Raw genomic sequence first — 57,244 nt, forward strand, 5'->3', positions numbered from 1 at the left:
TACCGATTGGTTATTATCCAGATGATGCGATTGCACAGCGCTATCAGGTAGCGAGCTCCGAAGGCCATACCTATGCTCATCACCTTATGATGGAACAGGCTCTGAAATACCTGAAACCTCAAGGAGTAGCCATCTTTTTAGCTCCAAACAACCTCTTGACGAGCCCTCAGAGTGATCTGTTGAAAGCTTGGCTAACAGACAAGGCTCAAATCCTTGCCATGCTGACCTTGCCAGAATCTCTCTTTTCAAATCCAGCCTATGCTAAGACGATTTTCGTCCTACGAAAACAAGAAGAAGAGTCTGTTCAGCCCTTTGTCTATCCGTTTACCGATCTCCAGGATCATGACCAGGTGGTTCACTTTATGGAAAGTTTCCAAAACTGGTTAAAGGATAGTGAAATTTGATCAAAGATCTGATATAATAGAGGAAGTGAAAACGCTTAATGAGGTGAATATATGTCGAAAACAATTTCTATTAATGCAGGAAGCTCTAGTTTGAAATGGCAATTGTACCAAATGCCAGAGGAAACTGTTCTTGCAAAAGGGTTGATTGAACGGATCGGTTTGAAGGATTCTATTTCAACCGTTAAATTTGATGGACGCTCTGAAAAACAAGTATTAGATATCCAGGACCATACACAAGCTGTAAAAATTTTGTTGGATGATTTGATTCGCTTTGATATTATCAAATCCTACGATGAGATTACAGGTGTGGGTCACCGCGTCGTTGCTGGTGGAGAATACTTCAATGATTCTGCCTTGGTAGATGACGAAGTCCTTCGAAAAGTAGAGGAATTGTCTTTGTTAGCACCTCTTCATAATCCTGCAAATGCAGCTGGGATTCGGGCTTTTAGAGAGATTTGTCCAGATATTACCAGTGTTGTAGTATTTGATACTTCTTTCCATACAACCATGCCAGAAAAAGCTTATCGTTACCCTCTTCCAACCAAATATTACACAGAAAATAAGGTCCGGAAGTATGGCGCTCATGGAACCAGTCACCAGTATGTAGCTGGTGAAGCTGCTAAACATCTTGGAAAACCGTTAGAAGAATTGAAATTGATCACCTGCCATGTCGGAAATGGGGTATCTGTTACAGCGGTTGACAAGGGAATTTCTGTCGACACATCGATGGGCTTCACGCCTCTAGGTGGCGTCATGATGGGAACGCGGACAGGGGATCTCGATCCAGCGATTATTCCTTACTTGATGGAACATACAGAGGATTTCAATAAGCCTGAAGACATCAGCCGCATCTTCAATCGTGAATCAGGTCTTCTGGGTGTTTCTGAATCTTCTAGCGACATGCGGGATATTCATACAGCGATGCACAATGGAGACGAAAAAGCCAAATTGGCTTACGATATCTTTATCGATCGTTTGCAAAAATACATTGGTCAATACTTAGCTGTCTTGAATGGCGCAGATGCCATCATTTTTACAGCAGGGATCGGTGAAAATGCAGTAAACGTTCGTTCTTCTATTATCAATGGGATCAGCTGGTTTGGATGCAAGGTTGACCCTGAAAAGAACGTTTTTGGAGTTGTCGGAGATATTTCCACAGACGATTCCCGTGTGAAGGTATTGGTTATTCCAACTGATGAAGAGTTGGTGATTGCGCGTGACGTTGAACGTTTCAAAAATCAGTAAACTGAAATAAAGTGAGAAGGCTAGAGGCGAAAGCCCCAGTCTTCTTATTTTATACGAGAAAGAGGTTGTCCATTGAAAAAAATACAGTCTTTTGTTCGAGAGCACCCATTATGTAAGAATGCTCTCTGGCTCCTGCTTTTTGTGCCCTTATTCTTCCTCTCGCAATTCCCCCTCATCACCATGGTTTATTCTCTTCAAGACGGAATGGCCGCTGAGTGGGTCACTGTTCTCACGACCTTAGCTACAGTGGTGGCGCTCTTTATTTTTTATATAGTCATCAAAAAGAGCCCTCTGGAGAACATAGATGTTCGGGTGATTACCTGGCCGGCTCTGGGGAGAAATTTTCTTTTTCTTCTCTTATTGATGGCTAATAACCTGCTCGCCTATCCCTTGTTGAAACAAGAGGCAGGTGGTACGACGGCAAATCAAGCAGCTCTAAATGAACTGCAATCTCATGCTCCTTTTCTTGCTATGGGAATGGTCGTGATCCTTGTCGCTCCGATTCTAGAAGAGCTGCTCTGTCGGGCCATCATCCCTCGTTTGATCTTTCGAGGAGCAGAACCGATCGGTTACCTAGCTGGTGCTCTCTTTTTTACTTACTTACATGGACCGAGTACCTTGGGGGAATGGGTAGCTTACGGAGGCATGTCCTTGATCTTAACTTGGGTGGCTTATCGCTACAAGCGGATCGAGTATAGCATCTGTCTCCATATGACCTTGAATGCGCTGGCTTATTATTATCCGGCTGTATTCCTCCTTTGTTTATTGCCGGTATCGAGAGTTTTCTTCCATGATAAATTATGATAAAATGGTAGGTACCAATGAGTTTTGATGCAGAATCTTCGTACAGAAGGTCAGAAATCCGTATGGAGAGCAGACTCAGAGGTTTAGAACACTTGTTCTAGCCTCTTTTGTTCGCAATCATGCTGTAGGAAGGAAATCAAAGGAGAACGAAAATGATTGATAATAAATGGCTGAGTGGCCAAGGGACCCTTCTTTGTGGGATCTTAAATGTCACTCCGGATTCATTTTCTGATGGCGGTAAGTATACGAGTGTGGATGCAGCCTTGCAACAGGCGAGAAAACTGATCCAAGAAGGAGCTCAGATCCTCGATATCGGAGGAGAATCAACAAGACCAGGTAGTCATTATGTAGAGATCCAAGAAGAGATTGACCGCGTGGTTCCAGTAATTAAAGCCATTCGGAAAGAAAGTGATGTCTTGATCTCAGTGGATACCTGGAAGTCCCAGGTGGCGGCGGCGGCGCTCGAAGCTGGGGCTGATATTGTCAACGATATTACGGGTTTTCTTGGAGATCCTAAGATGGCTGCTGTCGTCGCGGAGCATGAAGCGAGCGCAGTTCTCATGTTTAATCCAGTGATGGCAAGACCGCATCATCCAAGTTCCACTATCTTTCCAAGTTTTGGTTTCGAACCAGTCTTTTCAGAGCAAGAGCTTCAACAGATGGCTCAAGAACCGATTCAAGACTTGATGTGGACCTTCTTTGACCGCTCGCTTGCGGTAGCGAAAGCAGCCGGTGTCCAGACGGATCGTATTATGTTGGATCCTGGGATTGGTTTTGGTTTGACCAAGCGTGAGAACTTACTCTTATTACAAGAACTCGGGACGATTCACCAAAAGGGGTATCCGATCTTTCTAGGGGTCTCCCGCAAACGATTTGTGGTCAATATTATTGAGGAAGCTGGATTTGAGACAGATCCTGCAACGGAGACTGGTTTTTGGAATCGGGACCTGGCTTCGAGCCATTTGACCAGTATTGCAGCCAGTCAAGGAGTCGAAGTGGTGCGGGTGCATGATATTCCCCTTCACAAGATGGCAGCCAGTCTGGGCCAAGCCATTTTCCAAGCCCAAGAGGCAGCAGATACCAATTTAAAACAATACAAGTAAATGAAGACAAAAGAACATCAGTTGGATCTTCGTTGGCTAGAAGCCTATCGTTCCCAAGATCCACATTTCGGTTTGGATCGCATGGAAGCTCTCTTGGCTTTGAGAGGAAATCCTCACCTAGACTGTCGGGTTATTCATGTTGCGGGGACCAATGGCAAAGGATCTACCATTGCTACCTTGTCTCAACTCTTGAGGCAGGCAGGTTTACGGGTTGGAGTCTTTACCTCTCCTTATCTGATCCATTACAATGACCAAATCACCATTAATGGCGAAGCCATTTCAGATCAAGACCTGCAAGCCTACCTGGATAGCTACCAGCAGCTCCTGCAAGCTGAACAATCAAGGGCCATCTTTCAAGGTTTGACGGAATTTGAAGTGATGACGGCCATCGCCTATGATTATTTTGCTCACGAGGAGCTGGATTATGTGATCATGGAAGTCGGTATGGGGGGACGACTTGACAGTACTAATGTCTGTCAGCCTGTTCTGACCGCGATCACTTCGATTGGCTTGGATCATGTTGCCCTTCTTGGGCCAGATCTGGCTTCCATCGCCCGTGAAAAGGCTGGTATCATTAAGCCAGGAATTCCTCTGGTCCTAGGGAAATTAGAAGCAGAAGCCAGCCAAGTCATTGAAGGCATTGCGATTCAGAAGCAGGTACCGATAACAGCCTATGACAGAGATTACCAAGTTGAGCTAGCGGCCTCTTGTCTATCGGGCCAATCCTTTTCTTATCACAGTTCCAAAAGAGAAACAGCCTCCTATCAAGTAGCGCTCTTGGGTCATCACCAGGCCAGAAATGCAGCTCTTGCGATCAGTATTTGTGATGTACTTTTTGAAAGAGAAGGGCGTGAACTCTTGTCAAGAGAGTTAGTGGATGATGCCTTGCATCAGGTCATCTGGCCTGGCCGAATGGAAGTGGTCTCACAAAATCCCATGATCTTGCTAGATGGGGCCCATAACCCCCACGCCGTTGCGCCTTTGATCGCAAGTCTTCGGGAACTTTTTCCAAGTCAAAAAAAGACCATTCTTTTTACCTGCATCCGGACCAAAGCCTTAGAAGAGATGCTCATTCAGTGGCAGGAACTAGAAAATAGTCGCTTGATCCTCACGACCTTTGAAGATCCAAGAGCCTATTCTCAAGAAGAGATAAGAGCTGCTGCGAAAAACCATCAGCTTGAGGAAGTCAACTGGCAAGAGTTTCTACAAAACTGGCAAGCTGAAGGCGATGAGCTCCTCATTGTAACAGGGTCGCTCTACTTCCTTAGCCAGGTACGACCTTATTTATTAAAAAACAGAAAAATCCAACTAGGAGATGATATGGATACAAAGAAAATTGAAGAAGCAGTGAAAATGATCATCGAGGCAGTCGGTGAAGATGAGAACCGTGAGGGACTTCAGGAAACGCCGACCCGCATTGCCAAGATGTACCAAGAAATATTTGCAGGACTAGGGCAGACAGCAGAAGAGCACCTGTCTAAATCATTTGAAATCATTGATAACAATATGGTGGTCGAGAAGGATATCTTCTTCCATTCCATGTGTGAGCATCACTTTTTACCATTTTATGGAAAAGTGCACATTGCCTACATTCCAAATGGCCGTGTGGCTGGGCTTTCCAAACTGGCTCGTACGGTCGAAGTTTACGCTAAAAAACCACAGATTCAGGAACGTTTGACGGTAGAAATCGCAGATGCCTTGATGGAATATCTTGGAGCACAAGGAGCACTTGTCTGGGTAGAAGCAGAGCATATGTGTATGAACATGCGTGGTGTCCGTAAACCTGGGACCGCTACAGTGACAACTGCTGCGCGTGGACTGCTTGCGACAGATAAAGACTTAAAAAATGAAGCCTATAAACTCATGGGCCACTAATGGCTGGCTATAAGAGGTGAACAGAGTGGATCAATTACGGATCAAGGACTTAGAGGTATACGCCTATCACGGTGTTTTTCCAGCAGAAAAAGAATTAGGACAACGCTTTGTCCTAGACCTATGGGTAGATTATGAGATGACTCGTGCTGCCCGCACAGGTGATTTGGAAGCTTCAATCCATTATGGGATCTTGGCGGAACAGTTGACCGAGTGGATGCAGGCAGAAAAGATCGATCTGATTGAAACGGTGGCCTTTCAATTGGTTCAAAAGATTTTCGAAAGCTATGCCTTCGTAGAAAAAGTTCGTCTGGAGTTGAAAAAACCTTGGGCTCCTGTTCCCTTGCCACTCGAGACTTGTTCGGTGACAATCGAACGGGAGAAAAAACGGGCCTTTATTGGGCTTGGCACCAATATGGGAGATAAACAACTGCAACTAGAGACGGCGCTAGAAAAACTCAAGGATCGAGGCATTCGCCTTCTTCAGACATCCACAAGGATTGAAACAGAACCCTGGGGAGGAGTGGAGCAGGACACCTTTTTGAATCAGGTGGCAGAGGTTGAAACCTGGATGACCCCAGAGGATTTACTAGAGACCTTACTTGCTATTGAGCAGGAAATGGGGCGTGTCCGTGAGATCAAGTGGGGGCCACGTGTGATCGATCTAGATCTGCTCTATATGGATGACACCATTTGTTACAGTCCGAGCTTGATCTTGCCGCATCCTTATGTGGCAGAACGTGCCTTTGTCCTAGAATCTTTGAATGAAATTGCTCCTCATTTTGTGGACCCTGTTCAAAGAAAGCCCATTCGCCAATTATGGGAGGCTGTCAAATAGTTTCTCTTCTTTGCATTATAAAAAAACAATCCCTCGAGCAGGGATTGTTGAGAGCGTAGATAAACGAATCTTTAATAGAATCTAATCAATTCTTTAAAAATTATACTCGTTATAGTTATTCAGTCATCTAATGAAACTTTCCGCCGTGAGAAAAGTGCCTGAAACAATACCGTTTCAGGCACTCGGAATTATTGAGACCTTAGGCTCAATAATTAGTCATGGAACTTCGTAGAAGTTCGCTGACGTCCGTACTCACCTAAGGAAAGTTTTTTAAGAAGACTTTGTCTTCAATCTGAACAATTCCTAAAACAGGGATTGTTTTTGTTTGTCTTAGTTTATTTACGATACAAACGATCGTACTGGTAGACAGGGTCCATGGTGACGTTGATACCGAGCTTGCGAAGGACATTCTTGTCTTCGTCTGTTAGCATCACGGTTGAGTGGGCTTCACTGCCTTTCAACTTGCCTAATTCTTGCATAGCAAGCTTAGCGTCTTCATTGGTCATGGCTGTAATAGCAAGGGCAATGAGGATCTCGTTTGAGTGAAGACGAGGGTTGCGGCTACCCAAATGATTGATCTTCAAGCCTTGGATAGGTTGGACGTATTCTGGCTCGATTAATTTGGTTTCTTTATCAATATGCGCCAATTTCTTGATCGCATTGATCAAGAGGGCTGCGGTTGGGCCAAAGAGATCGGAGGTTTTTCCGGTTACCATCTCGCCGTTTGGCAATTCAAGTGCCAAGGCTGGCTCTCCTGTTTCTTCTTCTTTCTGACGAGCAAGAACGGTCACTTTCCGATTATTTGGAGTAATGCTCAAATCATTCATCAAGAGCTCAATCTTCTTGACAGCTCCTTCACCGACGCGTTCAGCTTTGACATCCAAGATAGTTTGGTAATAGCGACGGATGATTTCTTGTTGGGAAGCTTCAATCGCAGCGTCATTGTCCACAATGGCAAAGCCAACCATGTTGACGCCCATATCTGTTGGGGAAGCGTATGGAGAGGTTCCTAAGATGCGTTCCAACATGCGCTTCAAAACAGGGAAGATTTCGATATCGCGGTTGTAATTGACCGTTGTTTCTCCGTAGGTTTGGAGGTGGAAGGGATCGATCATATTGACATCGTCCAGATCTGCAGTTGCTGCTTCATAAGCCAAGTTGACTGGGTGGTGCAAAGGAAGATTCCATACTGGGAAGGTTTCAAACTTAGCATAACCTGATTTGATCCCACTTAATTGGTCATGGTACATATTGGACATACAAGTTGCCAGCTTACCAGAACCAGGTCCAGGAGCTGTCACAACGACCAAATTGCGGCTAGTCTTGATGTAGTCATTTTTCCCCATCCCTTCAGGAGAGATGATGTGGTCCATATCGGTCGGATAGCCCTTGATCGGATAGTGGAGATAAGAGGCGATCCCGCTCTTGTCCAGTTGTTTGCGAAAGGCATCTGCTGCAGCTTGTCCAGCATATTGGGTGATGACGACAGAGCCTACAAAAATCCCCAATTCATTGAATTTGTCGATCAAACGCAGTACTTCTTGGTCATAAGAAATTCCTAGGTCCCCACGGGCTTTTGAGTGCTCAATGTTGTTGGCGTTGATGGCAATGACAATTTCCACCTGGTCGCGCAATTCTTGGAGCAACTTGATCTTATTGTCTGGTTCGTATCCAGGGAGGACACGAGCAGCGTGGAAGTCCTCTAACATCTTACCACCAAATTCAAGGTAGAGCTTGCCATCGAATTGATTGATCCGCTCAATAATGTGGTCACGTTGCAAGTTCAAATACTTTTCAGAACTAAAAGCTTGTTTTTTCATGTAAAACTCCTGTATATAAGGGAAAGGTCTGCCACACAAATCCAAGGATGAGTGCTCCGTTCCCTACCATTTCATTCTTTCATATTATATCAGAAAACAGATGGAAGATAAAATATTCTAAGATACTTTCCTAAGGGAGTGTGGATGCCGAGGGGCTCAATGGTGACTCACGCTGGAAAGTTTCAAAGAGAACCTTGTTTTCCCCCTAAAAAAGCCCCTTACGGGGCTTCGTGATCGATGTTGCTTAATAGTGTTTGATCAAATCAACTGTAGAGCGATCCAATTTCTTAACCAATGCTTGTAAGAAGGCTTGTGCTTGCAAGAAATCATCCATGGCATAGAGGGTTTGGTGGGAGTGGATGTAACGTGCACAGACACCAATAGTGGTTGATGGGACTCCACCGTTCTTCAAGTGTGCTGCACCTGCATCGGTACCACCTTTGGCACAATAGTATTGGAATTTGATACCTGCTTCTTCAGCAGTAGTGAGCAAGAAATCTTTCATATTTGGTAGCATGATGTGACCTGGATCATAGAAGCGAAGCAGTGTTCCTTCCCCAATCGCTCCTTGGTCTCTAAAGACATCGGCCGCTGGTGAACAGTCTACAGCAAGGAAGATTTCAGGATCAAATTTAGTGGTTGAAGTGTGGGCTCCACGCAGTCCCACTTCTTCTTGAACGTTGGCCCCTACATAGAGTTCGTTGTTTAAGGCTTGTCCAGAAAGGCTCTTGGCCAATTCGCTGACCATCAAGACGCCGTAGCGGTTATCCCATGCTTTTGAGATGACGTTTTTACCATTAGCAGTGAGAATCGCAGAGCTATCTGGGACCAAAGTATCTCCAGGACGAACCCCATAACTTTCAGCTTCGGCTTTAGAGCTAAAGCCTGCATCAAAGATGATGTCGCTAATGGCTGGTACGGTTGGTCCACCCGTTCCACGTGTCAAATGAGGAGGAACAGATCCTGAAATAGCAGGGTATTCACGTCCGTCACGTGTAAAGAGTTTGAAGCGTTGGCTGCTGACGACCATCGGATTCCAACCTCCGATTGGGACAACACGGAAAGTTCCGTCAGCTTTGATTTCGCTGATCATAAAACCAACTTCGTCCATGTGGGCAGCTACTAAGATACGAGGAGCATCGGCAGCTGTTGAATGTTTGACCCCAAAGATCCCACCGAGACCATCTGTCACGATTTCGTCCACATGAGGGGTCAATTGTTGGCGCAAATAATCCCGTACAGGAGCTTCATGACCTGAGATAGCAGGGATTTCAGTTACTTCTTTGATTTTAGAAAATAAATCAGTCATAGGTTACCTTCTTTCTGATGCTATTTTAACACTTTTTCTACAAGGATGGTAGCGTTATTATGGAAATCAATCTCAAAAAGCAGAGGGAGAGATCCAGCCTAGACCGTTGTCCCTCTGCTTATTTTGTGTTACAATAGGCACTATGAAAGCTAAAAAAATTATTTTGTCTAGTCTGGCTGTAGCAAGTGCAGGAGCTCTTGCGGCCGGTGTTTATAAAATCGCCAAAGATCAAAAGCGTCTCCGTACCCAAGAAGAGTTGGTAGCAGAAGTACGGGAGCAAATGGAAGCCATGGGGACGATTGCGACCCTGTATGTGGAACTCTACGAGTCTAGTGAAGAACGCTTAGTAGGAGGCGTCATTTTTGAAGATGAGCGCCATTACCGCTTTGTCTATGAGGACGGTCTCTTGCATTATGAAGAGGAAAAACTATGATTACACCAAATTCTCTAGAAGAAATTGCTTCTTATGTAGAGCAAGATGGCAAGAAAGTGTTTGTCTTTTCAGCAGATTGGTGTGGGGATTGTCGTTACCTCAAGCCTTTTTTGCCGGAGATTGAAGCTGAAAATCCCGAATTTACCTTTATCTTGATTGACCGAGATGCCTATATGGATCTGGCGAAAGTCTGGGATGTTTATGGGATCCCAAGTTTGGTGGTTCTGGAAAAGGATAAGGAAATCGGTCGGTTTGTCAATCGGGATCGAAAAACCAAGGCGCAGCTTACAGCATTCTTAGCAGGATTAAAATAGGAGAAAAACATGATTGTAACATACAACAAAGAACAAGTCGGCGATGTCTTGATGCTGACCTTGAAAAATAGTGGAGAAGCAAAGCTCGCGGTGGAGAGAAAAGGAAAAGTGGCTCGCGTTTACCGTGAGGACAAGCAAGAAACCGTTGCCTGGAATATTTTTGATGCCTCATCTTTCTTCGCCATCGAAGGCAAGGGCCAAGTCTTTTTGACAGATGAGCAAGTAGCTCGTTTGAATCAAGAATTGGAAAGAGAAGGCTTCGCAGAACGTTTGGTCAATGATCGGGAACCAAAATTTGTGGTGGGAGAAATCCTTGAAATGGTAGCCCATCCAGATAGTGACCACTTGAATATCTGCCAAGTAGCAGTTGGACCAGATAAGACGGTTCAGATCGTAGCTGGAGCTCCAAATGCGCGAGTGGGTCTCAAGACCATTGTCGCTCTTCCAGGTGCCATGATGCCGGATGGTAGCTTGATTTTCCCAGGGGCCCTTCGTGGAGAAAAAAGCTATGGGATGATGTGCAGTCCGCGCGAATTGCACTTGCCAAATGCTCCTCAAAAACGAGGCATTATTGAATTGGATGACGCAGAAGTAGCAGGGACACCTTTTGATCCTGCTCGTCACTGGCACGAATAAAGAGAAGAATCTAGGATGTTTTGGATCCTAGATTTTTTTGATTTTGGTTTGTCACCTCCATTTTTTGAAATTTTTTCGAATAAATAGATAGGAGGTAAATGATGTATAATAAAGTTATTTTAATCGGTCGCCTAGTAGCGGCCCCAGAATTGCATAAAACCAGCACAGACAAATCCGTTGCCCGAGTGACCGTTGCGGTCAATCGTCGCTACAAGGACCAAAACGGGGAGCGAGAGACTGATTTTGTCAATGTCGTTGTCTGGGGGAAATTGGCTGAAACCATGGCTAGTTATGCTAGCAAAGGGAGCCTGATCTCTTTGGATGGAGAGATTCGGACGCGCCGCTACGAGAAAAATGGAGTTATGCAGTATGTGACAGAGGTCCTCTGCCAAAGTTTTCAGTTGCTAGAGAGCCGCGCTCAGCGAGCGATGCGTGAAAATGGTGGAACGGGAGATTTAGCCGATATCATCTTAGAAGAGGAAGATCTTCCCTTTTAGGATCAAAAAAGAAAGCTGGTTCGTTTATAGACCAGCTTTTTTGATACTTGCTAGGGATTTTATTCGGGAACGACTCTTTTAAAAATAAATCAAAAATATGCATCTGTACAATAAAAGCCAGCACTTTTCTTGAAAAAGTAGTAAAATAAAGTAATATATATTCAAAATTTTCAGAAAAGGAACGGAGTTTGAAGAGGAAAGAAGAAAGAAAAGAACTGTTAAAATGGCTGATAAAACGGGTTCTACTGGTGATTCCAGTGGCCTGCCTCCTCTTGTGGATCTATGCTGTTTGTCAAACCAGTAGCATCAAGGATCAGACCAAGATTGGTGTCACCTATATGACCATGAACAATGAGTTCTATAAAAGTATTCATTCGGAAATTAGTCGGATTGCCGATGAGAGAGGGGCTCTTGTATCTGTTCGAGATCCGGAATTGGATGAAAAAAGGCAGAGCCAGCAGATCGATGATTTTTGCGCTCAAAAAGTAAATGTGATTGTGATTAATCCGGTCAAAGGGGATAGTCAGCCGATTTTAAGGGCTCTTAAAAAAGCTAGAAAACAAGGAATTAAGATCATTGCAGTTGATACCCAGCTCAAGCATTTTAAGCCGGATGCCAGCATTGTCTCCGACAACTACCAAGCAGGAGTCTTGATTGCGAAAGAGTTGATGAAACGCTCTTCAAATGCTCGGATCCTTCTCTTGGAGCACAAAGGGACTGTTTCGGCAGATACGCGGATTCAGGGATTTAAGGATACCATCAAAGGACATGGGTCTTATCAGATCATCTCGGAACTAGAAACCAAGGGGCAGACGGAGATCGCCATGCCAGCTGTCCGTAAGTTCTTGCAGTCAGGGGGGAATGTCGATACTCTAGTCTCCTTGAATGACCGCTCGGCTATAGGAGCTTTAGCGGCGATCAAGGAGCAAGGAATCACCCATCCCATTGCGATCTATGGGATTGATGGCTCACCAGATATGAAAGCCTTGCTACACTCGACAGATGATGTCGTAGGAACCGTTGCCCAGTCTCCGTTGAAGATGGGAGACCGCGTGATGGAGGTCATCCAAGATATGGCTGATGGGAAGAGCTACCAAAAAGAAATAACCATTCCGGTTCAGATGATGACAAAGGAAAACATCGATCAATTTGATGTGAATGGGTGGCAGTAATGAGAAAATTTAGAGGTGTGAGATACAGTTTGGCCATTCTGATGGTCGTGAATTTTATCGCTGTGATGCTCAACAGTATCATCTATCTTCAAGCAACCAATTATATCATTGCTCAACGACAAGCTTCCCTATTAGTAGAACGCTTAGAGCGCATTCCTTTTGCGCCCTCTACAACTTTTTGGTTGTCTGCACTCTTATTTGCTGGGATTGCCTTGATCTCCATGAGTCGTTACCGGTCTCAAACGAGTCGATGGTCCATTTTTGATAAGTGGAACATTCTGGAGATCCTCCTGATGTTGCTCTTGATGTGGGTCCAAAATGTAGCTTATAACGGGCTTATTCTATTAGTTTTTGCGGATATCTTCTATGGTTCCAAAGAGTTGAATACCAAGCGAGACCGCAAGTATTGGTTTGCGTTTATCCTAGTGAGTTTCTTGATGCTTCTTGTGACCAACTCAGACGTCTTTTCGCTTTTCTTTCCGATACCTTCTCTGGATGTCTATATTCATTTTTATCCTGCCTCCATTCGGATTCTGGCCTTTTTCTTAAAGAATTCCCTCTATGCCTTGAATCTGGTGCTCTTCATTATTTCGCTTTTGTTCTATATTATGAATGTTCTTGCGGAAAACCACGAAGTGGAAGAAGAGTTGGCCATGGTTTCGAAGGTCAATACGGAATTGAACAACTATATGGCCTTGTCTGAGAAGATTGCAGAGGATCGAGAGCGCAAGCGGATTGCTCGGGAGATTCACGATACCTTGGGACACGCGCTAACAGGGATCTCGGCAGGTTTAGATGCTGTCGGAGTCTTGATTGATATCGATCCCAATCGGGCAAAAGAGCAGGTAAAAAGCGTATCAGAAGTGGTTCGTGAAGGGATCCAGGATGTGAGGGGCTCTCTCAACCGCCTCCGTCCAGGTGCCCTTGAGGGACGAACCCTCAAAGATGCTTTGGAAAAGATGATCCGCGAGTACCAGACACTTTCCAACTTGCAGGTTGATTTACATTATGAATGGGTCGATGTTGATATGGACGTCATGATTGAAGATACGATCTTTCGTGTGATCCAAGAGTCTATGACCAATGCGGTTCGCCACGGTCATGCCAGTCAGATGAGCCTTCATTTTTTTGAGGATGAAGAAGATTACCTGATCGAGTTGCAGGACAACGGGGTTGGGTTTGAAACCTTGACCTATGGCTATGGACTCAAGCAGATGATGGAACGAATTTCCATCCTAGGAGGACAGCTTCAATTTGAAAGCCGCGATGGATTTTTCACGCGCGTCAGTTTACCGAAATATAATGAAGGGAGATAGAGATGGTGATAAAAGTAATGGTGGCAGATGACCAGGCCTTGATTCGAGAATCTCTGAAAATTATTTTGTCAGCCCACCCCGATATCGAAGTGGTGGCCACAGTGGAAGATGGGAATCACGTCTTGTCTAGCATTCCACAGACACATCCTGACCTGATCTTAATGGATATTCGGATGCCAGGTATGGATGGGGTCTTGGCGACAAAAGAAGTCAAAGAGCACTATCCGGATATCAAAATTATTATTTTAACGACCTTTGATGATGATGAATTTATCTATAGTGCACTCAAGTATGGTGCTTCAGGTTATCTTTTAAAGGGAGCCTCGACAGAGGAACTCTATGAAGCGATTAAGGTGGTGTATCAAGGCGGAGCCATGATCAACCCGAATATCGCTAGTAAAGTCTTTCAAATTTTCTCACAAATGGCCAAGACCAACTTCTCTATTGCTGTGGATGAGGACAATGTCAAGGATTTGAGCACGACGGAATGGCGCATTATCCAAGAAGTCGGCTATGGGGAGTCTAATAAAGAAATTGCGGCTAAACTTTTCTTATCAGAAGGAACCGTGCGCAATTACTTATCAACAATTTTGGCGAAATTAAACCTACGAGATCGAACGCAATTAGCGATCTGGTCAGTCCAAACAGGAGTGACGAGACGTGATTTTTCTAAAGGAAATACAGAATGAAATTGAAGCGAAAGCATCTTTGTTGGGGGATCGGCCTCCTTGTTGTGCTCTGTGCGAGCGCGGGTTTCTATTGGTGGAAACAGCAACCGACCGTCCTCCATATCGGCGTTTATGCAGGTTCTAGCTGGGATGTGCCGACCAGTCAACGTTCCCATGCCTTGGATCGTGCGATTCAAAAATTTGAAAAATCCCATCCCCACGTTCGTGTAGAGTATGAAAATGGGATTCCTCAGTCGGATTATTCTGACTGGCTTTCCGAAAAGATTGTCTCAGGAAAGACGCCAGATGTGTTTATGGTCTCTGAGCAAGATCTTTCCTTATTAGCAGCGCGAGGCGTATTAGAAAAGTTAAACGGCTATATGGATCGAAAAGATCAAGCTGCCTTTTATCCCGTTGCCTTTGAATCCGGTGTCTATCAGGGGCAAACCTATGCCTTACCTTATGAAAGCAATCCGATTTTGATGTGTGTCAATAAAGATCTCTTGGATAAAGAAGGTATCGCGGTTCCCAAAGAAGGCTGGACCCTTGAAGAGTTCTATACGATTTGCAAGAAACTAACCAAAGATACCAATGGGGATGGGCAATTGGACCAATTTGGGAGTACAGAATACACCTGGAAAGAAGCCTTGGCGGCAAATGGAGGTCATCTCTTCCAAGGAGGCATGCTCAAGCTGACAGCTCCAGAGGTGAAAGAGTCTTTGACTTTTCTGCAAAAATTGGAAGATCTAAATAAAAATTACAAGGTGAGCTCTAAAGATTTTGACCAGGGGAAAGTCGCCTTCTATCCCATGACCTTGGCCCAATATCGGACCTATAAACCTTATCCCTACCACGTTTCAAAATATTCAAACTTCACCTGGACCTGTATCCCGATGCCTGCTAAGTCAAAAACGACCAAGGCAACCTTAGTCACGACGACTTCTTTTGCTATGTCAGCTCGGAGTTCTCATTCCAAGTTGGCTTGGGAATTGATGCAACTCTTAACAGAGGATCCCGAAATTCAACAAACCCTCTTTGCCCAATCCCAGGGGATCTCTGTCATGCCACAGGTCGTCAAGAGTCGCTCTAGTAAAGACCTTTTGCAGGTAGATGATTTTGGGACGGATTCCTTGACCAATCAGACCTTGAACCGCATCATGGAACAAGCTGTTGAAAGTAGTCCTAAAAATGTCTCAAAAGAGGTGTTAGAAAAGTTAGATTACTTGATTGGCAATGCCTTGCGCGATCAAGATGTTGAGAACCGCTTGCCTCAAATTCAGAGGGAGATTGAAAGTAGTCTACAGGTAGGAGTTTAGAGTAAAATAAGATGGCATTTTGTCAAGTGACAGATGTCATTTTTTTATTGCTAAATGTCATATTGGGAATGTGACATTTGACAATATAAAAACGCTTTCAAATAGTCTACAATAGAGTCAAATAAAGGAGGCGTAGAAAAATGAAATACCTCGTTTTGGTCAGTCATGGTGGACTGGCAGAAGGTCTAAAAACATCACTAGCCATGTTTGCTGGTGATAAGATGGATCAGGTCATCGCAGTTGGACTCAAAGAAGGAAAATCGGTCGATGACTTCGCAGTTGATTTCAGAGAGAGCATTTCAGGATTGACAGCTGATGATTCTGTTTTGGTCTTGGCAGATATCGTAGGTGGTAGTCCATTAACCACTGCAGCCACGGTTCTAGAAGAAGCTGGAAAGCTCGATGGAGCCTTGATCCTTGGTGGGATGAACCTCACCATGGCCTTGACGGCAGTTGTGATGAAGGATGTGTTGGATGGAGACGATTTGTCAGCCACCATCTTATCAGAAGCACGATCTGCACTACAGCCTTTTGAAGTTTCAGCCACTGGTGCTGAAGAAGATGATGACGATATTTAATAGGGAGGTACCTTATGGTAGTAACATTTGTACGGATTGATGACCGCATGATTCACGGTCAAACAGTCACACGCTGGGCAAAGGAAAAACCATGTGATGGTTTGATTGCCGTAAACGATGCAGCAGCATCAAACAAGGTTTTGATCCAAGCTTACAAAGGCGCATCAGACAAGAAAACCTTTGTATGGACAAAGGAAGCCTTTAAAGAAAAATCAGCAAAAGTAACAGAATCAGATAGTCGTTACTTCTTGATCACCAAAAATCCAATCGATATGAAGGAAATTTTGGTCGACCAAGGGTTTGTCCCAGGTGATGTTAAAGAAATCATTGTTGGCCCTGCAAATGATCGTCCTGGAGCTGTGAAATTGGGAAATAACCAATCCATCACTCAGGAAGAAGCAGAAGCCTTCCAAGCCATTCAAGCAGCAGGCTACAAGGTGAAATTCCAATTGTTGCCAGATGTTTCCATCGGTTATTGGGATGATTTCAAATCAAAATTTGGTTTTTAAAACTAACAGTCTTATCTGTTAGGTAAATAAATTTACAAACAAAAGGAGCGTTTGTTATGACAATTTCATGGATTCAAGCAATCTTGCTTGGTATTTTCGCCAGCTTGTCTTCAATGCCTGGTATGGGAGGTTCCAGTATCGGGAACTATACACTCGGTCGTCCTTTGATCGGTGGGTTGATTTCAGGTTTAATTCTTGGAGATGTGACAACTGGTATTATGGTCGGGGTTGCCCTTCAAGTCGTTTATATCGCCTTGGTAACACCTGGTGGTACCGTATCTGCCGATGTGCGTGCCATCTCTTACATCGGTGTTCCTCTTGCTATCTTGTTTGTGCATGCCAATAACATCACAGATGAAGCAGGAATCGCCGCAGCTGCAGCTCCAATCGGTGCAGCCGTTGGGACAATCGGTACAGTTCTTTTCTACGGTACCGCTACTATGAACTTGGTATGGCAACACATTGGTTGGAAAGCCGTTGAAGAAGGAAACTTCAAAAAACTCTACGCAGTTGACTGGGTTTACCCTTGGATCTCTCACTTCCTCTTCTCTTTCCTTCCAACAATGATTATCACCAAATACGGTGAAAACATGGTTGATTTGATGAAACAATACCTTCCTATGGATGGTTACTGGATGAAAGCCCTCTTTACAGTCGGTGCTCTTCTCCCATGTGTCGGTATTGCCATCTTGTTGAAACAAATTGTTACAGAAGCAACTGACTTCATTCCATTCTTTGTTGGATTTACCTTGGCAAAATCTCTCGGATTGAACTTGGTATCCAGTGCCGTTGTTTCATTAATCTTTGCAGTAATCTACTATGAACTTGAAGTGATCAAATCGATGAAAGCTGCTCCAGCCGGAGTGGTGGATCTAGACGATGATGAGGAGGATATTTAAAATGGCTGATAGAAAGAAAATTTCAAAGAAAACATTAGCAAAAGCATTCCATCATTGGTATTATGGTCATTTGACTTGTTTCTCTCAAGAACATATGCAAACCTTCGGGTACTTGACTTCTATGCTTCCAATCGTAGAAGAAATGTATGACACAAAAGAAGAACAAAAGGATGCTATGCAAACCTATACGGCCTTCTTCAACACTGAACCACAACTTGGATCTCTTGTTGTAGGGATCACAGCTGGTTTGGAAGAAGCGCGTGCAAACGGAGATGCAGTAGATGGCGAAACCATCAACGGTATGCGTGCCGGTTTGATGGGACCAATCGCTGGTATTGGTGACTCATTGGTCGTTGGTACCTTGATTCCAGTTCTATTAGGGATTGCCCTTGGACTTTCTAAAGGTGGTAACGTCGCTGGTGCTCTCTTCTACATCGTCGTATGGAACCTCTTAGTCTACTTTGGTATGCGCTTTGCCTTCTTCAAAGGTTACCAATTAGGGGATAAAGCCGTTGAATTCCTTGTAGGACCAAAAGGACAAGCTCTTCGTAAAGCGATCAGCGTTGTCGGTGGTATGGTTATCGGTGCCGTAGCAGCTACTTGGGTATCTGTTACAACAGCCCTTCAATTCAAGAATTCTGAAGGAAAAGTCTTCTTGAACATCCAAGAAAAGATCGATGGTGTTTATCCAGGTCTCTTGACAGCAGCCTTCATCACTCTTTGCTGGTGGTTGATGTCTAAGAAAAAAATTTCACCAAACAAAGTTATGTTACTTCTCGTTGTAGTTGCTTTGATCGGTGTTGCCCTTGGTATCTTTGACCCACATCTTAAATACTAAGGTAAAAAAAACGAATTTGCTAGTAGGAGTTTTTGAGAATGAAGTGAATGGACCTCCTTTATTTGCACTTCATTCTCAATTTTTATCAGGAGGAATCCCATGGTTACAAAACAAGAACTTGTCAATGGATATGAAACAGAAATCAAGTACCAACGCCACATGCTTGAAAACCTTGGTCGTTGGTTCAGCTTACTCTTTATCATTGCCAGTATTGGTGTGGTATTGATCTATCTCTTTCACAAAAGTTTCCTCCCACTCTTGATCCTCGGGATTTTACTAGCCTTGGTTGGAATTTTAGGCATGATTGTTTTTGGATATGGCATCTACCGCGGGCGGATCAATCTTCAAAAAGTGATCGACGATTTCAATCAAAAATTGACAATTTTAAATTGATATTTTAGAAACATCTCATCTATTTTTGAGGTGTTTTTTTCTTGACTATTTCTGACCAAGTGATACAATAGAAACATAAGTTAGCACTTACGTATAGAGAGTGCTAAAAACACGTATGGAGGAATGAACATGTTAAAACCATTAGGAGACCGTGTGGTCTTAAAAGTAGAAGAAAAAGAACAGACTGTTGGAGGTTTTGTCCTCGCAGGTGCGAGCAAGGCCGATACAAAAACAGCTGAAGTAGTGGCCGTTGGCGAAGGTGTGCGTACCCTAAGTGGCGAACTCATTGCTCCAGCTGTAAAAGCAGGAGACCACGTTTTGGTTGAAAGCCATGCAGGAATTGAAGTTAAAGATGGGGAAGAAACCTACACCATCGTTGGAACAGCGAACATTCTTGCAATTGTAGAGTAAGAGAAGAAAGAGGTAAGAGAAATGGCAAAAGATATTAAATTTTCATCTGATGCACGTTCTGCAATGGTCCGTGGTGTCGATGTCTTAGCAGATACAGTGAAAGTTACGTTGGGCCCTAAAGGTCGCAATGTGGTTCTTGAAAAATCATTTGGTTCACCCTTGATCACAAATGATGGGGTGACCATCGCAAAAGAAATCGAATTGGAAGACCATTTTGAAAATATGGGTGCTAAATTGGTGTCAGAAGTGGCTTCTAAGACCAATGATATCGCAGGTGACGGTACAACAACTGCAACGGTTTTGACTCAAGCCATCGTCCGTGAAGGAATCAAAAACGTCACTGCAGGTGCTAATCCAATTGGCATCCGTCGTGGGATTGAGACTGCTGTTGCAACAGCAGTAGAAGCTTTGAAAAACAATGCGATCCCAGTATCAAGCAAGGAAGCGATTGCTCAAGTAGCTGCTGTGTCTTCTCGTTCTGAAAAAGTCGGTGAGTACATCTCTGAAGCCATGGAAAAAGTAGGTAAAGATGGGGTTATCACGATTGAAGAGTCTCGTGGAATGGAAACAGAACTGGAAGTCGTTGAAGGTATGCAGTTTGACCGTGGGTACCTTTCACAATACATGGTCACTGATAATGAAAAAATGGTGGCAGACCTTGAAAATCCATACATTTTGATCACTGACAAGAAGATTTCAAATATCCAAGAAATCTTGCCATTGTTGGAAAGCATTCTTCAAAGCAACCGTCCACTCTTGATCATCGCAGATGATGTCGATGGCGAAGCTCTTCCAACACTTGTCTTGAACAAGATCCGTGGTACCTTTAATGTTGTAGCTGTCAAGGCACCAGGATTTGGAGATCGCCGCAAAGCCATGCTAGAAGACATTGCCATCTTGACAGGTGGTACAGTCATTACAGACGATCTTGGTTTGGAATTGAAAGATGCAACCATTGAAGCCCTTGGTCAAGCAGCTAAAGTTTCAGTCGATAAAGACAGTACCGTCATTGTCGAAGGTTCTGGTAACCCAGAAGCGATCGCTAACCGTGTGGCTGTTATCAAGTCACAAATTGAAACTACAACCTCTGAATTTGACCGTGAAAAATTACAAGAACGTTTGGCCAAATTGTCTGGTGGTGTTGCCGTGATCAAGGTTGGTGCTGCAACAGAAACAGAATTGAAAGAAATGAAACTTCGTATCGAAGATGCCCTTAATGCGACTCGCGCAGCCGTTGAAGAAGGGATCGTTGCCGGAGGTGGTACAGCCCTTGTCAATGTCATCTCTGCAGTCGCAGCCCTTGAATTAGAAGGAGATGAAGCGACCGGACGCAATATCGTTCTTCGTGCTTTGGAAGAACCGGTGCGCCAAATTGCCCACAATGCCGGTTACGAAGGATCTATTGTGATTGATCGCTTGAAAAATGCCGAAGTCGGAACAGGTTTCAATGCCGCAACAGGTGAATGGGTGAATATGATTGATGCAGGAATCATCGACCCAGTTAAAGTGAGCCGTTCAGCCCTTCAAAACGCCGCTTCCGTAGCGAGTCTGATCTTGACAACCGAAGCAGTCGTAGCCAACAAACCAGAACCAGCAGCCCCAGCAGGACCAGGAATGGATCCAAGCATGATGGGTGGGATGATGTAAGACACTTAGTCTAATGGGTGCTGAAGCACCTCATTAGGCTACGGCAAGCACCATGGTGCCTTGCCGAAGTGTCTTACTAAGAAAATAAAGAAGGCATTATCGGCCTTCTTTATTTTCTGTCGTAACTGTTACACGATTGAGGCTATACCTCTCATCGTTGGATAGTAGCCACTATGTTGCGGTCTGGCTAATCGTCTTACTAGCTCAAAGAGAGTGGGACAGAAATCGGTAATTCGTTAGAATTCGATTTCGTTGTCCCACCTCCGCACAGTTGAGTAGGGCTGTAAAAGCTGATGAAATCAGCGTAGTAGAGCCCACTCAACCACTGCGTCTTGCTCGACAATCCAAAAATAATTGAGAGGCTAGGACTTTTGTCCCAGCCTCTTTTTATCGTGCTTTGGGATTTTCATTTGTTATGGAATAATATTTTTATTTTAAATTTTGTAACAGAAATGATAAATACTAATTAAAGAGGACTTGCGTAGATGCTTGGGAATCAAGCATTTGCGGTGTTTTCAGGCAGAGGGATATTTGCCAACAAATTGCAATACAAATTAACTGATTTTGTAATAATTCTAGTGTATACTAGTAAGAGTAGATCACAGGTCTACATTGTTGCAAGGGGAGAACTTCCCACATACATGTCTATTGACAATAAAACTTGATCGTAATATCGCTGTTAGTAAAATGAGAGTTTGAACATAGCATAGATTTTATCGACCTTTTTCATATTAAAAAATATTTTTCAAATTCCCCTTGCGCAAGCTCTTCCGGATTTCTCCGGGGGAGTTTTTTTGTTAAGGAAAAAAGATAGAAGGCCTTTTGAGTCTCTTTTGAAAGAGTAGCTCAGCAGGCATCATTTATGGTAAAATAGAACATATTCGTAGAGGGGAAGGAGTGAGGACTTTGTTGAAGATTTTTGTGTTAGAAGATGAATGGATCCAACAATCGCGTATCGAAGCGGTCTTGCAGGATCTCATCCGTCAAAAATTCTTGCAATGCAAAGCGCCAGAAGTGTTTGGGAAGTCAAGCCAGTTGCTGGATGCTATCACAGAGAGAGGCGCCCATCACCTATTCTTTTTAGATATCGAGATTAAAGGTGAGGAGAAAAAAGGTCTGGAGATCGCAAAAGAGATTCGTAAGAAAGATCCCCATGCGACCATTGTCTTTGTCACCACTCACTCTGAATTCATGCCCATTACCTTTCAGTACAAAGTAGCTGCCTTAGATTTTATCGATAAAACGCTGGGTGAGGAAGAGTTCAAAGAGAGAATCAGCTCAGTTATCGATTATACCTTGGAGCAAGCTGGAACCACGATTGCGCAAGATGCCTTTACGTTTGAGAGTGCGATGGCGCGTGTACAAGTTCCTTTTAATAAGATTTTGTATGTTGAAACGTCTCCAACCATTCACAAGGTCATTTTACACACCCAGGAAGAGCGCTTGGAATTTTACGCTAGTATTGCCGATATCGAAAAAGCAGATCCCCGCTTGTATCGGTGCCACCGCTCCTTTGTGGTGAATCCGCAAAATATTACGAAGATTGATAAAGAAGCCAAGAAAGCTTTTTTTGAAAATGGAGACAATTGCTTGATCTCACGGACCAAGTATAGAGGCTTACTGGAAGCTTTGAAAAAATAGAGGGAGAAAGAATTGCTGTTAACTATTCTAATGTCTTACCTAAAGTTCTTCGTCAGCATGCTGATCTATCGTCATATCAGTAGACAAGAGTTCACCTTGCGCTGGCTCTTTTTGTGCCCCTTCTTCTTTGCAATTATCTTTACCCTTGTACCACCGGTAGGCTTTTTTGGCTATTTCTTAGTATTTATTGCCTATAGTTTCTACCGAAATCGTAACATACGACACCTTTTGAATATTTTTTATGGGCTCTATCCGGTTGTCATGGAGAGTCTCATTGGGCGTCTCTTAGCCTTTTATGTCTTTCCAATGTTAGGGATCGTACTTGTTCATGAGGCATCTGTCAGCTGGTATGATGCTCTACTTGAATTGCTGGTCTTTCCTGTTTATATAGGAATCACTAAATTGTTAAAACTAGATTTTACAGATTTAAAAGTAGGGTTTCAACGGCAGTATTTTAATCGTTTCCTACTCCCAATGGATCTTTCCATGTTTGTGTATTTGCTCAGTGTTGTAGGTCTGGTGGTTTTTGAGGATGCTATTCCTCATGCAGATGCTTTACGGGAACAGTTAAATAGTATTTATCTGATTTTGTTTTTTGTGATGCTCTTGTATTTCAATGCAGTGTCCAAAGAACGATTGAAACAAGAGATTCTAGAGCAAAAAGATAGGCAACTGCAGGAGTTAGCCACCTATAGCCAACACGTCGAAATGCTCTATGGGGAGATTCGTGCCTTTCGTCATGATTACCTGAATATTTTAACCAGTCTCAAATTAAGTATTGAGCACGAAGATCTTAACGCGATCAGGGAAGTCTATGAGAATGTTCTTCGAGAGAGTGGCCAGCAATTTTACAATAGTAAGTTTGATATTGCCAAACTCAGTCACATCGAAAATCCAGCTGTAAAAAGTGTTCTGTCCGCAAAATTATTGGAAGCTCAAAATAAAGGGATTGGGATCTCTGTCGAGATCGATGAACCAGTTCGTGATTTATTCATCGAGGTTTTAGATTTCATCACCTTCTTATCCATCCTTTGTGACAATGCTATCGAAGCGAGTCTTGAATCAGAGGACCCCCAGCTGACTCTTGCCATGCTCCAGGAGGAAAACTCCCTCATCTTAATAGTTGAAAATAGTACAAAGGCTGAAAAAATAGATCTGGCGAGAATTTTTGAAAAGGACTACTCGACTAAAGGAGAGGGCCGCGGTCTTGGCTTGTACAAGATCCAACAATTACTGGAAAAATATCCCAAAACGACAGTGTCTACCAAGAGTTCAAACTACCGATTTACCCAGAGCCTGACCTTTTGGAAGGAATAATAGAAGAGAGAGTGGGACAGAAATCGGTAATTCGTTAGAATTCGATTTCGTCGTCCCACCTCCGCACAGTTGAGTAGGGCTGTAAAAGCTGATGAAATCAGTGTAGTAGAGCCCACTCAACCACTTCGTCTTGCTCGACAATCAAAAATAATTGAGAGGCTAGGACTTTTGTCCCAGCCTCTTTTTTGACCATTCGCGACGATTTTCTGACCGATTCTGACAGAGAGCCACAAAGCCTGTCTCTTTGAAGTATACTGTACACAAGATCAATAAGAAAAGAGGGATCGTATGTTTCAGGTAGCATCTATTACAAAATCATTTAAGGAGAAAGCTGTATTAAAGGGAGTGTCTTTTTCGATAGAAGAAGGAGACAAAATTGCCTTGCTGGGAAATAATGGAGCAGGAAAAAGTACCCTGTTCAACATTATCGCTGGGCAGCTCCAGGCCGATTCCGGGACGATAAAGACTTCGCTTGATTTTCAAAAGGAAATTGGGATGATGCCTCAGGGGGATCTGCTCATCGAGGATCTTACCGTTGCTGAATTTGTCGAATTAAAAAGTCGGATGAATCAGTTGAAGCAGGCTGATATCAATGGACTCTTAGAGATGGTCGAATTAAGAGAATCAAGAGAGCAGATGGTGGGTAGTCTTTCTGGTGGTCAAAAGAGACGCTTGTCCTTGTTGGTAACTATTTTGAATCATCCAAAGTTGATTTTTTTAGATGAGCCAACGACTGGCATGGACTTGGAAGCAGTGGATAACTTTTGGAAACTACTGGAGCAGCAAGAGTTTACCTCTGTTGTGGTGACCCATGATTTCAACCAAATTGATGCCTTTTTTACAAAAGTCCTGATTTTAAAAGAGGGTCGAATTGCTGCAACAAAGGCTGTTGAGGACATTCACCAGGCTGGTCAAACCATTGAGCAGTATTTCCGAGAAGAGATGAATAAAGGAAGGGAACAAGCATGAAAAAGATTCAATTAAAACAAGTTTTACGAAATAAGCGCTTCGTATTATTCACCATTATTTTACCCATAGGCTGGTATATCTTCTTTTATCAGCTTCAAAAAGGGGTTTCACCAAGTATTTTATTAGGTATTGCCGTATTTATCGGGGTCATTGGTAATAGCCTTGCAACTTTTAGTAAGCGGATCGCCTCAGATATCGGGTTTTATTCTTTTGAATCCCACTTTACAAGCTATAGTGTCAAAAATTATTTATGGGACCAAAGCATCGTGCAACTAATTCTGAACAGCTTGATCTTTTTAGCAGTGCTAGTAGTTGCTGTCCTAGCTTTTCACTTTCCAGTGACGACTAGCCTGTTGGTACAATTTTTCCTCTTATCCTTGATGGGGATCTACTTTAGTGTGATTGGCTTTGTACTTGGGGTGAGGGTAGATGCCAAGACGATTGATACCATTGGCTTTCCAGTTATTATTTTAGCAGCCATGACCATTATTCCCTTTGATACGCTTGGCACAAGTGGAGGATTTATGGACTTAGTTGGCAAGCTACAACGGGTTTTCCCAGGCTATTATTATACAAAGCTGATCCAAGATTTGACCGAGAAACAAACGATTGATGCCACCCAATTAGCGCTCTTTGTTGCCGTATTTGGATTGAATTTGCTATTTTTCTATCTGCTCGTACCCAAAGGGAAAATGGGGAACTAAGAGCAGTTAAAAAGAGGCTGGGACAAAAGTCCTAGCCTCTCAATTGTTTTTGGATTGTCGAGCAAGACGCAGTGGTTGAGTGGGCTCTACTACGCTGATTTCATCAGCTTTTACAGCCCTACTCAACTGTGCGGAGGTGGGACGACGAAATCGAATTCTAACGAATTACCGATTTCTGTCCCACTCTCTTTTCTTTGCTATAAAACGGTTATTTGGTATTCGTTCGTCAAGTACTTGGATAGGTTTTGCCAATCTTCTTCCTTAAATTTACAGAAATTGACGAAGAGTTTTACGGTATGGTGCTCTGTGTCAATGATCGTATTAGATTTTGAGAGATTTTCTAGTGCAGTATTTTCCCTCAGCTGAAATTCGATGAAATAACTCTTACTATTTTGGTGATCGGGGTCACTAACGTCAGCCACTTTATAGGCTGCACTCACCAAATCTTCCTTTGGGATAAAGATGTCTTTTGTCAGGATCACTCCCTGATAAGCATAGATCCCATCAGAAGTCAGCTCAAAGGCGATCTGACGGTTGGTCAGTCTTTTGATCCCAGCAATGGTTGCATAGATCGCAATTAGAAATAAAAGGATTTGAATGAGGGTGACGAAACTGACTTTGGGAAACCCCTCAAAACCTAGGATCGATAAAAACGCTAAGTGGCTATAGAGCGCACAGGCAAAAGCCAAAAAGCCATATCCGACATATTTTGAATAATAGATTTTCATTTTTGACTCCTTACATTTTAAATGCTATGAAAACTCGGAATTTCAAGTACCCTTATCATAGCGGATTCAGGCAAGAACTGTCAATTGTTTGGTAGGGTTCAAAGGTGGTTTTTTATTTTAAATGGAATAACAATGGTGCAGAGTGATTTAACTTCGTAGGCTACATTACAGTATCTAAAAAAGTGATCTAAATACTCTTAAGACAAGCAAAAAAGCCTTGGATTTCAAGGCTTTTTGTGCATAAAAAATGCCCCCTACATGAATTTGTAAGAACTTTTCATATTGAAAATAAACAAAAATGTTGAAATATAGCTGATTTTAGGGAATTACTTTTAGGTGTTTTCAATGTCAGGATTTAAAAATGGTGCAAAAGTGGGGCAAAAACAAATTAACGAAAAAAATATTGAGTTCGTGCATCAAGTAAATGATAAGTTACAAGAATAAGTGCAATATTTACTCGAACTCATCCTCTAGAGCTTCACTAGCAGTTCTGTAAGTTAAACATTTTCGTGTTCGGTGATTGATATCAAATAAAGCCTTGGAAACCAAGGCTTTTTTAATGCTATAAACTCATTAAAACAACTCCCAGTAAGGTGTGGAATGTTTTTTAGTCTGTGTCATATAAAAATAAATAGAATGAATAGCTATAGCTAGAGCTAAAATGGTTGTAATACTTACTACTATTATAGGATTAGAAGCAAAGATTAAAGAGAGAATCAAGGCAGCCAGATAGAGTGTAGCTTGGACACAGTAGTAACTTTTCGAATAGCGAAGATAGTGTTTGTTATAGGGCCCATTTGCTAGGACAGCAGCTTGGAAGAGGCCAATTCCGATATAAAAGAAGCTGGTTGCAAAGAGAAGATTAGTTTCAGGATTCAGAAGAAAACTCATCGAAACGGTCATCATAAGAAGTCCAATGAAAATAGGATAGTGACTGTAAATTAGAAATAGTCCCTTTTGATTAGATTCTTCATCAATAGCATGGTCGAATTGAACAAAATAAAACAAGAACAGAGAAAGCATAATAATGAAATAAAGAACCGAATAAATCGAGAAATTCTCGATTGTAAAGAAGTTAACTAGCCCCATAATCATCTCTCCAAACGTAATAATGACAAGAAGGGAGATGCGCTCGATTAAATGGGGGAGAACTATCTGGAAATGATCATCTTTACTAATCGAGGTAATTGGCGTAATAAATGTTAGCAGAATACTAGCATAAAGGATATAGACTCCAATGTAAATAGGAAGAAGAGCTGCTAGATAGATTTCTAAACTTCGTAGACCTGTTATCCATAGAAAACCTTTGATACTTTCCCTATGAACATTATCGGTTGATTTTTTAAAAAACTCAACCAAATATTGAAAAAATAAGGTAAGGGTTAATGTACCAATAGCCCAACAGACATAATGAAAATATTGTTGCCAATCATCTTTAATCAAATTGGATATAAAGAGTAAAAGTCCCATATTGATAAACATGATTACCATGTTAAATACAGAGTTCTTTCCATAGCGATTGGTATAAACGGTTTGAATCATCCAGGCATTGATGAGAAGCAAGACAGACATGAAAAAATCAAGCAAAGAATTCCAAGTCAAAATACCGTTATGAAGATGGTGAATTAAAGCAGTTACTTTTGAAATCGCAAAAACAAAAACTAGATCATAAAAAAGTTCTGAATAATTTACACGTTTATGTTTAACAAGAGTTGTCATCTCAAGTCCTTTCCATTCTAGAAGTACGATTTATTATAACAGAAAATGGTAATGAGAGAAAAGGATATGCTTAAATAACTTCATGTGACGCGAATTGTCAAAACCTTGGAGCACATTTACCTCATGTACCAACTTACAGGCGGAGTGTTTGATGATTGGTAATAAAGAATGGGTAATGAAAAAATTATCGAAATGGATAGGGAATATCCCTTTTTATTTTGCTTTAAATCAGATTTTTGGATGGAATAGTAGATGATAAGACAAAATATCTTTGAAGATACAAAAAGACAAACGCCAAAAATGACGTTTGTCTACGTTCTGAGGTAGCCTTTAGGCTCCCTTTTTTCTTAGAAAATACCGATGAGTAATTGCATGCCAAGACTAGTCAGGATGATAGCGATCCAGCAAAGGGCTCCAAGAAGAATGGATTTTCCACTGGATTTGATCATAGCAACGAGGTTAGTTTTGAGACCAATAGCACTCATAGCCATGATGATGAGGAATTTGGAGAGCTGTTTGAGAGGTGAAAAGAAGCTATTGCTAACACCAAAAGAAGTAAGGACGGTAGTTAGCAGAGAAGCTAGGATGAAGTAGAGAATGAAAACAGGGAAGATTTTTTTAAGCTTTACTCCTTGGTTGTTGTCTTGTTGACGGCTTTGCCAATAGGAGAGGAAGAGAGTAATAGGGATAATAGCTAAGGTACGAGTCAGTTTGACAATGGTTGCAGATTCTAGAGTATTGGTATGATACAGACTATCCCAGGCGCTAGCTGTGGCTGTTACAGAGGAAGTATCGTTGACCGCAGTACCCGCAAAGAGAGCAAAACCTTCGTTGGAGAGATGGAGCCAAGAACCTAGAGTTGGAAAGATAAGAGCTGCCAAGACATTGAAGAAAAAGATAACAGAAATGGCTTGGGCTACTTCTTTTTCCTTGGCGTGAATAACAGGAGCAGTCGCTGCAATGGCAGAACCGCCACAGATAGAAGAGCCTACCCCAATCAAGGTAGCTAGCTTTGTATCCATGTTAAAAAATCGTTGGAAAAAGAAAGCAATAATTAAAGCGATAGAAATAGTCGAAAGGATGACAGGAAGGGAAGATTTTCCAACTGCGAAAACTTGAGAGATATTGAGTCCAAAACCAAGTAAGATAACAGCATACTGAAGCAATTTTTTGGAGCTATAAGTCAAACCAGCATCCAGTTGTTTATAGGGAGTGAGAAAGGGGTAGAGAATCATTCCGATAAAAATGGCGAAAACAGGTGCTCCCACAACAGGCAGAAAGCCTCCTAAAACCCAAGAGATGATAGAAATGATCAGACAGACTAACAGTCCTGCCCAATTTTTTGATAGAAATGACATAAAAACCTCCGAAAATAAATACTTCTTATTATAATCTTATCTGTCAGAAAAGTAAAATAGAAAGTAGGAATAAGGTTGTAAATTAACGGAATTTTGCGGTCAGAGAGCTTTTGTAGTTTAATAGATATATGTTCTTTGATCAATAAGGATGCAAATGTGGCATATGTTATTGAAAAAAATGAATTTGATGAGCCTGGATATGTGAAGTAATTATGTGAGATAAGAAAATAAATAAGAGAGTTGAAAATGTACTGCACCCCAAAAGTTAGACAGAAAAAATCTAACTTTTGGGATCAGTACAAACAGTGCTTTTTTTGTTGAAATCGCAAAGAATCTAAGCTTTCTTTTTGCAGATAACATTCGCTCTTTTATTTTCGGTATGATTGAGTCGATGCCCCGTTCTCGACCGGTTATTATTGCAACTTATCGAATGCTAGAGCACTATGCCATCACTTTTTGGAAGAATACTTGGAGCAATTCTACGCAGAATGGAATGCGAAAAAGTGATAATTAAAGAGACAAAAAAGCTGAGAATATGATTTCCCAGCTTTTTTGAATGCGATAGAAATAGCAACTAGACTATTTACGAAAGACCTCAATAATGTAGGTGAAGCCAGTAACTAAAAATGCAAAGGCAATGACATAAACGACAAAGACACCTGTAGCCACTGGATTGAACAGAATCACTAGACCTAGTAAAAATTCAAGCAAGGCTACCCACGTGATATTGCTACCAATAATAGGGAAAATCAATCCTAGACGATTGCCTTTAAAGAAAGCAATAATGGCTTCTACAATTAACCAAATTCCTACAATGGTCGGAATGACGACCGGCAGGGTCAAAAAGCCATAAGCAACGAGGTAAAGAGCTAAGAGAAGACTAACAAATCCTTGGAAAAGATAAACAGGTGAGCGAAGCTCTTTTGGTGCAGAGAAATAGCCTAAAATAGCTGCTATAGAAGAAACCAGTAAATCAAATGCAATCCACCAGCTGTAAGCAACAAGATTAGCTACTGGGTTTGTAAATAGGAAAAGTCCTAAAAGGACAAAAACAACTCCTGCAAGGAATAGCAGTAAACGATTAGAAAATTTCATTTCAATACCCCCTATATAGTATAGTTTGCTAATAAAACTATTGTACTTATTTTTATAGAAAATGTCAATAAAATAAATAAACAATTTGGAAGTTTCAGTCTGACTTACAAAAAGAAAAGGAGTTTTCACTCCTTTTCACAGATTGAAGACAAAGTCCTTATAAAAGTGTCTTCTAAAGATTTTAACTTCAATCTGAAGCGAGGTTATCCTCGCTTTTTCTATTTATCAAACAATTCCTTATTTTCAATTAAGAGTTCTAGTGGAGATTTATCCCTTGCTACAATAAAACCAGGTTCATATTGGTTATGAAGTGTTCTTTTCTGAGAAGTTGGATCAATATACAACTCATCTCCATCTTCTGTGTATAGTTGGTTGCCTCTTGTTAAGTAAAGTAAATCCTCTAAGTACTGTCCATCAGTTTCTAGAAAATCTTCGATGTATTTGACAGCTTTTAAAATCTCACTTACTTTATCAGAGTATTCATTAGATTCAAGAACACTCTTTTCTAACTCAATCTCTTTACTAGTTCCAAATAGTTGGGTTGGAGTTGCATTAAAATATTCTGCTATCTTATCTAAATTTGCAAAGGTAGGATAGCTTTTTTGTTTTTCGTAGTCAGAGATGTCTGGAAAGATTGCTCATAAAAAAATGTGGGGCAAATGATGGGGCAAATCAGTTATAGACAAACAAAAAAGCCTTGTAAATCAAGGCTTTTTCCTGTTGTATGTAGATGCCCCCTACAGGGCTCGAACCTGTGACCCATAGATTAAGAGTCTACTGCTCTACCAACTGAGCTAAGGAGGCAAATATAAAAAGCTGTATTGGTGCCGATACTTCACGATTTGTATTGAACCCGCGCAATTAAGCAGGTGGGCAACTCGCTCTGACTTAGCTGCTTCCGCGTGAAACGGCCTGCATACTGCCAGAAGTCTTTTGTTTCCCTAATAATACAAAAAATAGTCGGTCAACACTTAAGTGTGAAGTCGTACACCACAGCGTTTCTATATGTATATGATACCACATTTTGAAAATATTTCAAGGAAAAATCTCAATTTTTTGAAACCGATGTCACTTTTTCTTAAATTGATCAATCTTCTCCTTGGTGGCTCCGAGAGCACGCTCGTACTTGCCATTTTCATTGGGAATAAAGTAGGAAGCGTGTTTGAGCTTGTCTGGCAAGTAGTCCTGATTGACCCAGTTGCCAGGGTAGTTGTGAGGGTATTTATAGTTTTGCGCATTTCCCAGTTCCTTGCTTCCAGCATAATGACCATCGCGGAGGTGGCGAGGAATAGGAAGGTTGCCAGAACTTCTAAGATCAGCCAGCGCCTTGTCCATGGCAACGTAGGCTGAGTTGGATTTCGGCGAAAGGGCTAGATCGATGACGATGTTGGCGATGAGAATGCGGGCCTCAGGAAAGCCGATGCGCTCAGCTGCTTGTAACGCTGTCACGGTATGAATCTGCGCATCTGGATTGGCCAGACCGATATCCTCATAAGCGATGACAGTCAAGCGACGAGCTAGGCTGGGTAGATCTCCGGCTTCGATCAAACGAGCTGCATAGTGGAGACTAGCATCGACATCCGAACCACGGATAGATTTTTGCAGAGCAGAGAGCACGTCGTAGTGGCCGTCTCCATCTTTGTCCATGGTGATGTAGCTGCGCTGGAGACTGTTTTCCATGATCTCTAGCGTAATATGGCGAATTCCTTCTGCATTTTCAGAGGTCGACAGCACCGCCAGATCGAGAGAATTAAAGGCAGAGCGAAGATCTCCATTGGTTGAGGTAGCGATGAAATCCAAAGCGTCCTCATCGAGCACGACTGGAAAATCAAAGCCACGGTCGGGATCGTCCAGCGCCGTTTTTAGAGCTTGCTTGACCTCCTCCGTCGTCAACGGTTCCAGCTCAAAGATTTGTACGCGGCTACGAATAGCGGGTGTGACAGAGAAAAAGGGATTTTCAGTCGTTGCACCGATCATGATGACCAGACCACTTTCGAGCAAAGGCAGGAGAAAATCTTGTTTAGTTTTATCGAGGCGATGGATCTCGTCCAAGAGCAGGACCAAGCCACCAGAAAATTTGGCCTCCTCTGCGATTTCTTGTAGGCGTTTTTTACTGTCAACCGTTGCATTAAAGGTCCGAAAAGCATACTTGGTCGTTCCTGCGATCGCAGAAGCAATACTGGTCTTTCCGATCCCCGGAGGTCCATAGAGAATCATAGAGGACAGACGATTGGCTTCGACCATGCGGCGAATGATTTTGCCTTCTCCGACCAGGTGCTGTTGACCGATGACTTGATCGATCGTCCGTGGTCGCATACGGAGTGCGAGATTGTCGGGCATTTCCTTCTCCTTTCTAGCTTTGTCTCCTTTCAAAGAGGCGTTTTTTATGGTAAGATTGTAGTAACTATTGTATCATATTCCGCTCTAAGAGTGGGAAATTAGAAAGAGGACGCTATGTCTAAATACGGATTTTTGGATGTTTTAGAAGAGGAGATGGACAAGGTTTTTCCCTTTGATTTTGAGATCAATTGGGATAAGAAAAACCATGCGGTAGAAGTGGCTTTTCTCTTGGAAGCACAGAATACGGGAGGGGTTGCCCTGGTTGATGAAGCTGGCGAAGAATCTGATGAGGATATTTTCTTTGAAGAAGCCGTGCTCTTCTACAATCCAGCCAAGTCTCATGTGGAGGAAGATGCCTATTTAACAGCGATTCCTTATGAGCCTAAAAAAGGCTTGTCTCGTGAGTTTCTAGCCTATTTTGCGACTTTCCTTAGAGATACAGCTGAGCTGGCCTTGGATGAGCTCATGGATTTCTTAGCAGACGAAGAAGCAGAGAGCTTTGAGATCGTCTGGAACCAAGAAGTTTTTGAAGAAGGCAAAGTCGGCCTAGAAGAAAGCACCTTTTACCCTTACCCGAGGTATTAGAAAGAAGACAAGCTTGATTTGAGTAAATGTAATGTAAAGAGAGGTAAATCTTGACAGCGGAAAAAAAATATATTGGTGCTTATAGCCGAGATGTTAGAGACTATTTTTCATTGTTGCCTACAGAACGAGAAATAGTAGAGCAGTTGCAGGCTATATACAGAGAAGAGAAAGGGCTTTTTGTCTTATGTGGTAACAGAGGGTCAGGAAAATCAAGTCTTAAAAATATTTCTTTGGAATTTGATAGAAAGTATAGTGGTGATAAAGATGACAAAGAAATTCTTGTAGTGAATGTGTCTTTTTTCAGTGGTAATAAAGATTTTCATAGAGAAATTTTAATGCAAATTCCTAATGCTATTTCCAAAAGAATGGAGGATATTGAAGACTATCTTGATGGTTTTATTAACGATGATAGAGGGTTTTATCCAACTCTAGAATTTAATGTTGAGAAAAAGACAAAAGAATACAATTGGTTAGAACAAAATCAAATTAGAAAAAAATTTTCAACAATTCATAAAAAGTTGAAAAAAATTGAGGAAAAAGAAAATACTTCAAATATTCATAATTTATGTAACAAGTTATTAAATAAAACCAGCGATGTAGAGGAACAATTTAAGATTTTAAATAAACAACATGGATTTCAAAAAAATAGCTGGTTTTCTTTTGAAAACAATCGAGTAGATATTTCAACTTTTCGTAAAAACATTGACGAACTGTATCAAAAGGTTGAGTATTTTGAAATAAAAGCGGATGAGCTGAAAAAATTAGAGGAAATCTTGCGTATTTCTCAACAACAACTGCAATATTTTGATATAGAAATAACAAATACAAAAAGATATTTAGAATCAACTACTTCAGATATATCAGCCGATTCATCTATTGATTTAAGTGCTGGTATAGGAGTAATAAAAACGGGATTACAATTAAGAGGGAAAAATTCTTCAAGCAACAATGAAGAATTGTCTCGGGAGTTAAAAAGTATTGTTACTGAGGAATTAAAAGAGCGTCAGCTACTACGACTTTTAAAAAACATGTCTGCATACTTTAATATTACTTTTTCTATAGATGAGTTAGATAAATGTAACACAGCTACAATTATTGATATGATTGATAAAAATAAAAGGTTATTTTTTGATTGTAATGTTTCGACATTGCTAATTACAGATATATCCACTGCAATATCTTTATTGGAAAAATCAGATTATATTTCTGAACCTAATATCATTGTTGTCCCTGACTTAGGTATTTTGGATTATATTCACAGGATTAATAATAAAGGGCTACCCCTAAGTTATAATTTTATTACTATTCTAGATTCCTATTTTGTGAATAGAATGAATAATAGGGAGTTAAATTATGGTAGAAAATATGAGGGAAGTACTTATTTTTCCAAGGGATTTGAACTTTACAAGTTTATGAATTCTACTCTTTATAAAGGTATAAATGAACTTTATAGACCGATGATATTGAAATTTTATTGGGAGTTAATTGACTTACTGGATTTTGTCGGGGAATTATCTAAAGAAGAATATGAACAGTTTGAGAATAGTTTTTTTAATAATAATGACTTGCATTCTTTAAAAATTAAGTTTATTCTGCATAAAATAATAGAGCAATTAACGACACAATCTTTTGATTACTCTTTTATTCTAAAAGATGATCGAAGCCAGTCTAGACAGACTGAAGTATTGGGAGAGTTTAATAAAAATGAATCCCATATTCGCAATTTTTTGCGACAGCTAGCTTTAAAACCAACGATACTTTCAGATGAGACTGCTTTTTTAAAAATAAATCATATAGATTCTCAAACTGAGGAATTTTACTACTTTGACATAGAATTCTCAGATTATCTAAGTAAATTGGGTATTGATGATGAAAAGTTTAAAAATATCTTATTGCAACTATCCGAGCCAGGAAAAAAAGGTTTATCTGATGGAAGAACTTATCGTTTTGCAACGGAGTTTTATGACCCTTCTCAAGGAGTTGATGATGCACGAGAAATTGTAAGGAGAGAGAATGTAGTTGGTGTCATTTTATTCTATCCTTATGACCATTCAGAGAGTGCTGATCCAAATCATCAGCCACTACAAAATGGAATTATTGTAACGGTAAATGATTTTGATGAAACTATATTATATCCATATCTGGGTTATATTGGTTTACATTCTCACAAACCGTATTATCTAACAGAGTTTAAAAAAGAATTAGAGAACCAAGATATTCCAATTCATGAAATAAAAGACGATGAGTTATGGGAAGCTTGTTTTGAAAAAGATAATAAAGAACTTAAAGATAAGATTTTTGAAGTGTGTAAAAAAGAAATAAAAAGTTGGCTCTATGAAATGAAAAATAGTAGAATCAATAGATAAAAAAATGGGCTAGACAAACAATTAATCTGAATAGTAAGTTTAGGAAATTGCAAGAGAAGTGTTCCACCTTCTTCACAATATATAGCAACCTCAATACTAAAAAATTTTAGTCAAATGAAAATTTGCTCTAAACTAAAAGGCTATTCAGCTTGCCAAACAAAAAAAGAATAACAGTAGAATGTTATGGGGCAGTATACGCTATTATTAAAACTGGTTAATAGAACTGGAAAGAAAATTAACCGAAGGAGTCTGATATGGAAATAGAAATTTCTGATTTTACAGGCTGTAAGATTGCTTTGTTTTGTGGGGATAAGATTCTAACCATCTTGCGCGATGATAAAGAAACGATTCCCTATCCTAATATGTGGGACTTGCCAGGTGGTGGTCGGGAAGGAAATGAGACACCTTTTGAGTGTGTGGCGCGTGAGGTTTATGAGGAACTGAACATCCAACTGTCTAAAGATGACGTCATCTGGTCTGGGATCTATCCTGGCATCTTGGATGAGAAGAAACAGTTCGTTTTTCTAGTTGGCAATCTAGCCCAAGAAGATTTTGATCGCATTGACTTTGGAGACGAGGGACAGGGCTATAAGTTAGTGAGCTTTGAAGAGTTTTTAATTTCAGATCGGGTTGTGCCTCAATTGCAAGAACGAGTGAGAGAATATGTGGAGAAGAAATTAGGATGAAGCGTAGTAAAAATATCAACATGTTTCTCATGGATGGAGAAGTTACTGGGATAATTAAATGTACCTTGTCAAATTGGACAGGGGTGATTTATAAAATTCCTCGAATTCAATTGGCTGATTTGAAATCTCGTGACGAAATGAAACAAAGTGGGATTTATTTCCTATTTGGTCGTAATGAGGATAAGCAAAAGGATGTTACCTACATCGGGCAGGCGACGAATCGCAAAAATGGTGAAGGTGTCCTTTTACGTGTGCAAGAACATACGCGGGATAACCATGCTGATTATTTTAATGATGTGATTATTTTGACGACGCAGAATAACTCCTTTGGTCCCACGGAAATTAGTTATTTGGAAAATAAATTTACACAATTAGCAAAGGATGCGGGGCGCTTCATTGTCAAAAATGGGAATGAGCCCAATTCTGGGAATGTAACAGAAGAAAAGCAGTCTGAGTTGGATGAGGTTGTAGAAAATACTTTGATGATTGTAGGAACCTTAGGGTACCGAGTGTTTGTTCCTATGACCAAGAAAACGGATCAGAATGTTTCTGATGAAAATTCAACTTATCTCTATTTGAAGCGAAAAACAAAGAAATCAAATCGAATGATTGAAGCCATCTGTGAACAGACTTCGGAAGGTTTTGTTGTTTTAGAAGGCAGTCAAGTGGATGAGGTTGATTCACCCGCAATACCAGCAAGTCTAAAAGAATTGCGTAAGGAATTAATCAAATCAAATGTGATTAAAGATGGTGTTTTACAAGAAAAACAACTGTTCTCCAGCCCATCTTATGCAGCTGCTTTTGTACTAGGAATGAATACGAATGGACGAACGGATTGGAAAAATAAGGACGGCAAGACCTTAAAAGAATTAGAAGAATTGATAGAGTGTTAAGGAGAATCAGATGGAAACATGGCAAGAGTTAAAAGTTACAGTGAAGCGTGAGGGTGAGGAGCTAGTCTCCAATCTCTTGATCGAGTTAGGCGCCCAAGGGGTCGCAATCGAGGACAGCATGGACTATGTGGGCAATGTGGACCGCTTCGGTGAGATTTTTCCTGATGTCGAGCAGCAGGAGGAAATCGTGGTGACGGCCTACTACCCGGAAACGGTTGATGTAGCAGCGGTTGAAGCGGACTTGCAGGCTCGCTTAGCAGAATTGACGGATTTTATGGATCTAGGAGAGGTCAAGATGGGGACGACTGCCTTGGCTGAGGAAGACTGGGCAGATAACTGGAAGAAATACTATGAACCAGCTCGTATCACTCATGACTTGACCATCGTGCCGTCATGGACAGACTATGAGGCAACAGCGGGAGAAAAGATTATCAAGCTGGATCCTGGTATGGCCTTTGGAACAGGAACCCACCCGACAACCAAGATGAGCCTCTTTGCCTTGGAGCAGGTTCTTCGCGGTGGCGAAACAGTGCTAGATGTGGGGACTGGTTCAGGTGTCCTTTCTATCGCCAGCTCACTTCTAGGTGCCAAGGAAATCTTCGCCTATGACCTGGATGATGTGGCGGTTCGTGTCGCTCAGGAAAATATTGAGCTCAATTCTGGCATGGAAAACATCCATGTAGCTCCAGGTGATTTGCTCAAGGGCGTGGAGATTGAGGCAGATGTCATCGTGGCCAACATCTTGGCGGATATTCTTATCCATCTGACAGATGATGCTTATCGTTTGGTCAAGGACGAAGGTTACCTGATCATGAGTGGAATTATCAAGGACAAATGGGACATGGTACGTGAGTCGGCTGAGTCAGCTGGATTTTTCCTTGAAACCCACATGATCCAAGGGGAATGGAATGCCTGCGTCTTCAAGAAGACCAAGGATATCTCCGGTGTGATTGGAGGCTAGCATGCAGCAGTATTTTGTAAAAGGTTTGGCTAGCTCACCTGTCACCATAGAGGACAAGGAGACCAGCAAGCACATGTTTCAGGTCATGCGCTTAAAAGAAGATGATGAGGTGACTTTGGTCTTTGATGATGGGATCAAGCGTTTGGCGCGCGTGGTAAATGTAGAAGCCCGTAAGTTGGAGCTAATCGAGGAATTAGCTGACAATGTGGAACTGCCAGTCCAAGTGACCATCGCATCAGGCTTTCCCAAGGGAGACAAGCTCGAGTTCATCACTCAGAAAGTAACGGAACTCGGTGCCAGCCAAATCTGGGCCTTCCCTGCAGACTGGTCCGTTGCTAAGTGGGACGGCAAGAAATTGGGTAAAAAGGTCGAGAAACTAGAAAAAATCGCCCTCGGAGCAGCCGAGCAAAGCAAGCGAAATCTGGTCCCAAGCATTACCCTTTTTGAGAAAAAGGCAGACTTTCTGGCTCAGTTCGACCAGTTTGACCGGATCGTGGTGGCCTATGAAGAGTCAGCTAAAGAAGGCGAGGCGGCCGCTCTGATTCAGTCGCTGACAGGCTTAGAAGCTGGATGTAAACTACTCTTTATCTTTGGACCAGAGGGCGGTTTATCCCCTGCAGAAATTAAAAGTTTTACAGCTAAAGGAGCAGTCCTTGCAGGACTTGGGCCTCGCATACTTCGAGCAGAAACAGCTCCACTCTACGCTCTCAGCGCCGTGAGTGTTGTCACAGAATTAATGAACTAACGAAGTGAAGGAATCGCTTCGTTAGTTTTTTTACAAGAATGATGAAAGCAAGGTGGATCCCAGAATGATCTTCGAGAAGTATCCGTATATTAAAGTAGCTTCATTGGTTCCCATCTGCTTCTAAAAGTGTTAAAATAGTATCCAAGAAACTGGAGAAAATACATGCCGAAAGAAGAGAATTTAACAGGGGACCAAGTCGTTGCCCTTACAAAAAAATATTTATCACCTGAAGATGTTGCTTTTGTGCAAAAGGCTTTGGTCTATGCGGTTGATTGCCATAATGGGCAATTCCGTCAGTCTGGCGAGCCTTATATCATCCACCCAATTCAAGTAGCAGGAATCCTTGCCAAGCTGAAACTGGATGCTGTGACGGTCGCCTGTGGCTTTTTGCATGATGTCGTAGAAGATACGGATGCGACTTTAGATGATTTAGAGCGCGAATTTGGTCATGATGTGCGCGTGATTGTCGATGGGGTGACCAAGCTCGGGAAGGTCAAGTACAAGTCCCATGAAGAGCAGTTGGCGGAAAACCATCGCAAGATGCTCATGGCCATGTCTCAAGATATCCGTGTCATTTTGGTCAAATTGGCAGACCGCTTGCATAATATGCGTACCCTCAAGCATTTGCGCAAGGATAAGCAAGAGCGCATTTCGCGTGAGACCATGGAGATCTATGCACCACTCGCCCACCGTCTCGGGATTTCCAGCGTCAAATGGGAACTTGAGGATTTGTCCTTCCGTTATCTGAATGAAGTCGAATTCTACAAGATTTCCCATATGATGAAGGAAAAACGTCGCGAGCGAGAAGAGTTGGTGGAAGAGGTTGTCCACAAGATTGAGACCTATGCTGGGGAACGCCATCTGCATGGAAAAATTTATGGTCGACCAAAGCATATCTATTCGATCTATCGCAAAATGCAGGATAAGAAGAAACGCTTTGATGAAATCTATGACTTGATTGCTATCCGCTGTATCCTGGATACCCCAAGCGATGTCTATGCCATGCTGGGTTACATCCATGAGCTCTGGAAGCCGATGCCGGGGCGTTTTAAGGACTATATTGCCAACCGGAAGGCCAATGGCTACCAGTCCATCCATACGACTGTCTACGGCCCTAAAGGACCGATTGAATTCCAGATCCGAACCAAGGAAATGCATGAAGTCGCTGAGTACGGGGTTGCGGCTCACTGGGCTTACAAAAAAGGCATCAAAGGTCAAGTCAACAGTAAGGAATCTGCTATTGGGATGAACTGGATCAAGGAGATGATGGAACTCCAAGACCAGTCAGGCGATGCTAAGGAATTCGTGGAAAATGTAAAAGAAGACATCCTGGCAGAAGAGATTTACGTCTTCACTCCAGATGGAACTGTGCGCTCGCTTCCCAAAGATTCCGGACCGATCGATTTTGCCTATGAAATCCACACCAAAGTTGGGGAAAAAGCGATTGGTGCTAAGGTCAATGGCCGGATGGTGCCCCTCAATACCAAACTTCGGACGGGAGATCAGGTGGAGATTATCACCAATGCCAATTCCTTTGGTCCGAGTCGTGACTGGTTGACCCTTGTTAAAACTAGCAAGGCACGCAACAAGATCCGTCAATTCTTTAAAAATCAAGATAAGGAATTGTCTATTAACCGTGGCCGTGACCTCTTGATGGCCCAATTCCACGAGCATGACTTGGTAGCCAATAAGTTCATGGACAAAAAGCACATGGACAAAGTGCTACAAAAATCAAGCTATAAGACAGAAGAAGCCTTGTTTGCGGCGATTGGTTTTGGAGAGATTGGGGCTATTACCATCTTTAACCGCTTGACGGAGGATGAACGCCGAGAAGAAGAGCGGGCTAAGGCACGCGCAGAAGCAGAAGAGCTAGTCAAAGGTGGCGAGGTCAAGGTTGAAAATAAAAAAGACACCCTCAAGGTCCGTCACGAAGGTGGCGTGGTCATCCAAGGTGCTTCTGGGCTCTTGATTCGGATTGCAAAGTGCTGTAACCCAGTTCCAGGTGATGAAATCGTCGGCTACATTACCAAAGGGCGCGGTGTTGCGATTCATCGTCGAGACTGTATGAACCTACGTGCCCAAGACAACTACGAGCAACGCTTGATTGATGTGGAGTGGGAAGATAACAACACGACCAAGGACTATATCGCTCACATCGATATTTACGGGCTCAACCGTGCAGGCCTTCTGAACGACGTGCTCCAAGTCCTCTCCAATACAGCTAAGATGATCTCAACTGTTAATGCCCAACCAACCAAAGATATGAAATTTGCCAATATACACATTTCCTTTGGGATTCCAAACTTGTCTATGTTGACAACAGTTGTGGATAAGATTAAGAGTGTGCCGGAGGTGTACTCTGTTAAGCGTACCAACGGCTAATTCGGCTGCTCAGAACTCTTTTATTGCTTGGTTAGCTCGTCTCGCCGTACTTAAGTACTGTCTTCGTCTCGCTGCCTTGCACTAAAAGCAACTGAACAGCCTTTACTTTTCAGATAGTGTGCCTGCGTCTCACTGCCTTGTCTGGAGCCGATTTTCTTTGAAGTAAGTAAGAACATGGTCAGAATTCTTTTATTAGTTGGTTAGCTCGCCTTGCTGCCTTGCTCTAAAAGCAACTGAACAGCCGTTGCTTTTCAGCTAGTCTGCCTGCGTCTCACTGCTTTGTCTGAAGTTGATGTTCTTTGAAGGTTAGTAGTGAATGCCCAATAGATTTATAAAATAGGATAGTAAAATGAAATTAGTGATTCAACGGGTTAAGAGTGCCTCAGTTTCCATTGATGGTCAAGTCTACAATGCGATCCAGCAAGGCTTGTTGCTCCTAGTGGGAGTGGGGCCTGAGGATGACCAGAAGGATTTGGATTATGCGGTCCGCAAGGTATCGCAGATGCGGATTTTCTCAGATGAGGAAGATAAGATGAATCTTTCGGTCAAAGATGTCCAAGGGGAAATCTTGTCGATCTCTCAATTTACCCTCTTTGCGGATACCAAAAAAGGCAACCGTCCTGCTTTTACAGGGGCTGCCAAGCCAGATATGGCCAGTCAGTTATATGATGCCTTTAATGATCAATTAGAAAAAGAAGTCCCTGTCAAACGAGGGATCTTTGGGGCCGATATGGCGATTGAATTGATCAATGATGGTCCAGTGACGATTTTGTTAGATACAAAAAATCCATAAGTAAGAAAACATGCAGTCGGTTTAGACTGCATGTTTTTCGATATAGAGTTGTTGGGCGATCACTTGGTTGATAGAAATTTCTTGTCCTTGGATGACTAAGTGATAGAGGCCTGTGTAGTCATCATATCGTTGAAACGCGATAGTATCCCCAATCTGGAGATGGATCTGGTCTAAGAATTTTAACAATTCATAGGTGTCATGGACCCTTTGCAGAATATACAGACCAGGTTGGGTCGCTTCGCTGAGACGGTCTTGGTAGGCTTCGACAAGCCTTTCGCCTTTCTTTGGAATTGTCCCACCGTGAGGGCAGGTCTTAGGAGTTCCAAGCATGTGATCCAGCTGGTCAATGAAATGTTCAGAAACGGTATGCTCGAGAACTTCTGCCTCTTCATGGACTTCTTCAGTTGTATAGTCAAGTTTTTCCAGAAGAAATACTTCGATCAAGCGGTGCTTGCGGTAGAGATCAGAGACCAACTGCGATCCTAGATCCGTTAGTAGATACCCATGGGTCTTATCCTTCACCAAGAGACCCTCTGAGATCATGCGCTTAATCATCTCGGTCACAGCGGGTGGAGAGACCTGCATGCGACTCGCGATTTCCTTGTTGCTAATTTTTTCTACTTCTGTGCCAATTTCATAAATGCACTTGAGGTAATCTTCTTTGTTTGGTGTCATGCTTTCCTCTTTTCTTCGCTCACTTCTAGTATATCAAAAATCTCCTCAAAAACGCTAGTGGAGTAATGAGAATTGTCTCAAGCTCCAAAAGATGGTAGTATAGAAGCATAGAAAGGACGGCACTATGAACAGACGGGAATTAGTGAGATTAGGCTGGAGAGAGAGTAGTTTAGCCTATCTAGAGAAGCACTTGCAGGGATTGAAAGATCCACAAGCCTACCAAGAACAATACCAGTCTGTCTTTTTCTTTGCCAGTCCTCTGTTTCAAAATATGTGGTTTCAAGAGATCAAAGATCTAACGGAAACGGCTGCCCAAGACTTGCTGAGGGGAGTCATGAAAATTCTTCTTATGCCAAGTGACCTGTCCGGAACTTGTGAAGAAACAGCCTTTCTTCTGAGTAGGATGGCTCCAGATTGTCCGCCAGGTTCCGACTTTTGGAAGGCTTTTTCACACGTCGTGCAAATCGCCTTTGAAAAGGATCCCTTAGCAGATCAGTCGGGAGATCAGCTCTTGAAACGCCAGGTTCACCAGTTACGCTACCTACTTTCAAGTTACCAAGCCCAGTGGATTCGGACGCATGAGGCCAGAGCTGGACAGACTGACGAGGAGGCCTTACAAGCTTACCTACAGGAGGCTAGAGCGGTCACGGTGGATGCTTATGCGGCTGCTCGCCTTCACAATAAGGTCTCCCTAGGGCCAGATGGTCACCTTCATTATCCATCAGGGACCTCCCAACAAGTCAATTTCAAGGTCTTGTTAAATTTCCATACGGAGTATATTCTCGATCAAGCCGGGCGTTTTCTCAATGAAGTCGATCCAGTAGAAGTTTCTGAAAATGGCATTGTCAATGGGGCTAGTTTTAACTACGGGCTGGCTAGGGGACGGACCCATAAGGACTTAGATATTGACCCCGTCAAAGCTTGGGATCCAGCCTTTCGCAAGCATGTCCTCTATCAGCAAGATGTTCGCTATCTAGCCCCTAAAAATGATCGCAGTGTCGAAGGCTACTGGAGTCGAAAAGGAGTCTTTGCACAAGGAGGCAAGAGCTACAAGCAACAAGTGGCACAGCGCGTGCGGAGTTTCCTCAGAGGCATCCCTCGCTTACGCTGGCGCGTCCTCCTACAGAATGGACTTCATCGGATTTTATAGCAATGGAAAAGAGGTCGCAGACCTCTTTTTTCATTTATCCAAGCGCATTGACGGCTTCGATTGCAGCGTCGTAATTTGGTTCGCTGTTGATATTGTCTAGGTATTCAACGTAAGTAACCTTGTTATCCGCATCTAAGACCAAGACAGCGCGTGCGAGTAGGTGCCATTCATTGATCAAGAGGCCGTATGCTTTCCCGAAGGAATGGTCGTAGTAGTCTGAGAGCATGATGGCATTGTCGAGCCCTTCAGCAGCGCACCATTTACCTTGAGCAAAAGGAAGGTCGACAGAGACCGTCAAGACGACAGTGTCTTCCATATCCGATAAGGTTTGATTGAAGTGACGTGTTTGCATCGAACAGATACCTGTGTCGATGGATGGGATAATGCTGAGGACTTTTTTCTTGCCAGCAAAATCAGCTAAAGATTTCTTCTCAAGAGCTGGAGTGATCAATGAAAAGTCATGAGCAGTATCGCCAACTTGAAGTTGAGATCCGGTAAAGGTAACAGGGTTTCCTAAAAATGTTGTCATAGCAAAGACTCCTTTTTTCTTTTCATTGTACATCAATGAAGGGGGAAGAGCCACTGATTTGTTTGAGAATCTAATCAGTTTGGAATCTTATTTGTTCAAACCTTCTGCGATCTTGTCTAAGTTCCATTTCATCATGCTGTAGTAGCTATCACCTTTTTCTCCCTCTTTGGCAATGGAATCAGTGAAGATCTTTGCATAGATCGGGATATTGGTATCTTTAGACACAGTTTTCATAGGACGTTCATCGACGCTAGATTCAACAAAGAGGGCAGGCACCTTGGTTTGCCGGAGCTTTTCTACCAGCGTTTTGATTTGGTCAGGTGTGCCTTCTTCTTCCGTATTGATTTCCCAGATATAGGCGGATGGGACGCCGTAGGCTTTGGAGAAGTATTTGAAGCAGCCTTCGCTGGTTACAATCATCTTCTTCTCTTCTGGGATATTGTTGAATTTTTGTTTGGCTTCTTGGTCGAGCTTGCTGAGTTTTTCAGTATAGGCAGCTAGATTTTTTTCGTAGAAGTCCTTGTTTTTGGGATCTTTTGCGATCAATTGTTTGGCAATGTTTTTAGCGTAGAGGATCCCGTTTTCGAGATTGAGCCAAGCGTGAGGGTCTTCTTTTCCAGCTTGGTTTTGGCCTTCCAAGTAGATGACGTCGACTCCGTCGCTAGCTGCGAAATAGTCTTTGTTTTCAACTTTATTGGCATTTTTGACCAATTTAGTAAACCAAGCATTGCCACCGGTTTCGAGGTTGATCCCGTTGTAGAAGATGAGGTCTGCTTGCGAAGTCTTTTTGACATCTTCTGGAAGCGGTTCGTACTCGTGAGGATCTTTGCCGACAGGAACGATACTGTGCAGCTCGATCTTATCCCCAGCTATATTTTTGGTGATATCTGCAAGGATGGAGTTGGTGGTGACCACTTTCAATTTATCAGAAGCTCCAGAAGAAGAGCCTTTGCTACAGGCCAACAGACCAAATAAGAGTGCCACAAAGAGGGCGAGGATAGAAGCGGTTTTTTTCATGTGTTTCTCCTTTAATGAGATGAAAGAGCGTGCTTATTCTTTCTCTGCTTAGGAGCGATAAAGAAGCTGATGAGAAAGAAGACAGCAGAAGTGAGGACAATACAAGACCCGACGGCGATGTTTAAGCTATAGCCAATAAAGAGTCCCAGGATGGATGCAAGAGCACCTAATCCGGATGAAAGGAGCATCATGGACCAGAGACTATTGGTATAGAGATAGGCCGTCGCAGCGGGTGTAATGAGCATGGCGACGATGAGAATGGTTCCGACACTCTGCATAGCAGTGACAGAAACCAAGGTCAAGAGCACCATAAGGAGGTAGTGATAGACCTTGACCCGGACGCCCATGGATTGAGCCAGAACAGGATCAAAAGATGTGAGCAGTAAGGGTCGAAAGAGTAGGACAATCACCAGCAAGACCGCAGCACCAACACCGATGGTTATCCACATATCCCGGTCTTGGACGGCCAAGATATTCCCAAAGAGGATGTGGAAAAGGTCGGTGGAACTTTTAGCGACTCCAATCAGGATGACTCCTAAGGCGAGGAAAGAAGAAAAGGTAATCCCAATTGCAGTGTCGCTCTTGATGATGGAGTTGCTCTTGATATAGGTGATAAGGACGGACGCCAGGAGGCCAAAGACAATAGCGCCAATAAAGAAATTGATGCCTAGGATAAAGGAGAGAGCCACACCAGGAAGAACTGCGTGTGAGATAGCGTCTCCCATGAGAGACATGCCTCTTAAAATAATGAAGCATCCAACGGCTCCAGCGACAATCCCGATGGCGATGGCTGTGATCAGGGCATTCTGTAAGAAGTGGAATTGCTGTAATCCATCGATAAATTCTGTAATCATCCGACGCCACCTCCTATAAAGAGTTCATGCCCATAGGCTGCATGCAGATTTTCTTTGGTAAAGGTTTCCTCTGTTTTCCCAAATGCAATCAGTTTACGATGAAGGAGGAGGACCTGGTCGAAATAAGCTGGGACCTTGCTGAGGTCGTGATGGACGATCAGAATGGTCTTGCCTTCTTGTTTCAAGGTCTGGAGGGTCTGCATGATGATGTCTTCGCTGACAGAGTCAATCCCTGCGAAGGGCTCATCCAAAAAAATGACATCCGCTTCTTGGACCAAGCAGCGGGCGATCAGCACCCGTTGGAATTGCCCTCCTGAAAGCTGGCCGATCTGGCGATCCGCTAGATCAAGAAGATTGACAAGTTTCAAGGCATTTTCCACTTTTTGGAGATCTTCTTTGCTTTTTCTCTTGAAGATAGAAAGGTGGGGATAAAGACCCAGTGAGATGCACTCCCGCACCGTGATGGGGAAGTGGAAATCAATAGCGGATTTCTGTTCGACGTAGGCCACTCGTTGAAGAGCTTGGCCGAGATCTTTTTGATCGAGCAGGACCTTTCCCGCATGAGGGAGAAGTCCTAGCATGGCCTTGATTAGGGTTGATTTTCCAGCCCCATTGGGGCCAAGAATGCCTAGGATGGTTGGACCCTGGATGGTGAGGGAAAGATCCTCCAAGGCCAGTGTTTGCTGGTAAGCAACACTGAGATGTTCAATTTGAATCATGATTTTGCTCCTTTACCATTAATATACATGAATAAAAAAATTAAGTCAAGTTAATTTTTGAAATAATTATACACGAATAAAAAGTTAAGTCAAGTTAATTTTTAAAATAATTCAACTTAAATCTCTTGAAATCATTGAAAAAAGTTCCTATTTTTGATAAGGTTATTAGAAAAGAATGAAAGCGAGAAGATCATGGTACGTTTACAAGATGATTTTTATGATTACGTCAATGGGGAATGGGCTGAGACAGCTGTGATTCCTGATGACAAACCGTCAACTGGTGGTTTTATGGACTTGATCCAAGATATCGAAAACTTGATGTTGGATATCACTGGAAAATGGCAACGGGGAGAAGAGCTGCCTGAAGACAGCATTCTGCAAAACTTCGTCAAATACCACAAAATGGTGGCAGATTTTGATGCGCGAGAAGCAGCCGGTGTCGCTCCAGCTATGCCTTTGATCAATGAAATTAAGGCTCTGTCTTCTTTTGAAGACTATACCAGCAAGTTGGGTACCTATGAACTAGCTGGCAAACCAAATCTCATGCCATTTAGCGTGTCACCAGACTATATGAATGCTCAAATGAATGTCTTGTGGGGAGAAGCGCCGGCTCATATCTTGCCAGATACGACCTACTATGAAGAAGGCAACGAAAAAGGACCAGAATTGCTGGCTATCTGGCGCCAAATGATGGAAAAACTCTTACCTAAATTTGAATTCTCAGAGGCAGAAATCAAAGATATCCTGGATAAGGTCATTGCGTCGGATGCAGAATTGGCCAAATATATCTTGTCAAATGAAGAAAGATCCGAGTACAACAAACTCTACCATCCTTATGAGTGGGCAGATTTCAAGGCCTTGGTTCCAGAATTGCCACTCGATACTTTCTTTACAGAAGTGATCGGACAAACTCCGGATAAAATCATCGTTCCAGAAGAGCGTTTCTGGAAGGAATTCGCACCAACATTCTATTCAGCAGCCAACTGGGAAACTATTCATGCAAGATTGAAACTCGGTGCAGCCGTAGATTGGACTTTATTCTTGACCGAAGAAATCCGTGTCTTGGCTGGTGAATATAGTCGTACGATTGCAGGTGTTCCAGAACCTCGTCCAAAAGAAAAGGCGGCCTTGTCATTAGCAGAAGTACCATATAGCCAAGCGCTTGGACTCTGGTATGCGGGAGAAAAATTTTCACCAGAAGCAAAAGCAGATGTAGAGCATAAAGTAGCGACCATGATTGACGTCTACAAGGAGCGCTTAGAAAAAGCAGACTGGCTCGCTCCTGAAACTCGTGAAAAAGCCATTGTCAAACTCAATGTCATCACACCACATATCGGCTACCCTGAAAAATTACCAGAAACATACGCCAAAAAGATCATCGACGAAAGCAAGACCTTGGTTGAAAATGCTCAAGCCCTTTACGAAATTTCCATTGCCCATACTTGGAGCAAGTGGAACCAACCGGTTGATCGAAGCGAATGGCACATGCCAGCCCACCTGGTCAATGCCTACTATGATCCGCAACAGAACCAAATCGTCTTCCCAGCAGCGATTTTACAAGCCCCTTTCTATGACCTTCACCAATCATCATCAGCCAACTACGGCGGAATCGGTGCAGTCATTGCCCATGAAATCTCCCACGCCTTTGACACCAATGGTGCTTCCTTTGATGAGCACGGTAGCTTGAAAGACTGGTGGAAGCCAGAAGATTACGAAGCCTTTACCGCTCGGACTCAAAAAGTCATCGATCAGTTTGAAGGACAAGACTCTTACGGTGCCAAGATCAACGGGAAATTGACCGTTTCTGAAAACGTAGCAGACCTCGGTGGTATCGCTGCAGCCCTTGAAGCCGCTAAGAAAGAGGAAGATTTCTCAGCAGAAGAATTCTTCACCAACTTTGCTCGCATCTGGCGCATGAAAGCTCGGACAGAGTACATGCAACTCCTCGCAAGTGTCGATGTCCATGCACCAGGAAAACTTCGCACCAATGTCCAATTACCAAACTTTGACGAATTCTTTGAAACCTTTGATGTCAAAGAAGGCGACGGCATGTGGCGCGCACCAGAGGATCGTGTGATTATTTGGTAAACTAAGATAGGAGAGACGATTCGGTTTACCGAAACTTCCTGCAGAAAAATAGGAAATCAATGCCGCATTCCCTGAATGCCAATTGATTTATCTTTTTTCCAAAGGAAGTAGTCTCGACTTCAGTTAAGCAATTGATTGATTTTCTTGACCATGTGGGCCATGCCCACCAGGCAATCTCTCTTTTTCTCGACGCTTTTAGGGCGAGTTCAATTTCGCGATACTCGTTTCGTTGATCAAAGTAAGTAGTCTCAACTTCAGTTAAGCGATTGATTTTCTTGATCGCTCGTGAAAAAAATAAAAATCCCCAAAGTCAAGTTTCAACCTACTGAAACTAGCTTTGGGGATTTTTGAGTGGATTAGAAATCATAAGAGAAATCAAATAATCAAATAATAATGAAGCGTTTTCAATGGCTGCCTGAACAGATAAATTTAATTGAGTGGAGCCTTGTATAATTCTTTGAATTTCATAGAAATAAATGCTACTATAGGTGTGAACTAAATAAATTTTAAAGGAGCAGACTATGAGAAATTTTGCAAGTCCGTCACGTTACATTCAAGGTGAGAATGCCTTATTTGAAAATGCGCAATCTATTTCAGAATTAGGGAATCACCCTGTTTTGCTATGTGATTCAGTGGTCTATGATATCGTAGGGAAGCGTTTTGAAGAATACCTTGGTCAAAATGGGCTCACGGTTTTGCCAGTCTTCTTCAATGGAGAAGCTTCTGATAACGAAATCAATCGTGTGGTTAGTTTGGCAGAAGAAAATGGCTGTGATTTGGTCATTGGACTTGGTGGAGGAAAGACCATCGATAGTGCGAAAGCTATTGCCGATCTTTTAAAATCACCAGTTGTGATTGCTCCTACCATTGCCTCTACAGATGCTCCCGTTTCCGCTTTGTCAGTTATCTACACGGATGAAGGTGCCTTTGCTCGCTATATTTTCTATTCTAAAAACCCAGAATTGGTCTTGGTGGATAGCAAAGTCATCTCTCAAGCACCAAAACGTTTGCTCGCTTCTGGTATCGCAGATGGATTAGCGACTTGGGTCGAAGCGCGTGCGGTAATGCAAGCCAATGGAAAAACCATGTTGGGTCAACGACAAACCTTAGCGGGTGTCGCCATTGCACAACGTTGTGAAGAAACCTTATTTGCAGACGGTCTTCAAGCCATGGCTGCTTGTGAAGCCAAAGTCGTAACCCCTGCTCTTGAAAACATTATTGAAGCTAATACCCTTCTCAGTGGGATTGGATTTGAAAGTGGGGGATTAGCAGCTGCCCATGCCATCCATAATGGCTTTACTGCCCTTACTGGGGACATCCACCATTTGACTCATGGTGAAAAAGTAGCCTATGGAACCTTGGTTCAATTGTTCTTGGAAAACCGTCCGAAGGAAGAATTGAACAAATACATTCGTTTCTATCAACAAATCGGTATGCCAACCACTCTGAAAGAAATGCATCTTGAAACTGCAAGTTATGAAGATCTTCTCAAGGTTGGCCAACAGGCCACCATCGAAGGAGAAACCATCCATCAAATGCCATTTGAAGTGAAGGCTTCTGATATTGCCCAAGCCATCGTAGCAGTAGATGCCTACGTTCAAGGTTTGGCCTAAGATGGCTTTGTCGACAAACCAAGAACTCCCATACCTTATGGTAATGGGAGTTCTTTTCCTATTTTCTTCTTTTTGGATCGGTTTGTTTAAAGATCAGGTATAAAATTCCGGCAGGCAAGAAGCAGAAGAGCCACATAACATCGAGTCCCTTGCTTTTACTGCTAGAGGTCGTTGCTTTAGACTCACTGACGGCCACTCCCGGTTTAATGCTTGGAGATACCTGTTGCAAGCCGTTCTGGACGACTAGGCGGTTATTTTCTAGTTTTAGCGCTGGCTTCGTCCCCTTCTTAACGGTCGCATAGAAGTCTTGCTTCAAGTGAATTGTCTTCCCGTCGATGGTATGATCGCCTGCAGAGAGGATTTTTTTATACTGGTAGTCTGCGAACATTTTCTCAGCCAAGGTATTCCCGATTTGATTGCGGTAGCTTTCGGCGATCTCGACATCGTAGTTCCCAACCCCCAAAATCACTTCGATAATCCGCTGTTTACCCCGCTTGGTTGTCGCGGTGTAGTTGTAGTCAGCAGTCGGGCTGGATCCAGTTTTGAGTCCATCTGTTCCTTTAAGGGCGAATTTTCCACCTTCGAGGGAAGTGTTGTAATTATCGTAGCTTTGCTCGTAAGGGGTTCCTTCCATGATGGTAGTATGAGCTTGCTTGGTGTATTCCAACATTTCTGGCAGGTCGTTTACGATGTGATAAGCCAGAATAGACATGTCTCGCGCTGTAATTTCGTTATTCGCATTGACGTCGTGGCGCTGAGGATTGTAGTAGCCCTGAAGGACCGAGATCATCGCCCCATTTGGATTGTGCCATTCGGTATGGCTCATCCCCATTTCTTGTGCGTACTGATTCATTAAGTCCAAAAACTTATCGGGATCATTGTCAGTGACGGCGTTGGCGAGCATAATCACAGCCGCACTGGAAGATGGAACAAAGAGCATCTTGATCAATTCAGATACTTTGTAGTCTACACCAGCTACAATCGGTGAGTTACTTAACAGATTGTTTTCTGAGATGGCTTGGTCTGCCTCTGTTGCTGTAACCACGGTATCATATTTGATCTTGCCTTCTTTGAGGGCCCGAAAGACTACATAGGCACTCATGAGTTTGGCCATGCTTCCTGAGTCCCGGACCGTGTCGATATTGTCTCCGTACAATATAGCTCCAGTATTGGCGTCGATGACGATGTCAGCCTTAGGCTTGTAAAAATCATCCAATACCAGTCCAGCATCAGCTGCGATTTTCATGATATCTTCTTGCTGGTAGATGTCGTCCGCAAAGGCAGTGGAAATAGGGCCTAATGTCAAGACTCCTACAAGGAGGGACAAGAGGCTGTGTTTTAGTCGTTTGTGTAAATGTCTCACATAATTCATAGATTCCATTATATCATACAGGCCAGGGATTCAACTTGAAAAAATTCTAGAAAAAGAAGAAATTGAAAAAATAAAGAAGAAATAGAATAATTTCACAGTAAAAGCGTTTACATTTCCCTAGAAAGTGCTATAATTTAAATTGAGTATAACATTTTTTACAATGAGGTGATTTATATGAACAAAGGGAAGGTACTCTTAGCTACCAGCGCTCTGCTTTTATCAGCTGGTGTACTGGCAGCCTGCTCAGGAGGAAAATCTGGAAGTTCCGGCGATCAGACTTTTAGCTATGTCTATACCCAGGATCCGGATACTCTCGACTATTCGATTTCTAATAAAAAATCGACTTCCGAGTTTACAGGAAATGCGATAGATGGCTTGTTGGAAGTGGACAAGTACGGGAACTTGATCCCATCGCTTGCTAAAGACTGGACTGTTTCCAAGGATGGCTTGACCTATACTTATAAACTCCGTAAAGGGGTCAAATGGATGACTTCTGAAGGGGAAGAATACGGAGAAGTCAAGGCCAAAGACTTTGTCACAGGTCTCAAGCACGCAGCAGACAAGAAATCACAAGCGATTTACTTGGTCCAAAAATCTGTCAAAGGCTTGGATGATTATGTTTCAGGGAAGACATCTGATTTCTCAACTGTTGGAGTGAAGGCTATTGACGATTACACAGTCCAATATACCTTGAGCCAACCAGAAAGTTTCTGGAATTCTAAGACTACGATGGGGATCTTGATGCCGGTCAACGAAGAATTTCTGAAATCTAAAGGAGATGACTATGGTCAAGGAACTTCTCCGTCTAGTATCCTATACTGCGGTCCTTATTTGATCAAGTCCATCACATCTAAATCTTCTGCGATATTGGAAAAGAACCCAACATACTGGGATGCGGATAATGTTAAGATCAGTAAAGTGAAGCTGACCTATTATGATGGACAAGACTCAGAATCCTTGATTCGTGGATTTGATAACGGCGACTATACAGTTGCCCGTGTTTTCCCAAATGGTTCCAACTATAAGAGTGTAGAGAAGAAGCATAAAGACGACATTGTCTATACTGACCAAGGTTCCTCAACCTACAACCTTTCCTTCAACATTGACCGTCAGGCTTATGAAATCACAAAGAAGACTACTGATGCTCAAAAGACTTCAACTAAGAAAGCAATCTTAAATAAAGACTTCCGTCAAGCCATTATGTTTGCCTTCAACCGCAAGGCTTATGTAGCGCAAACTAACGGGGAAGCGGGTGCCAATAAGGTTATCCGTAATACCTTTACGCCACCAAACTTTGTCCAAATCGATGGCAAACAATTTGGTGATGCAGTAGAAAAAGACTTGGAAGTTTATGGGGATGAATGGAAAGGGGTCTCTGTCGCAGATGGAAAAGATACCCTCTACAATCCAAACAAGGCCAAAGAAGAGTTTGCCAAAGCCAAGGCAGACTTGCAAGCTCAAGGAGTTGAATTCCCAATTCATTTGGACCTTCCAACTTCTTCAACTTATACGGAAGGAATTAAACAGGCCCAATCCTTTAAACAATCAGTTGAGTCTACATTGGGAGCAGAAAATATTGTCATCGACCTGAATATGGTTTCTGAGGACGATCTTCAACGGGTCACTTACTTTGCTGAAAATGCTTCGCAACAAGACTGGGATTTGAACAATAACTTGGGTTGGGGACCAGACTATACGGACCCATCTTCTTACATCGATATCACTAGTGGTAAATCTGGCGAAAATGCCAATGCCTACTTTGGATTCGATGCTGGTACGGATAATGCGGCCGCAAAAGCAGCTGGTTTTGATGAATACGATCAATTAATTGAGGATGCTCAAAAAGAAACCACAGATGTGAACAAGCGTTACGAAAAATATGCTGCCGCTCAAGCTTGGTTGACCGATAGTGCCCTCTTGATTCCGATCCATTCAGATGGAGCTTCTCCAGTCGTTCGTAAGACTGTACCATACTCTGCAGCCTTTGCTTGGACAGGCCACAAGGGTCAATCCTTCAACTATAAATATTTGGAAGTTCAAGACAAGGTCGTATCGGCAAAAGACTACGACAAAGCGCGTGAACAATGGAAGAAAGAAAAAGAAAAATCCAATAAAAAAGCGCAAGAAGAACTTGAAAAGCATGTAAAATAGACTTTTCTTGAAGAAAACAGGAAAGACAGGTCCCATATGGGACCTGTCTTTTTCTTTGTCTGAACCTTTAAAAATCGCCTAAAAATGGTATAATAGGAGCATCACGAAAATTGGAGAGACGCTATGAGTTTTTACGATCATAAAGAAATCGAGCCTAAGTGGCAAAAATACTGGGCTGACCATCACACCTTTAAGACAGGAACAGATGCTTCAAAACCTAAGTTTTATGCATTGGACATGTTCCCTTATCCATCTGGAGCGGGTCTTCACGTAGGACACCCAGAAGGTTACACAGCGACTGATATCCTTAGCCGTTTCAAACGTGCCCAAGGTTACAATGTCCTTCACCCAATGGGATGGGATGCTTTTGGTTTGCCTGCAGAGCAATACGCTATGGATACAGGGAATGACCCAGCGGAATTCACAGCAGAAAACATTGCCAACTTCAAACGTCAAATCAATGCGCTTGGCTTCTCTTACGACTGGGACCGTGAAGTCAATACGACAGATCCAAACTACTACAAGTGGACGCAATGGATTTTCACCAAGCTTTACGAAAAAGGCTTAGCTTATGAAGCGGAAGTGCCAGTAAACTGGGTGGAAGAATTGGGTACAGCTATCGCCAACGAAGAAGTTCTTCCAGATGGAACATCTGAGCGTGGGGGCTATCCAGTTGTTCGCAAACCAATGCGCCAATGGATGCTTAAAATCACGGCCTATGCAGAGCGCTTGCTCAACGATTTGGATGATCTAGATTGGCCAGAGTCTATCAAGGACATGCAACGCAACTGGATTGGTAAATCAACTGGTGCCAATGTCACTTTCAAGGTGAAAGGAACTGACAAGGAATTCACCGTCTTTACGACACGTCCGGATACCCTTTTCGGAGCGACCTTCACTGTTTTGGCGCCTGAGCATGAACTAGTAGATGCCATCACGACACCTGAACAAGCTGAGGCTGTAGCGGACTACAAACACCAAGCCAGCCTCAAGTCAGACTTGGCTCGTACAGACCTTGCTAAGGAAAAAACAGGAGTTTGGACTGGTGCTTATGCTATCAACCCTGTAAACGGCAAAGAAATTTCAATCTGGATTGCCGACTATGTTCTTTCTAGTTACGGAACAGGTGCTGTTATGGCTGTGCCTGCCCATGACCAACGTGACTGGGAATTTGCCAAACAGTTTGGCCTTCCAATCGTAGAAGTGCTGGAAGGTGGAAATGTAGCTGAAGCTGCTTACACAGAAGATGGACTTCACGTCAACTCAGATTTCTTGAACGGCCTCAATAAAGAAGAAGCGATTGCTAAAATCGTGGCTTGGTTGGAAGAAAAAGGCTATGGTCAAGAGAAAGTTACCTACCGTCTCCGTGACTGGCTCTTTAGCCGTCAACGTTACTGGGGTGAACCAATCCCAATCATTCATTGGGAAGACGGCACTTCAACAGCTGTTCCAGAAAGTGACCTCCCACTTGTCTTGCCAGTAACTAAGGACATCCGCCCTTCAGGTACTGGGGAAAGCCCACTAGCTAACTTGACCGACTGGCTGGAAGTGACTCGTGAAGATGGCGTCAAAGGTCGTCGTGAAACCAATACGATGCCACAATGGGCCGGTTCAAGTTGGTACTACCTCCGCTATATCGATCCACACAACACAGAGAAATTGGCTGATGAGGACCTCCTCAAACAATGGCTACCAGTAGATATCTACGTGGGTGGTGCAGAACACGCCGTGCTTCACTTGCTTTACGCTCGTTTCTGGCATAAATTCCTCTATGATATCGGTGTTGTTCCAACCAAAGAACCGTTCCAAAAACTCTTTAACCAAGGAATGATCTTGGGAACCAGCTACCGTGACCACCGTGGGGCTCTTGTAGCGACTGACAAGGTTGAAAAACGTGATGGTTCCTTCTTCCATGTGGAAACAGGAGAAGAATTGGAGCAAGCACCAGCTAAGATGTCTAAATCCCTCAAGAACGTGGTCAACCCAGACGATGTGGTGGAACAATACGGTGCTGATACCCTTCGTGTCTATGAAATGTTCATGGGGCCACTCGATGCTTCTATCGCTTGGTCTGAAGAAGGATTGGAAGGAAGCCGTAAATTCCTTGACCGTGTTTACCGTTTGATCACAAGTAAAGAAATCGTTGCAGAAAACAATGGTGCTCTTGACAAGGTTTATAACGAAACCGTTAAAGCTGTCACAGAGCAAATCGAGTCCATGAAATTCAACACAGCCATTGCCCAGCTCATGGTCTTTGTCAACGCGGCTAACAAGGAAGATAAACTCTATGCGGATTACGCCAAAGGCTTTATCCAATTGATCGCCCCATTTGCGCCTCACTTAGCAGAAGAACTCTGGCAAACAGTCGTAGCAACAGGTGAGTCAATCTCTTACGTGGCTTGGCCAACATGGGACGAAAGCAAATTGATTGAAGACGAAATCGAAATCGTCGTTCAAATCAAAGGAAAAGTCCGTGCTAAACTCATGGTCGCAAAAGACCTATCACGCGAAGAATTGCAAGAAGTTGCTCTCTCTGACGAAAAAGTCAAGGCAGAGATTGATGGCAAAGAAATCGTGAAAGTGATTAGTGTCCCTAATAAACTCGTTAATATCGTTGTGAAATAAAAAATAAATCCTTCAGAGTTTGTACTGACCCCAAAAAGTTAGACAAATAATTTAAGTTAAGGATTTAGTCCTGTATTGCACAGGACTAAGTCCTTTTAGTTTTACCTTAATTCGTTTGTTGTTGTAATAGTCAATATAGTTTACAAT

The 57,244-nt window shown here is 42.7% G+C and carries 53 protein-coding genes, 1 tRNA gene, 1 other RNA gene and 1 pseudogene (1 of these 56 running past the window's edge); 39 read left to right on the forward strand and 17 right to left on the reverse strand.

Going from position 1 to position 57,244, the window contains the following annotated elements; genetic code table 11:
* The 7 genes and pseudogenes from QM870_RS07940 to folK all read left to right on the forward strand — a co-directional run.
* Positions 1-404: the 3' end of a class I SAM-dependent methyltransferase gene (locus QM870_RS07940; protein ID WP_302692103.1), read on the forward strand. It extends 550 nt beyond the left edge of the window; the window shows 404 of its 954 coding nt (coding positions 551-954); the start codon falls outside the window, past its left edge; the stop codon is at positions 402-404.
* Positions 405-455: 51 nt separating this feature from the next.
* The gene (locus tag QM870_RS07945; protein ID WP_303470665.1) at positions 456-1,649 is read left to right on the forward strand and encodes an acetate kinase; all 1,194 of its coding nucleotides are present in this window, start codon (positions 456-458) and stop codon (positions 1,647-1,649) included.
* A 72-nt stretch (positions 1,650-1,721) separates the two neighbouring features.
* Complete coding sequence (locus QM870_RS07950) at positions 1,722-2,453, forward strand: CPBP family intramembrane glutamic endopeptidase (protein WP_414369259.1); 732 nt, start codon at positions 1,722-1,724, stop codon at positions 2,451-2,453.
* A gap of 152 nt (positions 2,454-2,605) precedes the next feature.
* A complete protein-coding gene (gene folP / locus QM870_RS07955) occupies positions 2,606-3,556 on the forward strand; it encodes a dihydropteroate synthase (protein ID WP_049505966.1) in 951 nt (316 codons plus the stop codon).
* Positions 3,557-3,637: 81 nt separating this feature from the next.
* Positions 3,638-4,780, forward strand: a pseudogene (locus QM870_RS07960) (bifunctional folylpolyglutamate synthase/dihydrofolate synthase); the annotation flags it as partial.
* A 96-nt stretch (positions 4,781-4,876) separates the two neighbouring features.
* Positions 4,877-5,431, forward strand: coding sequence for a GTP cyclohydrolase I FolE (gene folE / locus QM870_RS07965; RefSeq protein ID WP_003019101.1), 555 nt, complete (start codon positions 4,877-4,879; stop codon positions 5,429-5,431).
* 25 nt (positions 5,432-5,456) lie between these two features.
* Positions 5,457-6,266 carry a 2-amino-4-hydroxy-6-hydroxymethyldihydropteridine diphosphokinase gene (gene folK / locus QM870_RS07970; RefSeq protein ID WP_049475011.1) on the forward strand — a complete coding sequence of 270 codons (810 nt, stop codon included), beginning with the start codon at positions 5,457-5,459 and terminating at the stop codon, positions 6,264-6,266.
* A gap of 335 nt (positions 6,267-6,601) precedes the next feature.
* Here the strand turns inward: folK and QM870_RS07975 are convergent, their stop codons facing one another.
* Together QM870_RS07975 and pepA are read right to left on the reverse strand one after the other, a co-directional pair.
* Positions 6,602-8,086: a DUF1846 domain-containing protein gene (locus QM870_RS07975; RefSeq protein WP_070448905.1), complete on the reverse strand. Its 1,485-nt coding sequence runs from the start codon at positions 8,084-8,086 to the stop codon at positions 6,602-6,604.
* Positions 8,087-8,330: 244 nt separating this feature from the next.
* Positions 8,331-9,395: a glutamyl aminopeptidase gene (gene pepA / locus QM870_RS07980; RefSeq protein ID WP_414369260.1), complete on the reverse strand. Its 1,065-nt coding sequence runs from the start codon at positions 9,393-9,395 to the stop codon at positions 8,331-8,333.
* A gap of 142 nt (positions 9,396-9,537) precedes the next feature.
* On the opposite strand from pepA, the gene QM870_RS07985 reads away from it, so the two are divergent.
* From QM870_RS07985 to QM870_RS08075, 19 genes are all read left to right on the forward strand, one after another.
* Positions 9,538-9,828: a DUF4651 domain-containing protein gene (locus QM870_RS07985; protein WP_003004245.1), complete on the forward strand. Its 291-nt coding sequence runs from the start codon at positions 9,538-9,540 to the stop codon at positions 9,826-9,828.
* Positions 9,825-10,142: a thioredoxin family protein gene (locus QM870_RS07990; RefSeq protein WP_003009797.1), complete on the forward strand. Its 318-nt coding sequence runs from the start codon at positions 9,825-9,827 to the stop codon at positions 10,140-10,142. The genes QM870_RS07985 and QM870_RS07990 overlap by 4 nt, the downstream gene beginning before the upstream one ends.
* Positions 10,143-10,151: 9 nt before the next feature.
* On the forward strand, positions 10,152-10,778 hold the full coding sequence (gene ytpR / locus QM870_RS07995; RefSeq protein WP_003009800.1) for a YtpR family tRNA-binding protein: 627 nt from the start codon (positions 10,152-10,154) through the stop codon (positions 10,776-10,778).
* A gap of 101 nt (positions 10,779-10,879) precedes the next feature.
* The gene (locus tag QM870_RS08000; RefSeq protein WP_003004675.1) at positions 10,880-11,275 is read left to right on the forward strand and encodes a single-stranded DNA-binding protein; all 396 of its coding nucleotides are present in this window, start codon (positions 10,880-10,882) and stop codon (positions 11,273-11,275) included.
* 188 nt (positions 11,276-11,463) lie between these two features.
* Positions 11,464-12,447, forward strand: a complete 984-nt coding sequence (locus QM870_RS08005) for a substrate-binding domain-containing protein (protein ID WP_003009806.1) — start codon at positions 11,464-11,466, stop codon at positions 12,445-12,447.
* On the forward strand, positions 12,447-13,763 hold the full coding sequence (locus tag QM870_RS08010) for a sensor histidine kinase (RefSeq protein WP_368397548.1): 1,317 nt from the start codon (positions 12,447-12,449) through the stop codon (positions 13,761-13,763). The genes QM870_RS08005 and QM870_RS08010 overlap by 1 nt, the downstream gene beginning before the upstream one ends.
* A gap of 5 nt (positions 13,764-13,768) precedes the next feature.
* Positions 13,769-14,452 (forward strand): response regulator transcription factor, encoded by a 684-nt coding sequence (locus QM870_RS08015; RefSeq protein ID WP_037585171.1) that lies wholly within the window; start codon positions 13,769-13,771, stop codon positions 14,450-14,452.
* Positions 14,449-15,747 carry an ABC transporter substrate-binding protein gene (locus QM870_RS08020; RefSeq protein WP_003009814.1) on the forward strand — a complete coding sequence of 433 codons (1,299 nt, stop codon included), beginning with the start codon at positions 14,449-14,451 and terminating at the stop codon, positions 15,745-15,747. Before QM870_RS08015 ends, QM870_RS08020 begins: the two co-directional genes overlap by 4 nt.
* A gap of 140 nt (positions 15,748-15,887) precedes the next feature.
* Entirely contained in the window at positions 15,888-16,325 is a 438-nt protein-coding gene (locus tag QM870_RS08025) for a PTS sugar transporter subunit IIA (RefSeq protein WP_031572670.1), read from the forward strand.
* 14 nt (positions 16,326-16,339) lie between these two features.
* The gene (locus QM870_RS08030; protein WP_000261775.1) at positions 16,340-16,834 is read left to right on the forward strand and encodes a PTS system mannose/fructose/N-acetylgalactosamine-transporter subunit IIB; all 495 of its coding nucleotides are present in this window, start codon (positions 16,340-16,342) and stop codon (positions 16,832-16,834) included.
* 56 nt (positions 16,835-16,890) lie between these two features.
* A complete protein-coding gene (locus QM870_RS08035) occupies positions 16,891-17,733 on the forward strand; it encodes a PTS mannose/fructose/sorbose/N-acetylgalactosamine transporter subunit IIC (RefSeq protein WP_014712796.1) in 843 nt (280 codons plus the stop codon).
* Entirely contained in the window at positions 17,717-18,571 is an 855-nt protein-coding gene (locus tag QM870_RS08040) for a PTS system mannose/fructose/sorbose family transporter subunit IID (protein ID WP_037585172.1), read from the forward strand. Before QM870_RS08035 ends, QM870_RS08040 begins: the two co-directional genes overlap by 17 nt.
* A 99-nt stretch (positions 18,572-18,670) precedes the next feature.
* Positions 18,671-18,964 carry a hypothetical protein gene (locus QM870_RS08045; protein ID WP_003004348.1) on the forward strand — a complete coding sequence of 98 codons (294 nt, stop codon included), beginning with the start codon at positions 18,671-18,673 and terminating at the stop codon, positions 18,962-18,964.
* A 129-nt stretch (positions 18,965-19,093) separates the two neighbouring features.
* Complete coding sequence (gene groES, locus QM870_RS08050) at positions 19,094-19,375, forward strand: co-chaperone GroES (protein ID WP_024055367.1); 282 nt, start codon at positions 19,094-19,096, stop codon at positions 19,373-19,375.
* Positions 19,376-19,396: 21 nt separating this feature from the next.
* A complete protein-coding gene (gene groL / locus QM870_RS08055) occupies positions 19,397-21,022 on the forward strand; it encodes a chaperonin GroEL (protein ID WP_003004647.1) in 1,626 nt (541 codons plus the stop codon).
* A gap of 906 nt (positions 21,023-21,928) precedes the next feature.
* Positions 21,929-22,663, forward strand: a complete 735-nt coding sequence (locus QM870_RS08060; protein ID WP_414369261.1) for a response regulator transcription factor — start codon at positions 21,929-21,931, stop codon at positions 22,661-22,663.
* Positions 22,664-22,693: 30 nt separating this feature from the next.
* On the forward strand, positions 22,694-23,980 hold the full coding sequence (locus tag QM870_RS08065; protein ID WP_414369262.1) for a sensor histidine kinase: 1,287 nt from the start codon (positions 22,694-22,696) through the stop codon (positions 23,978-23,980).
* Between the two features lie 288 nt (positions 23,981-24,268).
* On the forward strand, positions 24,269-24,949 hold the full coding sequence (locus QM870_RS08070) for an ABC transporter ATP-binding protein (RefSeq protein WP_414360048.1): 681 nt from the start codon (positions 24,269-24,271) through the stop codon (positions 24,947-24,949).
* A complete protein-coding gene (locus QM870_RS08075) occupies positions 24,946-25,653 on the forward strand; it encodes an ABC transporter (protein ID WP_414360045.1) in 708 nt (235 codons plus the stop codon). Before QM870_RS08070 ends, QM870_RS08075 begins: the two co-directional genes overlap by 4 nt.
* Before the next feature lie 197 nt (positions 25,654-25,850).
* Here QM870_RS08075 and QM870_RS08080 read toward each other — a convergent pair whose 3' ends face one another.
* From QM870_RS08080 to QM870_RS08115, 8 genes are all read right to left on the reverse strand, one after another.
* Positions 25,851-26,381 (reverse strand): hypothetical protein, encoded by a 531-nt coding sequence (locus QM870_RS08080; RefSeq protein WP_414360042.1) that lies wholly within the window; start codon positions 26,379-26,381, stop codon positions 25,851-25,853.
* Between the two features lie 573 nt (positions 26,382-26,954).
* Entirely contained in the window at positions 26,955-28,100 is a 1,146-nt protein-coding gene (locus QM870_RS08085) for a low temperature requirement protein A (protein WP_049473941.1), read from the reverse strand.
* Positions 28,101-28,447: 347 nt separating this feature from the next.
* Positions 28,448-29,458 carry a YeiH family protein gene (locus QM870_RS08090; protein WP_003009857.1) on the reverse strand — a complete coding sequence of 337 codons (1,011 nt, stop codon included), beginning with the start codon at positions 29,456-29,458 and terminating at the stop codon, positions 28,448-28,450.
* A 579-nt stretch (positions 29,459-30,037) separates the two neighbouring features.
* Positions 30,038-30,553 carry a DUF308 domain-containing protein gene (locus QM870_RS08095; protein ID WP_021767032.1) on the reverse strand — a complete coding sequence of 172 codons (516 nt, stop codon included), beginning with the start codon at positions 30,551-30,553 and terminating at the stop codon, positions 30,038-30,040.
* 218 nt (positions 30,554-30,771) lie between these two features.
* Positions 30,772-31,188 (reverse strand): helix-turn-helix domain-containing protein, encoded by a 417-nt coding sequence (locus tag QM870_RS08100; RefSeq protein WP_233331986.1) that lies wholly within the window; start codon positions 31,186-31,188, stop codon positions 30,772-30,774.
* Between the two features lie 96 nt (positions 31,189-31,284).
* Positions 31,285-31,357: transfer RNA gene (locus tag QM870_RS08105), tRNA-Lys, on the reverse strand.
* Between the two features lie 5 nt (positions 31,358-31,362).
* A non-coding RNA gene (ssrS, locus tag QM870_RS08110) (6S RNA) lies at positions 31,363-31,555 on the reverse strand.
* Between the two features lie 66 nt (positions 31,556-31,621).
* Entirely contained in the window at positions 31,622-32,893 is a 1,272-nt protein-coding gene (locus tag QM870_RS08115; protein ID WP_037608262.1) for a replication-associated recombination protein A, read from the reverse strand.
* 114 nt (positions 32,894-33,007) lie between these two features.
* On the opposite strand from QM870_RS08115, the gene QM870_RS08120 reads away from it, so the two are divergent.
* The 8 genes from QM870_RS08120 (at position 33,008) to dtd (ending at position 42,304) form a co-directional block, all read left to right on the forward strand.
* A complete protein-coding gene (locus QM870_RS08120) occupies positions 33,008-33,478 on the forward strand; it encodes a DUF3013 family protein (RefSeq protein ID WP_003009881.1) in 471 nt (156 codons plus the stop codon).
* 50 nt (positions 33,479-33,528) lie between these two features.
* Positions 33,529-35,844, forward strand: a complete 2,316-nt coding sequence (locus QM870_RS08125; protein ID WP_023919608.1) for a P-loop NTPase family protein — start codon at positions 33,529-33,531, stop codon at positions 35,842-35,844.
* A gap of 254 nt (positions 35,845-36,098) precedes the next feature.
* Positions 36,099-36,530 (forward strand): NUDIX hydrolase, encoded by a 432-nt coding sequence (locus QM870_RS08130; protein WP_023919606.1) that lies wholly within the window; start codon positions 36,099-36,101, stop codon positions 36,528-36,530.
* Positions 36,527-37,423 carry a GIY-YIG nuclease family protein gene (locus QM870_RS08135; RefSeq protein ID WP_414369263.1) on the forward strand — a complete coding sequence of 299 codons (897 nt, stop codon included), beginning with the start codon at positions 36,527-36,529 and terminating at the stop codon, positions 37,421-37,423. The genes QM870_RS08130 and QM870_RS08135 overlap by 4 nt, the downstream gene beginning before the upstream one ends.
* Positions 37,424-37,433: 10 nt before the next feature.
* Positions 37,434-38,384 (forward strand): 50S ribosomal protein L11 methyltransferase, encoded by a 951-nt coding sequence (gene prmA, locus QM870_RS08140; RefSeq protein ID WP_247926316.1) that lies wholly within the window; start codon positions 37,434-37,436, stop codon positions 38,382-38,384.
* A 1-nt stretch (position 38,385) separates the two neighbouring features.
* The gene (locus tag QM870_RS08145; RefSeq protein WP_003009896.1) at positions 38,386-39,129 is read left to right on the forward strand and encodes a 16S rRNA (uracil(1498)-N(3))-methyltransferase; all 744 of its coding nucleotides are present in this window, start codon (positions 38,386-38,388) and stop codon (positions 39,127-39,129) included.
* 162 nt (positions 39,130-39,291) lie between these two features.
* A complete protein-coding gene (locus tag QM870_RS08150; protein ID WP_070465231.1) occupies positions 39,292-41,511 on the forward strand; it encodes a RelA/SpoT family protein in 2,220 nt (739 codons plus the stop codon).
* Positions 41,512-41,860: 349 nt separating this feature from the next.
* Positions 41,861-42,304 (forward strand): D-aminoacyl-tRNA deacylase, encoded by a 444-nt coding sequence (gene dtd, locus QM870_RS08155; protein WP_003004672.1) that lies wholly within the window; start codon positions 41,861-41,863, stop codon positions 42,302-42,304.
* 21 nt (positions 42,305-42,325) lie between these two features.
* Here dtd and QM870_RS08160 read toward each other — a convergent pair whose 3' ends face one another.
* Positions 42,326-42,979, reverse strand: coding sequence for a metal-dependent transcriptional regulator (locus tag QM870_RS08160; protein ID WP_155168078.1), 654 nt, complete (start codon positions 42,977-42,979; stop codon positions 42,326-42,328).
* Positions 42,980-43,103: 124 nt separating this feature from the next.
* On the opposite strand from QM870_RS08160, the gene QM870_RS08165 reads away from it, so the two are divergent.
* Positions 43,104-44,129: a DUF3114 domain-containing protein gene (locus QM870_RS08165; protein ID WP_061455732.1), complete on the forward strand. Its 1,026-nt coding sequence runs from the start codon at positions 43,104-43,106 to the stop codon at positions 44,127-44,129.
* Between the two features lie 34 nt (positions 44,130-44,163).
* Here the strand turns inward: QM870_RS08165 and tpx are convergent, their stop codons facing one another.
* The 4 genes from tpx to QM870_RS08185 form a co-directional block, all read right to left on the reverse strand.
* Complete coding sequence (gene tpx, locus QM870_RS08170) at positions 44,164-44,658, reverse strand: thiol peroxidase (RefSeq protein WP_061455731.1); 495 nt, start codon at positions 44,656-44,658, stop codon at positions 44,164-44,166.
* Positions 44,659-44,745: 87 nt separating this feature from the next.
* A complete protein-coding gene (gene fimA, locus QM870_RS08175; RefSeq protein ID WP_061455730.1) occupies positions 44,746-45,675 on the reverse strand; it encodes a metal ABC transporter substrate-binding lipoprotein/fibrin-binding adhesin FimA in 930 nt (309 codons plus the stop codon).
* Between the two features lie 11 nt (positions 45,676-45,686).
* The gene (locus QM870_RS08180) at positions 45,687-46,529 is read right to left on the reverse strand and encodes a metal ABC transporter permease (protein ID WP_003004302.1); all 843 of its coding nucleotides are present in this window, start codon (positions 46,527-46,529) and stop codon (positions 45,687-45,689) included.
* Positions 46,526-47,248, reverse strand: a complete 723-nt coding sequence (locus QM870_RS08185; protein ID WP_049473923.1) for a metal ABC transporter ATP-binding protein — start codon at positions 47,246-47,248, stop codon at positions 46,526-46,528. Before QM870_RS08185 ends, QM870_RS08180 begins: the two co-directional genes overlap by 4 nt.
* A 192-nt stretch (positions 47,249-47,440) precedes the next feature.
* On the opposite strand from QM870_RS08185, the gene QM870_RS08190 reads away from it, so the two are divergent.
* Positions 47,441-49,336 (forward strand): M13 family metallopeptidase, encoded by a 1,896-nt coding sequence (locus QM870_RS08190; RefSeq protein ID WP_155200304.1) that lies wholly within the window; start codon positions 47,441-47,443, stop codon positions 49,334-49,336.
* Between the two features lie 521 nt (positions 49,337-49,857).
* Positions 49,858-50,949, forward strand: coding sequence for a glycerol dehydrogenase (locus tag QM870_RS08195; RefSeq protein WP_061591484.1), 1,092 nt, complete (start codon positions 49,858-49,860; stop codon positions 50,947-50,949).
* Positions 50,950-51,007: 58 nt separating this feature from the next.
* On the opposite strand, the gene QM870_RS08200 is transcribed toward QM870_RS08195, so the two are convergent.
* Complete coding sequence (locus QM870_RS08200) at positions 51,008-52,330, reverse strand: DUF1958 domain-containing protein (RefSeq protein WP_414369268.1); 1,323 nt, start codon at positions 52,328-52,330, stop codon at positions 51,008-51,010.
* Between the two features lie 165 nt (positions 52,331-52,495).
* Between QM870_RS08200 and QM870_RS08205 the strand changes: the two genes are divergently transcribed.
* Together QM870_RS08205 and leuS are read left to right on the forward strand one after the other, a co-directional pair.
* Positions 52,496-54,472 (forward strand): peptide ABC transporter substrate-binding protein, encoded by a 1,977-nt coding sequence (locus QM870_RS08205; RefSeq protein ID WP_247913522.1) that lies wholly within the window; start codon positions 52,496-52,498, stop codon positions 54,470-54,472.
* A 123-nt stretch (positions 54,473-54,595) separates the two neighbouring features.
* Complete coding sequence (gene leuS, locus QM870_RS08210) at positions 54,596-57,097, forward strand: leucine--tRNA ligase (protein WP_414369270.1); 2,502 nt, start codon at positions 54,596-54,598, stop codon at positions 57,095-57,097.
* A 51-nt stretch (positions 57,098-57,148) separates the two neighbouring features.
* Here leuS and QM870_RS08215 read toward each other — a convergent pair.
* Positions 57,149-57,244: IS3 family transposase (locus QM870_RS08215; protein ID WP_301362722.1), on the reverse strand; the 96-nt coding region annotated here is incomplete at its 5' end.

The organism is Streptococcus parasanguinis (assembly GCF_047463195.1).
In the GTDB taxonomy this organism is placed as follows: Bacteria; Bacillota; Bacilli; order Lactobacillales; family Streptococcaceae; genus Streptococcus; species Streptococcus parasanguinis_R.

Excerpts from the sequence above, each read along its gene's own strand:
- QM870_RS07945 (WP_303470665.1), top strand. The coding sequence starts at position 456 with ATGTCGAAAACAATTTCTATTAATGCAGGAAGCTCTAGTTTGAAATGG.
- folP (WP_049505966.1), top strand. The coding sequence starts at position 2,606 with ATGATTGATAATAAATGGCTGAGTGGCCAAGGGACCCTTCTTTGTGGG.
- folE (WP_003019101.1), top strand. The coding sequence starts at position 4,877 with ATGGATACAAAGAAAATTGAAGAAGCAGTGAAAATGATCATCGAGGCA.
- QM870_RS07975 (WP_070448905.1), bottom strand. The coding sequence starts at position 8,086 with ATGAAAAAACAAGCTTTTAGTTCTGAAAAGTATTTGAACTTGCAACGT.
- pepA (WP_414369260.1), bottom strand. The coding sequence starts at position 9,395 with ATGACTGATTTATTTTCTAAAATCAAAGAAGTAACTGAAATCCCTGCT.
- QM870_RS07985 (WP_003004245.1), top strand. The coding sequence starts at position 9,538 with ATGAAAGCTAAAAAAATTATTTTGTCTAGTCTGGCTGTAGCAAGTGCA.
- QM870_RS07990 (WP_003009797.1), top strand. The coding sequence starts at position 9,825 with ATGATTACACCAAATTCTCTAGAAGAAATTGCTTCTTATGTAGAGCAA.
- ytpR (WP_003009800.1), top strand. The coding sequence starts at position 10,152 with ATGATTGTAACATACAACAAAGAACAAGTCGGCGATGTCTTGATGCTG.
- QM870_RS08000 (WP_003004675.1), top strand. The coding sequence starts at position 10,880 with ATGTATAATAAAGTTATTTTAATCGGTCGCCTAGTAGCGGCCCCAGAA.
- QM870_RS08010 (WP_368397548.1), top strand. The coding sequence starts at position 12,447 with ATGAGAAAATTTAGAGGTGTGAGATACAGTTTGGCCATTCTGATGGTC.
- QM870_RS08020 (WP_003009814.1), top strand. The coding sequence starts at position 14,449 with ATGAAATTGAAGCGAAAGCATCTTTGTTGGGGGATCGGCCTCCTTGTT.
- QM870_RS08025 (WP_031572670.1), top strand. The coding sequence starts at position 15,888 with ATGAAATACCTCGTTTTGGTCAGTCATGGTGGACTGGCAGAAGGTCTA.
- QM870_RS08030 (WP_000261775.1), top strand. The coding sequence starts at position 16,340 with ATGGTAGTAACATTTGTACGGATTGATGACCGCATGATTCACGGTCAA.
- QM870_RS08035 (WP_014712796.1), top strand. The coding sequence starts at position 16,891 with ATGACAATTTCATGGATTCAAGCAATCTTGCTTGGTATTTTCGCCAGC.
- QM870_RS08040 (WP_037585172.1), top strand. The coding sequence starts at position 17,717 with ATGAGGAGGATATTTAAAATGGCTGATAGAAAGAAAATTTCAAAGAAA.
- QM870_RS08045 (WP_003004348.1), top strand. The coding sequence starts at position 18,671 with ATGGTTACAAAACAAGAACTTGTCAATGGATATGAAACAGAAATCAAG.
- groES (WP_024055367.1), top strand. The coding sequence starts at position 19,094 with ATGTTAAAACCATTAGGAGACCGTGTGGTCTTAAAAGTAGAAGAAAAA.
- groL (WP_003004647.1), top strand. The coding sequence starts at position 19,397 with ATGGCAAAAGATATTAAATTTTCATCTGATGCACGTTCTGCAATGGTC.
- QM870_RS08065 (WP_414369262.1), top strand. The coding sequence starts at position 22,694 with ATGTCTTACCTAAAGTTCTTCGTCAGCATGCTGATCTATCGTCATATC.
- QM870_RS08070 (WP_414360048.1), top strand. The coding sequence starts at position 24,269 with ATGTTTCAGGTAGCATCTATTACAAAATCATTTAAGGAGAAAGCTGTA.
- QM870_RS08075 (WP_414360045.1), top strand. The coding sequence starts at position 24,946 with ATGAAAAAGATTCAATTAAAACAAGTTTTACGAAATAAGCGCTTCGTA.
- QM870_RS08080 (WP_414360042.1), bottom strand. The coding sequence starts at position 26,381 with ATGAAAATCTATTATTCAAAATATGTCGGATATGGCTTTTTGGCTTTT.
- QM870_RS08085 (WP_049473941.1), bottom strand. The coding sequence starts at position 28,100 with ATGACAACTCTTGTTAAACATAAACGTGTAAATTATTCAGAACTTTTT.
- QM870_RS08090 (WP_003009857.1), bottom strand. The coding sequence starts at position 29,458 with ATGTCATTTCTATCAAAAAATTGGGCAGGACTGTTAGTCTGTCTGATC.
- QM870_RS08095 (WP_021767032.1), bottom strand. The coding sequence starts at position 30,553 with ATGAAATTTTCTAATCGTTTACTGCTATTCCTTGCAGGAGTTGTTTTT.
- QM870_RS08115 (WP_037608262.1), bottom strand. The coding sequence starts at position 32,893 with ATGCCCGACAATCTCGCACTCCGTATGCGACCACGGACGATCGATCAA.
- QM870_RS08120 (WP_003009881.1), top strand. The coding sequence starts at position 33,008 with ATGTCTAAATACGGATTTTTGGATGTTTTAGAAGAGGAGATGGACAAG.
- QM870_RS08130 (WP_023919606.1), top strand. The coding sequence starts at position 36,099 with ATGGAAATAGAAATTTCTGATTTTACAGGCTGTAAGATTGCTTTGTTT.
- QM870_RS08135 (WP_414369263.1), top strand. The coding sequence starts at position 36,527 with ATGAAGCGTAGTAAAAATATCAACATGTTTCTCATGGATGGAGAAGTT.
- prmA (WP_247926316.1), top strand. The coding sequence starts at position 37,434 with ATGGAAACATGGCAAGAGTTAAAAGTTACAGTGAAGCGTGAGGGTGAG.
- QM870_RS08145 (WP_003009896.1), top strand. The coding sequence starts at position 38,386 with ATGCAGCAGTATTTTGTAAAAGGTTTGGCTAGCTCACCTGTCACCATA.
- QM870_RS08150 (WP_070465231.1), top strand. The coding sequence starts at position 39,292 with ATGCCGAAAGAAGAGAATTTAACAGGGGACCAAGTCGTTGCCCTTACA.
- dtd (WP_003004672.1), top strand. The coding sequence starts at position 41,861 with ATGAAATTAGTGATTCAACGGGTTAAGAGTGCCTCAGTTTCCATTGAT.
- QM870_RS08160 (WP_155168078.1), bottom strand. The coding sequence starts at position 42,979 with ATGACACCAAACAAAGAAGATTACCTCAAGTGCATTTATGAAATTGGC.
- QM870_RS08165 (WP_061455732.1), top strand. The coding sequence starts at position 43,104 with ATGAACAGACGGGAATTAGTGAGATTAGGCTGGAGAGAGAGTAGTTTA.
- tpx (WP_061455731.1), bottom strand. The coding sequence starts at position 44,658 with ATGACAACATTTTTAGGAAACCCTGTTACCTTTACCGGATCTCAACTT.
- fimA (WP_061455730.1), bottom strand. The coding sequence starts at position 45,675 with ATGAAAAAAACCGCTTCTATCCTCGCCCTCTTTGTGGCACTCTTATTT.
- QM870_RS08180 (WP_003004302.1), bottom strand. The coding sequence starts at position 46,529 with ATGATTACAGAATTTATCGATGGATTACAGCAATTCCACTTCTTACAG.
- QM870_RS08185 (WP_049473923.1), bottom strand. The coding sequence starts at position 47,248 with ATGATTCAAATTGAACATCTCAGTGTTGCTTACCAGCAAACACTGGCC.
- QM870_RS08190 (WP_155200304.1), top strand. The coding sequence starts at position 47,441 with ATGGTACGTTTACAAGATGATTTTTATGATTACGTCAATGGGGAATGG.
- QM870_RS08195 (WP_061591484.1), top strand. The coding sequence starts at position 49,858 with ATGAGAAATTTTGCAAGTCCGTCACGTTACATTCAAGGTGAGAATGCC.
- QM870_RS08200 (WP_414369268.1), bottom strand. The coding sequence starts at position 52,330 with ATGGAATCTATGAATTATGTGAGACATTTACACAAACGACTAAAACAC.
- QM870_RS08205 (WP_247913522.1), top strand. The coding sequence starts at position 52,496 with ATGAACAAAGGGAAGGTACTCTTAGCTACCAGCGCTCTGCTTTTATCA.
- leuS (WP_414369270.1), top strand. The coding sequence starts at position 54,596 with ATGAGTTTTTACGATCATAAAGAAATCGAGCCTAAGTGGCAAAAATAC.